This is a genomic window from Methylobacterium brachythecii (genome assembly GCF_014196345.1).
GTDB classification, from domain to species: domain Bacteria; phylum Pseudomonadota; class Alphaproteobacteria; order Rhizobiales; family Beijerinckiaceae; genus Methylobacterium; species Methylobacterium brachythecii.
This window is the reverse complement of sequence record NZ_JACIDN010000005.1, coordinates 1-56,555: the sequence shown is the minus strand read 5'-3', so window position 1 is coordinate 56,555 and position 56,555 is coordinate 1. Positions and strand designations below refer to the sequence as shown.

The window sequence follows — 56,555 nt, the reverse complement described above, 5'->3', positions numbered from 1 at the left end:
CCGTAGCTCGCCTCCATCCGCGCGAGCAGCGCCCGCGTCTCCTGGATGCCGACGAAGCGGCCCGTGTAGCGCATCAGCACGCCGCGGATCTTGGAGGTGACGATGCCGCCGGCATCGAGATGCCCGATGCCTGCCCGGGTCAGTGCCTCGGCATGAGCGGCCTCGATCCAGACCGGCGCCTCTCCGCCCTCCTCGCGCAGGTAGGGGATGCCGGCGAGTTCGAGATTGGCGAAGTCGTCGGCGAGAACCAGCCGATCGGGCCTGACATGGCCGCTCTCGACGGGAACGCCTTCGACGTCGATCCGGAACTCGCCCTCCGCGAGCGATGGATCTTCGACCGTTCCGACCTCCGGGATCAGCACGCCGAGATCGCTCGACACCGCGCTGCGCGTCCGGGCGATGCTCTGGGCGAGCGCCGCCGCGTCGAGTGACAGCAGCAGGCCAGGCGCCAGGCTCAGCATGACCGGCACGACCTCGGCCGGGAGAGCGGGCTTGTGGGGCCGCGTCGCTTCCACAGCCTCGCTCCGGGCGGCCTCCTCCGCCGCGGCCTCGGCCCCTCGGCTGGGGCGGAAGCTCGCCGCGCCGAAGACCAGCGCGAGGATCAGGAAGACCGGCGCGGGAAACCCGGGAATCGCGGCCATGCCGAGCAGCACGGCGGCGGCGAGACGCAGCGCCCGCGGGTTGGAGACGAGCTGGTCGGCGATGTCGCGGCCCAGTGCGATGTCGCTGCCGCCGGTGACGCGGGTCACGATGGTACCGGCCGTCAGCGAGAGCAGCAGCGCCGGGATCTGCGAGATCAGCGCATCGCCGATCGAGAGCAGCGTGTATTCGTGCAGCGCCTGGGCGAGCGGCATCCCGCGGGTCAACGTGCCGATCGCGAGGCCGCCGGTCATGTTCACGGCGATCACGACGAGGCTGGCGATGGCGTCGCCCTTCACGAACTTCATCGCGCCGTCCATGGCGCCGAAGAGTTGGCTCTCGCGCTCTAGCGTCTGGCGACGGGCGCGCGCCTCGGCCTGGTCGATGTCGCCGTTCCGGAGCTCGGCGTCGATCGCCATCTGCTTGCCCGGCAGCGCGTCGAGCGTGAAGCGCGCGCCGACCTCGGCGACGCGTTCCGCGCCCTTGGCGATGACGATGAACTGCACCAGCGTGATGATCAGGAAGACTACGATTCCGACGATCAGGTTGCCCGAGATCACGAACTCGCCGAAGGTCCGGATGATGTCGCCGGCATCGCCCTCGGCAAGGATCAGGCGCGCGGTGGTGATGGTCAGCGCCAGCCTGAACACCGTCGAGATCAGGATGACGCCGGGTAGCGTCGAGAATTCGAGCGGGCTCAGCACGTAGAGCGCCACCATCAGCATGAGCACCGAGAAGCCGAGGTTGAACGCGATCAGCCCATCCACCAGCAGGTGGGGCATCGGCAGGATCATCATCGCCACGGCGAGGATGATCACCAGCGCGACGGCGATGTCCGGGCTCGCCGGCAGCCGCCCGACGAAGGTGCGTGCGGCTGCGATCATGAGCGAGCCTCTTCGAAACGGTTGCGGGCCTCGACGAAGCGGCGGAACCAGGCCTGTCCCTCGGTGAGGTCTCCCGCGAGGCGCAGGGCGTGGCTGCGCAGCAGCAGGAGCGGCGGCGCCTCTCCCGGCTCGACGGTGGCGAGGCGATCGAGAGCGGCGAGCGCCAGCGCTCCGTCCCCTGCCTCGACATGAGCATAGGCGAGAAGCCGCAGCACGCCGGCATCGTCCGGGGTCTCGCGCGCGACGAGGGCGAGCAGCGTGACCGCCTGATCGGCATCGCCGATGCCGAGCGCGACATAGGCGAGGGCACAGAGCAGGTCGCGCTGCTCGCGCCCGATCAGCGGTTGCTCGATCCGACTCTCGGCCGGCAGCGCCGCCGGGACCAGGGCGACGAGATTGCGGTGGGTATCGTCGTCGAGCATGGCGTCAGCCCTCAACGAGCGCGTTGCGCCCGGCCCGCAGCAGCGCGAGGCGGCGCAGTTCCCGATGGATTACCAGGGCGCCGTCGCGAACGACGCCATCCTCGGCCGTCGCGGCAAGGCCGTCGGCGAGCTTTTCCAAGAGAAGGCGATGGCTGTCCGTGCGCAGCACCTCGGGGTGGTGCAGCCGGGGCATCACATATCGGAAGAGCGCGCCCGACAGGCTCGCCATGGCGGTGCCGCCTACGTCTTCGGTCGCCGACCCGCGCGCGGCGATCGCGCGTCGTGCCTCGCTGAGACGAACGCGCGTGACCGGGTCGACCCCGCCGGCCGACAGCATCGACTCGATCGCGGCGTCGAGTTCGACGCCTTCGTCACCCTCCGGCAGCGGCCGGCGCGGTCCCCGCTCGTCGACGCCATGACCGGCATCGAGGGGCGATACCGCCTGCTCGAGCGCCGAGCCTCGCCCGTCCAGTTCGGCGAGGCGCAGATCCGCTGCCGTGGACGACGCGGAGACGGGATTGCGGCGGGGAAGGCGAGCCATAACGCGTCCGTTCGATCAGAAGCGCATCGCGACGAGGCGGCCGTCGCGTTCGAGCATGACCCGGTCGCGATCGATCGCTCGGATGGCCCAGCCGCCGTCGACGATGGCGCCGACGAGGTAGCGCTGGCCGCGCACCACGATGTAGGGCTGCGGCCCGCGCCAGACGCCTTCGATGCCGAGGGAGGCCGGCAGCTTCTCCGCCTTCACCGCGACGCTGTTCACCAGCGTGATTTCCCCAGCGAAGCGCTCGTCGAAGCTCTGTTGTATCGCCTGCCAACGGCCAAGCATCGACGGTTCGATGGTCCCGTTCGCGGAGACGGCGCCGGCGCTGGGTTCGGCCGACACGTTGAGCAGCCCCGCCAGTTCGACATCGCGCTTCAGGGCGTTGGACGCCTTCTCGAGGGCGCCGGGACCCGAAGCGGTCGGCGTGAGCGCGCGGGCAGGCTTGAGGTCCTGGAGACGTTCATGGGCCGTAACCGGCTGCGACGGCATCGTCGGCACGGGGTCGGAGGCTTCCTGCGGCTGACGGGCGGCCAGCACGGCCTTCGCCGAGCCGTCCAGCAGCACGGCGGCTCCTGCGATAGGATTGGCGATCGTCAGCAGCACCGTGGCTGCCAGGAAGCCGGCTGCGATGAGGCCGGGGACGGCCGGGCGCCGCATCAACCTGCGCAGGTCGGCCACGCGACCGGCGGTATCGGATGTCTCCTCGGTGGCGACGGGCATCTCCGCGACGCGCCAGGAGAGACGCAGCGCGCCGATATCGACGACGGCCGGCAAAGCGACGGTGCGGGCGGCGTCGGCCGGCACCGGACCGGCTCCGTGAACGGTCACGTCGTCGCCGATGCCTTCGACGCGCAGGGTCGAGCCATGCAGCACGAACGTCGCGTGACGGGCAGCGAGGCCCGGTTCCAAGAGAACGAGATCCGCGTCCTCTCCGTTTCCAACGACGTACCGTCCCGCATCCAATTCGTGCGTGACGCCCTGGTAGATCCCAGTGCCGATCTCCAGCAGATAGGATTGCGATAAGGCCGCCATAGTGCTGCTCCGGTCGTGCAAGGCGCGAGGGGGTCGCGAAGAGCGTGGCAGCGACACGCCTCGGCGCGTCGCTGCCCACTGTCGAAGAGCCGCTTACTGCTGCGGACGCTCCTTGGCGGCGCTCTGGTCGGCGCCGAGTTGCATCGAGACCTTGCGGAGATCCATGCTCTTGGCCTGGGCGTCCTCGCTGGCCTGCTTCAGCGAAGCGAGGTTCTGAGCGAAGCTTCCGCCGCCATCGGCACCGCCGGCGCCGCCGGCCGCACCACCAGCGCCACCGGCTCCGCCAGTGACCGCACCCGCGACATTGTTCACAATGCCGCCGATGTTTCCGAGAATTCCACCAGCCATTGTTCTCTCCAGTCTTTGTCGATCGTTGGTCGAAGGATGTATTTTCAAGCAATCCGAAGATCGGACTGCCTGAGCCGACACCAAAATCAGCTACGCTGCGATGCCGGAAAGCGGGTTCGTCACCAAAAACTGCAGGGACTACTCGAACTCTTCGTCGGTATCCTGCATGGCCTGGTCCATCTCGCCCATGGCATCCTGGGCGATCTGCATGGCGAAGCCGCTGAGCGCGTCGTCGAAGGATTTGCCGTCTGCGCCGCCACCACCGCTGCCGCCGCCATCGATCGCGCCGCCGATGGCACCGCCGATGGCGCTCCCGATCGGCCCACCGAGGGCAGCTCCAGCGATGTTTCCGATCAGTCCGAACATCGTCTGCTCCTGTCTCGCCGCGCCGTCGCGAACCCGAGTCCCGGGTCGGTCCGCACGCGAACGCTTCGACGAAAGGCCCGCCGCCACGCTTCGATGCGAGCCGGTGAACCGATCGGCGATGCCGCTGGCGGGGAGACGAGATCGTTGCGATCTGCCACCCGATGCGCCGCCATGCATCATCGCGAGCGGCACGCTAGGCAGGCGAGCTTTCGAGAAGCTGACGGGCCGCGAACTAAGCTCGCAGCGCGTCAGACTTCCGGACAATCGCTAGGAAAAGGAGAGACTTAGACGATGAGTTCTGCGATCGCGCCGCGTCGCCGGGATCAGCGCGGGCCGGTGACGGACTGATCCGAAGCCGGCTCTGCGGCGCTCCGCTTGAGCGATGATACCGCTTCCGCGCGCGGCGGAGTCGCATCGGCTTCGGGGCCGATCAGGCGCTCGGGACGGCCGTCGCGAAAAACGGTCATCTGGTTTCCCCGAAACACCGTGAGGACCGTCACCTTCGGGACTTCGGGCTTCGCGGCGACCGGCACGGGCTTCGGCCGCGCGGCCTCTTCAGCCACGAGGCCGGCGAGGGTCTGCTCGATCAGTGCCACGTAGCGAGGTGGCCCAGAGGCCATGATCAGGCCCTTGCCGGGAGCGGGGCGCATCGGAAAACGGGGGTCGCTCACGTCGAGAGAATCGAGCGTGGACTTCAGGCGATCGTACGAGATCGGGCTCAGCACGAGCAGTTGCGTGCGGCTCTCCTTGGCGGAAGTGATGTAGAGCACGCTCCCGTCGTAATACCACTCAAGATTATAGAGTGCGCTAAGCCGATCGAGGAAGGCTTGTGGGGAGCCTTCCGGGATTCGGCCTTGGATCCGGCCCTTCACCTCGGGGCTGATGCTGACCTTGATCTTGAGGTTGCTGCCGAATTCCTGCAGCGCGGCGGTCAGGTCCTGATCGATGACCATGTAATTGTACGCGGTCTCGGGCAGCCGGAGCGACGCCGCCGTCGCGGCATCCTGACCGAACGCAGCCATCCCGGTCGCGGCGGCGAGCGCCGCGCACCGGAGCAGGCGACGCCCTTCCTTGTGCCCTGCTCCCAGGCTGAACCGCTCGGCCATGTCGTTCCCCACTCTACCGGACAAGCTTAGTCGGCGTTTGCGACGATGGGCTGACGCTCTCCGGATTCGCGCCGGCTCGGTCAGCTTCCCGTCAGGTCCATGTCCTAGCGAGACTTCGGCGCGGGTCAGCCCTTCGGCTGCACCCCCTCCCGGCATGGGAGACGCGTAACGAGGGAGCCGGTATTCATGGCCATCGAAGCAGTCGCTGCTGGCGCGGGCGGGATCGGCGGAGCGGGTGCTCCAGCCGCACCCGGCGGCGCAGGAGATGCCGGTCGCTTCGATCAGGCGCTCGCCGGGCACGGCGGTGCGCCTGCCGGCGCTGAGGCGCCGCCCGTCCGTCAGGCCAATCTCGAACCCCAGGCGGGGCATGTCGGGGGCGAGCCGCGCCGGGCGCCGGCCGCCGAGGTTGCGGCCGGCCCGCATCGGTCGGGCGACTCGATCGGTCACCGCATCCTCGATCGGATCGGCTCCCTGCAGAAGGGCGATGCCGCTCTGAGGACGCCGGGCGTCACGCAGGCGCCGACCACGAACGAGCCGGGTCTGAAGATCGCCTCGCGCCCCGGACCGGCCGAGACGATGCCTCGCCCCGACGGCGCACGCTCGGCCGACGTCGCAGGCCGTGTGACCACCCAGCCTGGCAAGAGCGAGAATCCGGGCTTCGACGCCATGCTGCATCAGATGCAGGCCGTCGGCGGCCAGGTGATCCAGGTCTCGGTCGTCTCCAAGACCACCGGCAGCTTCACCGGTTCGCTCAACAAGCTGATCTCGTCCGGTTGAACGGGCCCCCGGAGCCTCTCAACTCATCAGCCGGATCGGGACCGCGATGCCTACAAACCGAAATGCCCCTCGTTCGACCCCTCAGCCGCGGCGCCTTGCCGTGCGGATCGCGCTTCTGGCCGCGGCGACGCTGATGCTCGCGGGCTGCAAGACCGATCTCTACACCAAGCTCACCGAGCGCGAGGCCAACGAGATGGTGGCTTTGCTGCTCGACAAGGGCATCGATGCGAGCCGGGTGAGCGGCAAGGACGGGTCGAGCAGCATCGAGGTCGAGAAGGCCCGATTCGCGCAGGCCGTCGAGCTCCTCAAGGCGGGAGGCTATCCGCGCCAGAGCTTCACCAACATGGGCGAGGTCTTCAAGGGCGGCGGCCTGATCGCCTCGCCGACCGAGGAGCGCGCGCGCTTCGTCTACGCGCTCAGCGAGGAGCTCTCGAAGACGATCTCCGGCATCGACGGCGTTCTCTCGGCGCGCATCCACGTGGTGTTGCCCAAGAACGACCTTCTCAAACAGGACGCGACCCCTTCCTCCGCCTCGGTCTTCATCCGCCACGACAAGGACGCGCCTCTCAAGAGCCTGCTGCCGCAGATCAAGATGCTGGTCGCCAACAGCATCGAGGGGCTGACCTATGAGAAGGTCTCCGTCGTGTTCGTGCCCGTCGATCGCAGCCAGGCGACCTCCGCCGCCGCGGCGTCGTCTCTGGCCTCTGCGGCGCCTCAATCGGGCATCGATCCGACTCTGGCCGCCACAGCTGGCGGGACCGCTGGCCTCGTCCTGGCCGGCGGCGGCTTCTGGCTGTTGCGGCGGCGCGAGCGCGGCGCGAAGGCGTCGGCGCCTGCTCTCGGCGCGCTCGAACCCGTGAGCCGACCCGACCCGTCCCTGCCGCCGCCGGACGGCACCGCGGCGGTGTCGTTGAAGCGCGTTGCCTGAGCGGTCGGCGATGCAAGACGGTTCTTCGGCGGCACTCGCCGTCCACCCCGACCGTGTCCGTGCGGCGTACGATCCCCGCCTGAGCGACGCCACGGTCTCCCGCCTGCTCTCCTGCCGCCGTTCGCGGGACCGCATCGAGAGTGCCGTGTCCGTCGGAGCGTCGGCGGCCGAGGCGCCGCCGGACGGCTACGCATGGCTTCTCGACGATCCGGCCGGTGCTGCCCGGCGCGCCGGTGCGGGGCTCCACGCTCGAGCCCTGCGCAACGTGCTGTCCGGGCCGCAGGTGGCGGCGCTGATCCAGGCGATCGGGCGCGAGGCGCACGCTTTCGGGCTTCGCCATGCGGCCGAGGCGGCACCGCGAGCGCTCGACGGTGAGCTGGCGGAGGCGATCCTCCGCGACGGGTTCGCCTGCCTGGCGGTTTGGCTGGCCACGCAGCCTGCGGCTCTTCGCGCCGCCGTGCTGCTGCGCCTGCCGCCGGGAACGCCGGCAGAGGCGGAGACCGCGGACGCGGAAATCTCGAGACGGGCCGATGCGCTCATGGCACGGGTGCGAGACACGGCGAGCGCCAACGATGTCTGACGCCGTCTCCGAGACTCCACCGGCCCCCCGCCTCCGCCCGGCCGGGCCGATCGTCGCCGCTGCCGACCTCGCGATTTGGAGCGAGGCGAGCGCTGGGCTCGCCGCCGCCCATCGGCACGCCATCGAAACCCGCGACTGGGCTCAGGCCCATTTCGAGCGGGAGCACGCCCGCGGCTACCAGGAAGGCCGCGCCGAAGGCACCGAGGCCGCCGCACGATGTGTGGCCGAGACCAGCGCGCGCGCGTCCGACCATCTCGCCGCACTGGAGCGCGAGCTGCCGGCGCTCGTCCACGGCATCGTCGCAGACATGCTCGGGCGGCTCGATGCGGACGATCTCGTCGTCAGAAGCGTCCGCCACGCCCTCGACAAGCTCCGCCCCGACGCGGCGGCGACCCTGCGGGTGCCCCCGGATCAGGTCGAGACGATCCGGGCCGCACTCGGCGACCTCGGCGCGCATGCCGAACTCCGGATCGAAGCCGATCCCAGCTTGGCGCCCGGCGAGTGCTGCCTGCGCAGCGCGATCGGCAGCGTCGAACTCGGCATCGAGGCGCAACTGCGAGCTCTCAAGGCCGGCCTGTCAAGCGCAGCGGACGCGCCGCGGTGACCGATCTCATGGACCGTGACACCGATGAGACGACGGACACCCTGGCCGCGGCGCTGCCGCGCCTGCGCGGTGCCGTCAGCGGGATCGACACGCGGCCCGTGCGCGGGCGCGTCACCCGCGCCGTCGGCACGATCATCCACGCCCTGGTCCCCGGTGTCCGCGTCGGCGAGCTGTGCCGGCTGGAGGACGTCCGCGGCGGCTTCGCGCTCGATGCGGAGGTCGTGGGGTTGTCGGAGGACACTGCGCTTCTGACCCCGATCGGCGGCATCGAGAACCTCTCGTCGCGCGTTGAGGTCGTGCCGACGGGGCGGATGGTCGAGGTGCCGGTGGGCGAGACGCTGCTCGGCCGCGTCGTCGACAGCCGCGGCGTCCCGCTTGATGGGAAGGCCGCGCTCGACGATGCGCCGGGGCGGTCCCTGCGCGGGCATGCGCCGAACCCGCTCGAACGCCAGCTCATCGCCCGGCCGATGCCGGTCGGGCTCAGGGCGATCGATTCCCTGCTCACCGTCGGCGAGGGTCAGCGGCTCGGGATCTACGGCGAGCCGGGCGGCGGCAAATCCTCGCTGCTCGCGCAGATCGTGAAGGGCACCCAGGCCGAGATCTGCGTGATCGCGCTGATCGGCGAGCGCGGCCGCGAGGTGCGGGAATTCGTGGAGCATCATCTCGGCGCTGAGGGCATGGCGCGCAGCGTCCTCGTCGTGGCCACCTCCGACCGGTCTGCGATGGAGCGCGTCCAGGCCGCCTATGCAGCGACGGCCATTGCCGAGAGCTTTCGCGATGCCGGCCGGCGGGTCGTGCTGATGATGGATTCGGTCACTCGTTTCGCCCGGGCTCTGCGCGAGATCGGGCTCGCGGCGGGCGAGCCGCCGACGAGGCGCGGGTTCCCGCCCTCGGTCTTCGCCAGCCTGCCGGGGTTGATGGAACGTGCCGGGCCGGGCGTGCGGGGTTCGATCACCGCCTTCTACACGATCCTGGTCGAGGGTGACGGCACCGGCGATCCGATCGCAGAAGAGACGCGCGGCATCCTCGACGGCCACATCGTGCTGTCGCGCGCTCTCGCGGCGTCCGGCCACTACCCGGCCATCGACGTGCTCGCCAGCCGCTCGCGCGTCATGGATGCCGTCGCGGGCGCCGACCACCGCAAATCCGCCGCTCGCTGCCGCGAGCTGCTCGCGCGCTACGCCGAGGCCGAGTTCCTCGTCCAGGTCGGCGAGTACAAGTCCGGCTCGGACCCCCTGACCGATACGGCCATCGCGCGCATCGGCGAACTGCGGGCATTCCTGCGGCAGGGCACGGACGAGCGCACGTCCTTCGAGGAGAGCATCGCATGGATGACGCGGCTGTCCGCGTGAGCCCCGCCGACCTCGCCCGTCTCGCGCGTCTGCGCGAGCGGCGCGAGGAGGCTGCCCGCCGCCGGCTTCGCGCGCTCGCGGTCGCCCGCGAGGTGGCCGAGGCCGAGCGCGCCAGCGCTGCCCGTGCCTTCGCTGCGAGCGAGGCCACGCGGGTCGAGCGTGAGCGGGCGATCTATGACGGACTGAGTGCCGGCGGCCCCGTCGCCCTCGCCACGTTGATGGAAAGCCGTGTCGCGGTCGCCGATCTCGGAACCGCGGTCGAACGGGCGAAGGAGACGGAGGCCGAGCGGGCGGACGAAGCCGAGCAGGCCGGTTCGGCCCACGAGACCGGTCGCCGCGACCATGCGGACCGCTCCAGGGACGTGCGGCGCTGGGATCGTGCCGGAACTCGCATCCTGTCGGCCCGTGCGGCCCGCGGCGACATCGTCGACGAAATCGAGACCGAGGACGAGATCCTGATGCGCATGTCACGCGGGGGTGCCGTTTCGTGAGCGGGTCCGCACTGCAAGCCGACAGCTCGCTCGCGTTGCCGCATCGCCCTCGCTCGAGCATCGGCGCGGGGTCGACCGACCTGATCAATCGCCTCTCGCGTCCGCGCATGCCGTTTGCGACGACGATCGAAGGTCTTTCGCTTCGCCTTGCCTCGACACGGGTCGTCCTCGATCCGCTCGAGCCCATTGCGAGTTCCGCAAGGCTCGCCATCGCCATCGGCGAGGACCAGCGGATCTCGATTGCACTGCCATCGGCGGTCCTCGACCGGCTGGTTCGAGCGGTCCAGCCCGATCTCGAATCACTGCCGCCCGGTCGGGCCGGGTCGCTGCTGCTGGAGCTTGCCCTGGTGAAGCTGCTTGATGCCGCAGAGGGCATCGTCGGGCAGGCGCTGCGGATCGAGGCCGTCGAAACATCGTCGAACGCGACCGGCCTTGCCGTGCTGGTCCTCGACGCTGTGCTCGACGGCGAGAGCTTGGCGATCCAGGTCGATCTCGGCAGCCCCACCGCATTGTCGCTGGAGGACGAGGGCCTCGCGGCGCTTCTGCGCCTGATCGAGTCGGCCGCGCCGAAGCCCGCAGAGATTGCCGCGATTCCCCTGCCGCTCGTTCTCGTCGGGGGCACGACGCGCTTGAGCCTTGCACAGCTGAAGAGCCTGCACGTCGGGGACGCCGTCCTTCCGGATACTTGGCACCCGGACCGGGACGAGGTCATCGCCGTTCTCGGCGAAGGTTTTGTCGCTGCCGCAACGACGGACCGTCACAGAACCCGGCTAAAGGCCGCTTTTCGGCCGATCGCGCGGGAGGGCGCGCCGGCGATCGAGGATGCGGGAATGGTTCAGGACACGGCGCCCGACGGCGCGACCGCCGTCGGCTCGGAGGCCGGAATCGACGCGATCGACGTCACGATGCGGTTCGAGCTCGGCCGGCAATCCGTCGCGATCGGCGAGTTGAAGACGATCGGCGAGGGCCACGTGTTCGATCTCGGGCTCGATCCGGCGGACCCGATCGAGGTGAGCGTGAACGGGGCGGCCATCGGCCGGGGCGAGATCATCACGATCGGAGAACGTCTCGGTGTACGGCTCGTGCGTCTGTACGGCCGGGACTGATCGGGAATGACCGAGGTCCAACCGGGCATCCTCGCCCTCCTCGCCGTCACGCTCGGCCTGGGGCTGATGGCGTTCGTGGTGGTGACCACGACGGCCTTCATGAAGATCTCGATCGTGCTCTTCCTGGTGCGCAACGCTCTCGGCGCGCAGCAGGTGCCGCCGAACATCGTGCTCTACGGCGCGGCCCTGATCCTGACGGTCTACATCTCCTCGCCCGTAGCCGAGCAGGTCTTTCAGCGCGCGGCCGATCCCCAGCTCACCTACCGGACGCTCGACGATTACATGACGGCCGGCAAGAGCATCCAGGAGCCGATCCGCGATCATCTCAGCCGCTTCACCTCGCCCGAGCAGCGCCAGTTCTTCCTCGACGCGACCCAGCGGGTCTGGCCGGAGGGCGCGCGGTCGAGCGCCGGGCCGGACGATCTCCAGATCCTGGTCCCGTCCTTCATGATCTCCGAGTTGAAACGCGCCTTCGAAATTGGATTCCTGCTCTACTTGCCTTTCATCGTGATCGATCTCGTCGTCACGACGATCCTCATGGCGATGGGCATGTCCATGGTCTCGCCGACCGTGATCTCGATCCCGTTCAAGCTGTTCCTGTTCATCGCGATCGACGGCTGGTCGCGGCTCATGCACGGGCTCGTGCTGAGTTATGCGGTGCCGGGCTGAGGAGGGTCGACCCATGGATCAGGCCGATATCCTCCGGCACGTCAGCAACGCGCTCAGCCAGTTCATGACGCTGACGCTGCCGCCTCTCATCGCTGCCCTGGTGGCGGGGCTCGTCGTCGGCATCCTCCAGGCGGCAACGCAGATCCAGGACCAGACCCTGCCGCAGACCGTGAAATTGCTCGTCGTGGTGGCGGTGCTCGCCCTGCTCGTGCCGCTGCTGTCGAGCCCGCTCGTCGAGGGCGCGAAGCAGATCTTCACGGAGTTCCCTGCGCTCACGAGCCGGGGCTGACCGGACGGCCGTGCAGGGCAGCGTCGACCTCGCCGGTGTCGCCGGTCTCCAGGCTCTGGTCACCGAGGCGCTGAGCTGGGTGACGGCGACGTCGCTCGGCATGGCGCGACCGGTCGGCATCCTGTTGATCCTGCCGGTCTTCACGCGGGCCGAGATGGGCATGGTGATCCGCCTCGGGCTCGCCTTCGCGCTCGCCGTTCCGATCCTCGGGTACGGCCGCGAGACGCTGACGCCGGTCGGCGCCGATATCCAGGTGATCCGGCTGACGCTGATGGCGTTGAAGGAGCTGTTCCTCGGCGTCCTGATCGGGTTCCTCCTCGGCATCCCGTTCTGGGGCATCCAGGCGGTGGGCGAGCTGATCGACACGCAGCGCGGCATCAACAACGAGGTTGCCCCGGTCGATCCGGCGACGCGTTCGCAGGCCTCTGCGCTCGGCCTTTTCCTCGGCATCCTCGGCATCACGGTTTTCGTCGCCGCGGATGGTCTGAACACCGTCGTGGACACGCTCTATCGCAGCTACGCGCTCTGGCCGATCCGCGATCCCCTCCCCCGCGTCGACCTCGACGCGATGATGGCGCTGGCGCGCCTGCTGGATCGCGTGCTGCGCACGGCGATGCTGGTCGGTGGTCCGGTGATCGTGCTGATGCTGCTCCTCGATATCTGCGTGATGCTGATCGGGCGCTTTGCGCCGCAACTCAACGCCAACGACCTCGCGCCGACGGTGAAGAACGTCGCCGTCGTGCTCTTTCTCGCCGCCTATGCGAGCTATCTGTTCGACTATGTCGGGGCCGAGATCGGGACGACGCGCGGCGTGGCAGGCAGCCTCGGGCTGTTTCTGAAATGAGTGGGGATTCGAGCGAGGAAAAAACCCTCCCGCCGAGCCAGAAGAAGCTGCGGGACGGCCGCAAGAAGGGTCAGATCGCCAAGAGCCGCGACCTCGTCAGCGCATTGGGACTCGTCACCGCCATCGCCTTCCTGTGGACGCGGTGGGACATGCTGAACAACGAGTTACGCGAGGTGCTGCTCAACGCCGACCGGCTGCAGAACGAGCCCTTCGTCACCGCAGCGCCCCAGGTCGGCGCAGGCCTCGTCGATTTTGCCGGCCGCACGGTCCTGCCTCTGCTCGCCGTCGTCGCGTCGACCGGCTTGCTGGCGAGCGTGCTGGTCAACAAGGGCTTCGTCTTCTCGCTCGAGCCGATCAAGCCCAAGCTCGAGAACCTTAACCCGGTCTCCGGGCTGAAGCGAATGTTCGGCATCAAGGCCCTGGTCGAGCTCGGCAAGACGCTGGTGAAGGCGCTACTGCTCGGGGGTACGTTGCTGGTCGTCTTCCTCGGGACTTGGAACACCCTGGTTCTGATACCGACCTGCGGCGTCGGCTGCCTCGGCTTCGTGGCGGGGACGCAGACGAAGCTGCTGCTCTCGATCGCGGTGGCAGCCTTCCTGATTGCTGGGCTGATCGACGTGCTGATCCAGCGCTGGCTGTTCCTGCGCGACATGAAGATGAGCGCCAGCGAGCTGAAGCGCGAATACAAGGAGCAGGAGGGCGACCCCCATGTGCGCGGGGCCCATCGCCGCCACCGCCAGGAAAGCGCGGGACTTCCGCCGCTCGGTCTCAAGCGCGCCACCTTGCTCATCCGGGGCCGCGGCTACGCCGTTGGACTACGCTACGTGGCCTCGGAGGGCGGGGCGCCGCTCATCGTCTGCTGCGCCCGGGGCGAGCAGGCCGACGTGATGACTGCCGCTGCCGCCGAGCTGGGCATTGCCCGCATCCAGGATCACGGGCTCGCCTCTGCGCTGGCGAGGAAGGTGGCGCCTGGGAGCGCGTTGCCGAACCGCTTCTTCGATCGCGCTGCCCGAGCGATGCACAATGCCGGGCTGGCCTGATCGGCGTGGTGAATCTGTCACGTAGGCTTGCCGCCTTCGATGGGAGGCTGGCTCTGTAATCCCGGTGTCACACTCGCTCGACAGGACTGTCCTCCGAGCAAGGCAAAACGCCGCGAGGGGGTAGGATATGCGACCGGTGGACGTTCCGGCGGCAACGGCCGATTTGCCACGTCCTCGCTGCGTCGCGATCTAGGTCTCGGCGATGATCCCGCGAGCCTTCGCGTTCGGCCATGGCCGGCGCTGGGAGATCGTCCTGCGGCTGCGGTTCGTCATCGGCCTCGCCGCGAGCTTGGTCGCGGCTGCTGCTCAGGCTGGCCCCGAACCGATCCGCGACGCTGGTCTCGTCCCCGCATGGCCCGACAACGCGCGGGCGCTGGAGGCGACGTCGCAGTTCAAGCCGAGGGCGACCTGGACGGCGGGCGCAGCCACCGCGCAGCGCTTCTATCCGAACGCGCCTGAGGCGGGGAAAGTCTCGCCCTCACGCGGGCAGATCTCGCTGAACGTATCGCGCGGCCAGACCCTGCGCCTGGCGCGACCGGCAGCCTCCATCTTCGTCGCCGACCCGTCCATCGCCGACATCCAGACCCCCTCGAACCAGGTGGTGTTCGTCTTCGGCAAGAAGCCCGGACGCACGAGCCTGTTCGCCCTCGACGAAGCCGGCGAACCCGTCGCTGAGTACGGGCTTTCCGTGACCCAGCCGATCCAGGACCTGCGCGACCTCCTGAGAAGCGAGGTCGGCGACTACAAGATCGGCGTGACCTACACGCCCAACGGCGCCGTGCTGAGCGGCTCGTTGCCGAATGCTGGCCTCGTCGAGAGCGCAAAGGCGGTGACGGCGCAGTTCCTCGGACAGGGCGCGACGGTCACCAACCGCATCCGAATCTCCGGCGCGCTCCAGGTCAACCTGCAGGTGCGCGTCGCCGAGGTGGACCGCAGCGTGCTCAAGCAGTTCGGGATCAACATCAACGCCAATGCGCGAGCCGGCGCCGTCGGCTTCGGCGTGGTCTCGGGCGGTTCGGCCGGCGGGAGCACCGTGCCGCAGACCGGGAGCTTCGCCGGCCGCATCGGCGTGAGCTACAACGACGGCATCAACAGCATCACGGCGACCCTCGACGCGCTGGCGCAGGACGGTCTCGTCTCGATCCTGGCGGAGCCGAACCTCACCGCGATCTCCGGCGAAAAGGCGAGCTTCCTCGCCGGCGGCGAGATCCCGATCCCGGTCACCCAGGCGCTCGGCCAGACTTCGGTGCAGTTCCGGCGCTTCGGTGCGAGCCTGGAGTTCCAGCCCACCGTCCTGTCGAACAAACTCATCAACATCCGGGTGCGGCCGGAAGTCAGCGAGCTGACGCCTGCCAACGGCGTGACCATCAACGGCACCACCATCCCAGGGCTCAGCACCCGCTCGGCCGACACGGTCGTCGAACTCGCGAGCGGCCAGAGCTTCGCCATCGGCGGACTGATCCGGAAGAATTTCTCGACCAATATCGGAGAGCTTCCCGGCCTCGGCGACCTGCCGGTCCTCGGAGCCCTGTTCCGGTCAAGTGCCTTCCAGAAGAATGAGACCGAGCTCGTCATCATCGTCACCCCCTACATCGTCAGGGCCGCCACCTCGGCGCAGGCGATCCAGGCGCCGACCGATCGGACCGCGCCGCCGACCGATGCCGGCCGCATCCTCCTCAACACGGTGTCGAAGGCGCCCTCGAACCGCCTCGCGCCGCGCAAGGGCTCCGTCGGCCTCACGGGTGATGCGGGGCTCGGCGTCGAATGACCGACCGGATGAACACCATGCCGCCCAAGGCCTCCGGATGCCTGGCCGTGTTCAGGAATACGGCCGCCGCTGCCTCGCTGACCGGGTTGTTGTCTGCCTGTACGGGCGCGTCCGCGCCGGTTCCGGTCGCTGCGCCGCCTTCCGCGCCGGCGCCCCTCACCATCGTCGACCCCCCGGTCGAGCCGGGCCGCGCCGTCGTCATCCAGCGGGGTGGACCGCCCCGCCCGGTCGTCTACGTCCAGCAGCCTGACCGCGTCTCACCGCCCGGCACGCCGCTGGTGTTACCTCCGCCGATCCCGCGCGAGGAGCGCGAGGAGACCCTGGTGGAAGCGGTTCCGAGCAGCCTCGTCGTCGGAGCGGGCGGCGGCGACCAGCGCCGTCTGGTCGGGTTCCTGACCCAAGCGGGCCGAGGCCGCTTCGACGCGCTTCACCTCGAACTCAGGGGTGGCAGCCGTGGTGCCGTGAGCGCGGCGATGCGGACGGCCCGGCGAGTCGGGGTCGACCCTCTCAAGATCCATGTCGCCGGGGGAGGAGGTCGAGGGGCCGTGGAGGTGGTTGCGACGCGATACGCGGGGACCGCGCCCGTATGCCCGTCGCTGGCAATCGTCGGCCCCTCCGTGAACGACAACGACTTCGAGACGACGCTCGGCTGCTCCAACCGCGCCAACCTCGCGGCCATGGTCAATGACCCCGCCGACCTCGTCGCCAACGACGCCGTCGTGCCGTCCGATGGAGCGCGGGCCGCCGCGGGAATCGAGCGCTATCGATCGGCCGGCGGCGACGGCGCGGGCCGCGGCCGTCAGGATGGGTCCGGCCGCGAGACACCGAATGATGCCGGGACCGGTTCCGGCTACGGACCGCCCGGCGGAGCGAGTTTGGGAGCCGGCGGCCCGATCGGTCGGTGACCGTGTCGACCTGACGCGGAGCGAGCCAGTGCCGCGCTTATGCTTGGTTGAAGGGTAGGACTTCGAGAATCCGTTCGATCTTCAAACCGCTGGAGCCGAGCGCAACTTCGCGCCGCGATAGGCGTCCGGAACCGAGAGCGCCCATACGAAGAGTCCCGCGGCATGCCGCCCGATCATGCTGGCATCCGGCGCGGCGAAATGGGTGGTCAGCCAGGCGCCGACGACCGTGAACAGGGCGAAGCCCAGTCCTCGATTGGCCCGTCCGGTCAGGACATGTCCCATGCCGGGCAAGACGATTGCCGTGGCGAGAACGAGGAGCGGATCAGGGTTCGGCCGAAAGACGCGCATCGCATGATTCCTGGTGCTGGAGAGCGGCCGACAAGTCGACGGCGGCATCGAGCGTTTCGAGGAGGTTCCGAGGAGCGATCTGCTCGTAGGCGAAGCGGTTTCCCCGCATGAGCAGGTAGGCGCCGCGTTCGCCCTCACAGGCCTGGATCGAGACCCGCAAGCCCCGTGGCGTGACGAGGATCTCCTTGAGCCGAGGATCGGCGAGAAGCGTGCCGGCCGGCATGGCCAGCCGGTCCAACAGAGGCCACGACGTCTCGCTGCCGCGGATCAGCGTGTCTTGCGGCCATGCCGCCGGCACGTCGTGGTGGATGGGCATGTCCGAAGCTGGGGAGTAAAACTCCACGTTCGTCGACCGGCGCAGGATGCTGAGGGTCTGCGTCCCTCCGATGCGCACCCTGACCTCGATCCGGCACCAGAGCTGCGGCAGCCGGCGAAAGGCCAGCGAGTCGGCAACCAGCGACAGGTGGATCGGGCGGCCTCGATAGCGTCCCGTCAGAGTGGCGAAACCCGCCCGATCGACACCACGATCGGCGGGCTCGTCGAAGAGCGTGGCGAGCGGTTCGAGCAGGCTGCTGCGTTCGCTCGCGACGCGCGCGCAATGGCGACGGCAGAGCCAGGCTGCCGCCGCCAGAACCGCGCATGCTGCGAGGGTGAACACGTTGGCTCTAATACCCCTGAGGCTTCGGCCAGGGCATCGTGAACTGATCGCCGCGCCGGACATACTTGTAGCGGTGCAGCACGAACCAGACCGAGGCGAAGATGTAGAAGGCCATCATCGCCATGAGCTGTGTCCCATAGCCGAGGAACACCGCGACGTAGGTCGTCGTGCACAGCGTCAGCAGGATCAGCGCCGGCAGCGGATGCAGTGGGTGGACGTAGCCCCGCGGGATCGTTCCGAGCGGCCATTTGCGGCGGAACAAGATGATCGACAGCGCCATCAGCGTGTAGCCGAGCAGACCCGACAGGATCGACAGGGTGATGGTCTGGTCCAGCGGCGTGGAGATCGCGAAGACGATCGCGATCGGAGCGAAGAACACGATCGCCCGGTAAGGCGTCCGATAGGTCGGATGCACCGCGCCGAACCAGACCGGCATGTAGCGGTCGCGGCCCATTGCGAACCAGGCGCGGGATGCGTCGTTGATGCAGCCATTGGCCGAGGCGATGGTCGCGAAGAGCGTTCCGAGGAACAGAGCGGTTTCGAGCCAACGGTTTCCGGTCAGACGGGCCGCATCGTAGAGCGGCGTGACGGCCTGGCCGAGATACTCCCAGGGCATCAGGCCGGTGCAGACGTACCAGGTGATGGTCGCCGCGATGAGCAGCGTCATCATGCCGGCCATAGTGCCGAGCGGCAGGGCACGGGCCGGCGAGCGGACTTCTTCCGCCGCCTGGGTCGTGCCCTCGATGCCGAGATAGAACCAGAGGCCGAAATGCATGGCCGCCAGGATGCCGAGCGAGCCGTAGGGCAACGTACCGAGCAGGTCGCCGTGCTTCAGGACCACTCCGGGCGCCCAAGGCTGCGCGGCGACGAACAGCACCACGATGGTCGCGAAGGCCGCGGCGGTGATGACGAGGTTCAGCGTCAGGGTCGCGAGCACGCCGCGATAGTTCAGGAAAGCCAGCGCCACCACGGTGAGCACCATGAAGGCGCGCTTGTCGACCGCGCCCTCCAGGCCGGCATTCGTCGCGAAAGCCTCGATCAGATCGCCGGTGACAATGGCATTCGAGACCTCGAGCATCGTGTAGGCCATCACGAGGTAGAGGCCGACATTGAAGGCCGCGAGCGGCCCGATGATGTGCTTGGCCTGCGCGTATTGTCCGCCCGCGGCGGCGACCGTCGAGGTGATCTCGGAATCGATCATCGCGACGCAGGTATAGAGGATGCCGGCGAGCCAGCATGCGGTGAGGGCAGCGACCGGGCCGCCCTTCCCCACCGCGAAGTTCCACCCCATGAACTCGCCGACGAGGACGATGCCGACCCCGAGCGCCCAGACATGGCCTGGGCCGAGCACGCGCAGGAGCGCGATCTTCTTCGAGCCCGCGGTATCGCGAACGGAGGGGTGAAGGGTCGTCGGCTCGGACAATTCGACGATCGGAGCTTTCATCTCGTTCATTCCGCCCTCGCAGCCGATTCGCCAACTTCGCTGTCGACGATCTCGCCCTCGGCGGATGACAGCAGGTAGTCTTCGTCGAAGCTTCGATCCGTCTTCACCAGATCGAACAACATCCAGAAAGCGAGAGCACAGGCGATCGCCCAGGCCCCCCAATTCATGAATAGGACCACGTTGGAACTCCTCGTATGGAGCTGAGGAACATGCTTCCCGGTCAGGCGGGCCGCAGTGGCGTTATCGGGTCGAATCCGACCGAGAAAACTTCTCGGCAATGACCTCTTTGTATTCCTTGTTCGAATAGACGAACATGAACACGAAATATCCGACGATGATCGCGAAGGTTATGATTAGGGCCGGTACGTTGAGGTCGTAGTCGAATCGGGTGCCGATGATTGGTGCGGCCTTCTCGGGCGTGAATCCAAGCTTCGTCCACTGTTCGACCATCGTGGCGTTCTGGCCAAGATCTTGCCAGGTCGGGTTCGTGTAGTCCTTCGTCGAGGTACCGCTGCCGGCCAGCTTCAACCAGAGCGGCAGGTAGAGCGTGATGAAGACCAGAACCAACATCAGGATGGCATCGAAGATCTGGCCGCCGATGGGTTGCTTGGGAGGCTCGTATGGCTTCTTCATCAGGCAGCTCCCTTGGCGCGCCGTGCTTCCCGTGCACGATCGAGGTAGTAGATGTCGGTGCCGTAGATCGAATCCCGATCCTCGCCGTAGTGTTTGATCATGGCGATGACGGCAGCTGAGTTCAGGAACACGACGACGAGGCCGAGACCGGCCATGACCGGCAGGATGTGGCTTTCGGCGAAAGCGCCGCGCATCATCCAGAAAGTAAAACCGTAGACGAGCCAGACGACGAAGACCGCGAGACTGGCGGCTGTTCGATCGCGATTGAACATCGCGTCGATGCGGGAATCCCGATGCATGACGGCGTGCTTCCTTCCCTGGCGACTATTCCTTGAAGGAATGTCGTATTCTTTGGAAGAAATATTCTGCCTTCGGAGAGGGCGTGTCAACACGCAAATGACGATGCAGCGCGGCACCGTGCAGAATTTTGCAATGAGAGCGTAGGCCGCTGAAAATGCTGGCGGAACGCCGTTCGGCAAATACTCAGCCGAGCCGTATCTTGCGGGACTTCGACAGCGGCGAGCCGGATATCCATCACGGCAATGCGCCTATCGGATCCGAATTCGCGGTACGTCCCGAAAAAGGACCGACCGGCACCTGAACCGGGCCCCGTCGATTCGGCAGACCAATCCTCATCCGCTCTCGAACGATAATAATCCCCCACGGTGAGCCATGGGGGTTGGGTCGTGCCTTCGATGCTCGAAAAAGTCACGGCCCCGGATCGCCCCGGGGCCGCAATTACTTCGACGAGTCGTATTCGGTTCAGAAAGTGAAGCCGGTCTCGATCATGAAGCGGTCCTGGCTCCTCACGTTGCCGGTGCGGCCGAAGCCGGTGCCGAGCGTCCCGGCGGCCAGATTACCGATCTGGATGCCTTGGAGGTCGACGTGTGAGTACTCGCCGCGGACGAAGAAGCGGTCGAGGTTGAAGGTCGGGGTGATCGTATAGGAGACAGCCGAACTGCCTGCTCCGTAGAGCAGGTTGTTGACGCCGAGCGGGCTGAACCGGCTACCATTCTGGGCAATATACTCGACGCGGCCGGCGAGCGAGAACGTGTCCGTGAAGCTATAGGCCGCGAGAAGCGCGCCGCCATAGGTTTCGGCACCAGGGTTGCCGATGCTCAGGTCGCGCTCGACGCTGGTGTACTGGGCATAGGGCGTGATCGTCAAAGGACCATTCGCGTAGGTATAGTTCACGCTGACGATGCTGCTGTTCTGTAGCGTGTTCGGCGTCGCAAACTGAAACTTCGAGCCGCGTTCGAGGCTGTTGAACTTGCTGAAGTGGGTGCCGCCGTTGATGCCGATCGTGTTGTTGTCGTCGAGCTTGTAGGTCACGAGACCCGTGACCCAGTTTAGCTCACCAGAGAAGAAGCCATCGGTCACCGCGACCGAGGCGTTCCACGGGCCGCTCGAATAGTTGACCTGCACACCCTGGTTCAGGAAGATTTCCTGGTTGAACAGCAGGCCGCCGGTGATGTTCATGCGCTGATACGTAAACAGTCCCTCTGAGCCGATGTTGCCGAACATCCGGCCGCCCTGGACCGACCATTCGTCGTTGATCTGGTACTTGCCGTAGGCGATCGGCACCGGCCCGAAGAACAGCGAATTCTGATCGAACGACGAGTAGAGCGGGAAGCCGAGCAACGGGAACGAATACAGACCGGCCTGGACGTAGAACTGGAATGGACCATCGGCCTTCTGGATGGTGGCCATCAGGTTGGTGAAATCGACCCGATTCTGCTCGTCGCGGCCCGTATTGAAGGGCAGCGGGAAGGTCGCCGAATTCGGGCTGAAGGGCGGCGAGAAATTATAGGCCACGCCGGACACGGCGCCGCCGATATAGAGGTCGCCGATCGGCGACACGATGCAGGCCGGGGTTGGGTTTGCCTTGATGGTCGGACCATAGGCGGGAGTCGAGATCGTCGCCTTGCAGTGCTCCGGAGCGGCCGGAACTGGAGCCGGTGCGGCCGAGGGCACGTCGGCTGCGTAAGCAGATCCCGCGGCCAAAAGGGCGAGCACGGCCGTCGTTGCGCGCATCGTCGTCTTGTAAGCCATGTCGAACCGAGCCCCCTGGTCTATTCTTATGGCCGCTCGGCGCGGCCAGTCACTACATCATCTCGCGGCCGGATCGATGCGAACCGCCGCAAACTCAGCAATATCCTAGCGAGAAACATTCGAGCTCAAACAGAAAAACTTCTCAAGCGCGGGCTCAATCGGAATTTCCGGTAACGATGTATCAATCGTGCAACGATCGCATTTGCTTGCGACAAGTCAGCTTTAACGAAAACTTAAGACAGCAAATGGAAGCGCCGCAGCAAGAGCTTTGCTGCGGTGCCTCTCATCAAGGGGTGATGATTTGGGCGCTGCCTCTTGGCGGCTTGTTCAAAGCGTGAACAACGCGTTCGCCGCCAGCAGCACCACCGCACCCGCGACGAGCACTACGTAGGGCCACATGCCGGCCTTGCGCTGGGTCATCGCGCTCTCCGTTCCGACATGCAGATCCTCGAACATGTGGGCCGGGAACTTGCCGCCGTCCTGGATGTAGTGGCGGAAGCAGAAGACCGGGATGATCATTGCGGCCGTGATCAATCCTGCCCAGAGGGCAACCGGATTCCAGATCTTCGCGCCCGCTCCCATGAAGATCACGTTGATAAAGGAGAACACCACGCCGAGGGCGAGAAGGATGGTCGGCGCCCGGTAGGGGCGTTCGACCTTGGCCGAGTCGATCCGGTGGATCCAGGCCGAGTTGAGATTCAGGAAGTTGAAGATGATGTAGCCGCAATTCGATACGGCGAGGATGAAGAAGAAGCCTGTCGCATCGGCGCAGGCGATGGCCAGGATCACCAGGTTGAAGCCGAGATCGGTCCACATGGCGCGGGTCGGTGCGCCGTGCTCGTTGACGTGGCGCAAGTAGCGCGGAAGCCAGCCATCGACAGAGCCTTGGTAAAGCGTGCGCGACGAGCCGGCCATGGCAGTCATGATCGAGAGGATCAGGGCCAGGATCATCAGCATCACGAGGGCGCTTTCGACGATCTGGCCGCCGCCGACCATATGGGCGAGCGCAGCGGCGACGCCGGAGCCGTCACCGATGGCTGGATCGAGCATCCCCTCGACGCCGAGCATGCTCTGGAAAGTAAAGGGCACCAGCGTGAACAGCACGAGGCAGAGTAGGCCGGAATAGAAGATCGCCTTGAAGGTGTCCTTGGCCGGATCCCGGAACTCGCTAGTGTAGCAGATCGCGGTCTCGAAGGCGTAGGTCGACCAGGCAGCGATGAACATGCCGCCGAGCGCGAGTGTCCAGCCCGCGGTGTTCCACGCGCCGGGCGCCGGGGTATTCGGAGCGGCGGGTGGGACCAGCGGCGAAAAATTCGCCCAGTTCACGCCGTTCGTCAGCAGCGGCACCACGCCGACGATGAACATCGGGATGATCACCAGCAGGGCGATGTACTTCTGCACGTTCGCGGTGCCGAGAATGCCGCGATGCTGGATCGCGAACACCACGAGCATCAGCGCGGCGCCGATGAAAAAGGCGGCGTTGAGCGAGAGCGAGACGGGCCCCAGCGTCGTCGAGAACAAGGTCCAGGTGCGGATGCTCGGCGACAGCGCGGCGATCGCCGCCGCGGTCTTGTCGGCGTTCGACATCTGCAGGCTGGCGCCGTGCGTGGCGAGCCAGTCCACCACGGCTGCCGAGCCGGCCGCCGGCTGAGGCGCGAAGGCGTTCAGAATGTAGGCCGCGGCGATGGAGCAGCCCAACGACAGCACCGGCGTCCAGGCAATCCAGTTACACCAGACGGAGAGTGGCGCGATCAGCTTCGAATACCGGACCCAGGCAGCCGCGCCGTAGACCGAAGCGCCGCCCGACTTGTTCGGGAAGAGGCCTGCGATCTCGGCGTAGGTGAAGGATTGCAGGAAGCCCATGACCATGGAGATGATCCAGATCAGGAAGGCCAGCCTGCCTGTATTTCCGGCGATGCCGCCGACGGAGAACAGCACCAGAGCCGGGACGCCACTGGCGCACCAGAAGGCGCCGGTCCAGTTGATCGAGCGATGAAGCTTGCTGTCGCCCGCGGGAGCACCGCCCGCGTCGACGGCGCTCGGCAGCCCCTGACTGCTCGTCGATGTCATCCCTGAACTCATTGCCTTCATTCTCCCATTGGCCCGGCAAACATGGGTTGGCCTTGGGTGCCAAAAGATGATCTGGGAACAGGCAAAGCAGATCCGATCACGGGGGCGTGATACCGCGAATTCGACATGCTCTATGCTTGGCCTTTTATCTTGACCCGCCGGGCATTGGCTCGACAGATCAAGGCGAAAGCTTTTGCTTCAGGGGGGCGGACCGCATTTCGGCAGCCGCGAGATCCCTTGTTTTGACCGCCCTGCGGTCACCGCTCTGCCCGGTCGCAGCGCCTGATTGCTCGCTGCATGCGTTCCTGATGGGAATAATCATTTCTCTATGAGCTTGGGCGTGTCAAGCAAGATCCTTCTCATGCAGTGAGAATCGCTGACACTCAGCCTGAAAATCCGCAGAAAACTGCAGATTTGGGCAATCTGCTCAATCCTTGATCATCAGGGCCCGACGGACTTCAAGGCCGTCTAACCAAATGAGACCGACACCCCGATTCCGTGAGCCGCGATCTTCTGATGACAAGATACCCGCCGAAAATTCGGGCCCGTCATTCTTGCCGGGACTTTCGGCACCCAGTTATTGAAGTACTGAATACATTATAAGCGTGGACGGACCTCAAGCGCGTTTCGAATGCGCGGGACGGCCACAAGGTTTACCCGCCCCTCGCGGAGCGGGCTCTCATCCTAATGGATCATGACGCCCGCTCGTCGATCGGATGCGTTCGCAGCCTCATCGGATCGTAGAAGGGCGTGCGTACGACGTTGGCGATGAGGTCGTCGTTGTCGGTTTTGATCTGGACCTCGGTTCCGAGCGCGCTGAGCTCCGGCGGCAGGTGCGCGAGGCCGAGGGACTTCATCAGGTGCCAGCTGTAGGTCGTGCTGTTGACTGTGCCGACCTCGCGGCCGTCCTTGAAGAGCTTCGCCCCCGGCGTGACGGCATCGTCGTGCAGGATCTCGAGGCCGACCTGTTTGAACCGCTCCTTGCCCTTCCTCTCCTGCAAAGCGGCCTTGCCGCGGAAATCGGGCTTGTCGAGATCGACCGTCCAATCGACGCCGACCTCCCAGGGGGTCGTGTCTGATTTCGGCATGTCGAAGGGGAAGAACAGCAACGCGCCCTCCACCCGGACGATGTCGAGGCAGTCCCACGAGGCCGCGACGATGCCGGAGGGCTTGCCGGCCTCCATGATCGCATCCCAGATCGCCACCGCGTCCTTGGCCGCACAGAACACCTCGTAGCCGCGCTCCGCGGAGTAGCCGCCGCGCGCGAGAGAGACGTCCTTGCCGAACAGCGTCGAGCGGGCGTGCTCGAAATACTTGAGCTTGGACAGATCGAGCGGCGTGTGCGGCTTCAGGATGTCCAGCGCCAGCGGACCCTGCAGCGACAGGATGTGGATGTCGTCGTCCCGCGCCGCCTGCACGTTGCGGCCTTCGGTGAATTCGGGAAGCGCGTCCTCCAGAGCGCCGCCGCCATGGGAGATCCGGAAGTCCTGGGGTCCGTCGCGGTAGACGAGCACGTCGTCGATCAGCGAGCCGTTGGCATCGACGATGTTGCTGATCGCCGACTTGCCGGGCGCGATCTTGCCGACGTCGCTGGTGAGCATCGCGTTCAGCATGGCTTCGGCATCGGGGCCGGTGACGTTGACGATGCGCAGGCCCGTCACGTCGAAGAGGCCTGCGCGAGACCGGACGATGGTGGTCTCATCGTAGCGGTCGGTGGCGTATTGCTGCGGAATGGGCATGCCGTTCCACTCGGCGTCGAGCCGCGAGCCGAGGGCGATGTGCCGCTCGTTCAGCGCCGACTGCCGCGGGAGATCCTTGTAGCTCACGTCATCTCTCCATTGTGGGCTTCACGAGGTTTCAGCCGCTCCGGTCGAGCGCCTGGTCTTCGTCGTCCGGGAATGCCTGAACAGGGATCAGGGACATCGACCAATCGACGCCTTGCCCGATGGTCGCGACCGCTTTCGTCCGATGCTGTATGAGCTTGTTGGCCGTCTTGAATGGTGATGCTCGATATGCGGCTTTCGTCTCGATGATGTCGTAGGACGTCGTCAGTAGCTCGCTGAGCTTGTGCTCTCCGATCTGATCGTAGAGACTCGGCTCCTGATCTCGTATTATCTGTCAGGCAAACGCTCAGATCTTACCGTCGAGGCCCATCTGGTAGTATTTGTGGATGATCTTGTCCTGGTTCTCGAGGAGCCAGTCGATCGATGGCTCGTTGGTCATGGCCTTGCGGATCGCCTCGGTCATGCCCTTGCGCTGGATCTCGAACAGGGCCCTGTGGTCGACCGTCTCGGCCTCGATCACGCCGGGGCTGAGCCAGACCGAGCAGATGATGCCGAGATCGTTGGCCTTCTCCTTGGGGATGTAGCCGGCGCGGACCGCGTCGAGCACGCCGTTGGCGATGGCGAATTGCACCGTGCCCATCAGGATCGAGGTGTACTTGCTCTCGGTGACGCTGACCTTGGAGACGCAGAGCGTCACCGGGCGGACCATGATGTCGGTGTTCAGGAGCGCGAAGACGCGGCTATGGCCGACGACCTGATCGCCGGTGAGCGTGGCCAGCGCGGTGCCGACCGGCCCGTCGAGTTCGCCGATGATCACCTCGGGCTCGGCAGCGGTGTTCGGCGGCCCGCCCGCGACGAGGGCTTCGCCAGCGCGCAGGACGATGCGGTTGCTCATGTCGATCCTCTCGTTGCTCCGTCGCGCCACCGGGCGGCGACGCCGCCCGGTGAGGATGGCTGCCTCAGCAATCGAGGGTGTTGTCGCGTTCCCACTGGGTGAGATGGCCGCAGTAGCCGTTCCACTCGTCCTGCTTGAGCTTCAGGTAGCTCGGCACGAAAGAGCCGAAGGCCTCGTTGAGAACGCTGCTGTTCTCCAGGGCGCGCATGGCGTCGAGCATGTTCAGCGGCAGTCGCTTCACGCCCTCGAGACCGTGGCCGTCGGTGTACATGTTGATGTCCAGGCGCTTGCCCGGATCTCGCTCCTGCCGCATGCCGTCGAGACCTGCCGCCAGAATGCCTGCCTGTAGGAGGTAGGGGTTCACCGCGCCGTCCGGGAGCCGGAACTCGAAACGGCCGCCGCCCGGCACGCGGACCATGTGCGTGCGGTTGTTGCCCGTATAGGTCACCGTATTCGGTGCCCAGGTCGCGCCCGAGGTCGTGCGCGGCGCGTTGATGCGCTTGTAGGAGTTCACCGTCGGGTTGGTGATCGCTGCGAGCGCGTCGGCCGAATGGATCAGGCCGCCGATGAAGTGATAGCCGATCCGCGACAGGCCGATCTCGTCGGACGAATCCTTGAAGACGTTGGTGCCGTCGCGCCAGAGCGAGACGTGGGCGTGGCAGCCCGAGCCGGTTAGATCCAGGAACGGCTTCGGCATGAAAGTCGCGCGGAAGCCGTGCTTCTCGGCGATGGAGCGAGTCATGTACTTGAAGAACGCATGCCGGTCGGCGGTCACCAGCGCATCGTCGTAGTCCCAGTTCATCTCGAACTGGCCGTTCGCGTCCTCATGGTCGTTCTGGTACGGGTTCCAGCCGAGCGCGAGCATGGCGTCGCAGATCTCGGCGATCACGTCGTAGCGGCGCATCAGGGCGGACTGGTCGTAGCAGGGCTTCATCTGCTTGTCGGCGATGTCGGCCGGCTCAGAGCCGCAGGGCGTGATCAGGAAGAATTCCGGCTCGACGCCGGTCTTCATCTGGAGGCCGTCCTGAGCGGCTTGCTTCATCAGGCGCTTCAGGATGTTGCGCGGACCCTGATCGACCGGCTTGCCGTCCATGTAGAGGTCGGCGGGCAGCCAGCCCACCTCTGGCTTCCAGGGCAGCTGGATCAGGCCATCGGGGTCGGGCACCGCGAGCAGGTCGGAATCCGCAGGGCTCATATCGAGCCAGGTGGCGAAGCCGGCAAAGCCCGCTCCATCCTCGCAACAGGTCTTGATTTTGGAAGCCGGCACGAGCTTGGCGCGCTGCGTGCCGAACAGATCGGTATAAGAGACGAGGAAGTATTTGATCCCACGCTCTTTGGCGATGCTTTCGAGATCGATTTCCATTGCTAAACCCTCCCAAGGGCGGCTGAATATTCGAGGTCTGCCAACAAAAAGGGGTCGCCCTCGGCAGGGCGACCCTCGATGTGTCTAGAGACCGGTCTTCCCCGGAACCCAGTTGGTGCCGGCCAGCGGAACCTGGGCCATCGCCGCGGCTTCGATCGTCAGGGCCACCAGATCCTCTGGCTCGAGGTTGTGCAGGTGGCTCTTTCCGGCGGCGCGGGCGATGGTCTGGGCTTCCAGCGTCATCACCGCGAGGAAGTTGGCCAGACGCCGCCCGGCGAGCTCCGGATCGAGGCGCTTCGACAGCTCCGGATCCTGGGTGGTGATGCCGGCCGGATCCTTGCCCTCGTGCCAGTCGTCATAGGCACCGGCCGTGGTACCGAGAGCCTGGTACTCGGCCTCCCAGCGGGGGTCGTTGTCGCCCAGGGCGATCAGGGCGGCCGTCCCGATCGCTACGGCATCGGCGCCGAGCGCCAGAGCCTTGGCAACGTCCGCACCTGAGCGGATGCCGCCCGAGACGATCAGCTGTACCTTGCGGTGCATGCCGAGATCCTGCAGCGCCTGAACGGCCGGGCGGATTGCGGCGAGCGTCGGGATGCCGACATGCTCGATGAATACGTCCTGGGTGGCGGCGGTACCGCCCTGCATGCCGTCGAGAACCACGACGTCCGCCCCGGACTTCACGGCGAGCGCCGTGTCGTAATAGGGGCGTGAGGCACCGACCTTCACGTAGATCGGCTTCTCCCAATCCGTGACCTCACGCAGCTCGCCGATCTTGATCTCGAGATCGTCGGGGCCGGTCCAGTCGGGGTGACGACAGGCCGAACGCTGGTCGACGCCCGGGGGCAGGCAGCGCATGCCGGCGACACGCTCGGTGATCTTCTGGCCGAGCAGCATGCCGCCGCCGCCGGGCTTGGCGCCCTGGCCGATTACCACCTCGATCGCATCGGCCTTGCGCAGGTCGTCCGGGTTCATGCCGTAGCGTGACGGCAGGTATTGATAGACCAGCGTCTTCGAATGGCCGCGCTCCTCCGGCGTCATGCCGCCGTCGCCCGTGGTGGTCGAGGTGCCGGCGATGGTCGCGCCGCGGCCGAGGGCCTCCTTGGCGTTGGCCGAGAGCGAGCCGAAGCTCATGCCCGCGATCGTCACGGGGGTCTTCAGCTTGATCGGCTTCTTGGCGAAGCGCGAGCCGAGGATCACCTCGGTGCCGCACTTCTCGCGGTAGCCTTCGAGCGGGTAACGGCTGATCGAGGCGCCGAGGAAGAGCAGGTCGTCGAAATGCGGCAGGGCACGCTTCGCTCCGGCGCCGCGGATGTCGTAGATGCCCGTCGCCGCTGCGCGGCGGATCTCGGACATCACGTCGGGCGTGTAGGTCGCGGAGAAGCGGGGCTTGGTGCGCGGAGTGCCGCGCGGATCCTTTTGATCGGCCATCAGTAGGCTCCGGCGTTGTCGACGTTGAAGTGGTAGAGGGTGCGGGCCGAGCCGTAGCGCTTGAAGTCCGAGGGATCGACTTCACCGGCGAGGCCGGCATTCTTCAGCTTGGCGTAGAGCAGCTCGCGGTGCTCGTCCTTCATCGGCTTCTCGACGCAATCGGCACCGAGGCTGGCCACCGATCCGCGCACGAACAGCTTGGCCTCGTAGAGGGAGTCGCCCAGTGCCTCGCCGGCATCGCCGAGGACCACGAGCGAGCCCGCCTGCGCCATGAAGGCCGACATATGGCCGATCGACTTCTTCACGACGATATCGATGCCCTTCATCGAGATGCCGCAACGGGCGCCGGCATTGCCGTCGATGAGGAGAAGGCCGCCATGAGCGGTGGCGCCGGCCGACTGGCTGGCATCGCCGCGGACATGCACGAAGCCGGAGATCATGTTCTCGGCGACGCCGACGCCGGCATTCCCGTTCACGAGAACGCTGGCCTGCTTGTTCATGCCGGCGCAGTAGTAGCCGACGATCCCTTCGATCTCGACGGTGATCGGCGCATCGAGGCCGGCCGCGATGGCGTGACGGCCCTCGGGGTGATTGACCGTCCAGTGGGTCTCGTTGGTGTCGGACCGCAGCGCGTGCAGGGCCTGGTTCAGTTCACGCAGGGGGCTGCTGTTAAGGTCGAAAGTCGGCATCAGTGGCGCTCCCACGCATAGACCTTGGCAGGCTCTGGCTCGAAGACGCGCGCGTTCTCGATGCCGGGAAGACCGACGAGGGCGCGGTACTCGGAGCCGAAGGCGACGTAGTCGTCCGTCTCGGCCATGACGGCCGGCTTGCAGGCGATCGGGTCGCGCACCACGGCAAAGCCGTTCTCGGTGCCGACGACGAAGGTGAAGAAGCCGTCGAGATCCGTGAGGCTCGACTCGAGCGCTTCCTTCAGCGAGGCGCCCTCGCGCATACGCCAGGACAGGTAGCCGGCGGCGACCTCGGTGTCGTTCTGCGTCTTGAAGGTCAGACCCTCGCGCTGCAGCTTCCGGCGCATGCCGTTGTGGTTCGATAGCGAGCCGTTATGGACGAGGCACTCGTCGAGGCCGGTCGAGAACGGGTGCGCGCCGTTGGTGACGACGGCACTCTCGGTGGCCATGCGGGTATGGCCGATGCCGTGGCTGCCGGACATGCCGGCAACATCGAAGCGCTCGGCGACGGATGCCGGCAAGCCGACCTCTTTGTAGATCTCCATGCGCTTGCCGGCGCTGACGACGTCGATGCCGGGGGCGTTCTCCTTGAGCCAGGCGCGGATCTTCGCCTCGCGCTCGGCCGGCACGGAGAGCACGGTGTGCGTGTCGCGTGCGGTCTTGGCGAAGGAGCGGTCGAACACCGCTTCGAGCTGCGAGATGGTCTCAACTAGGGCTGCCTGATCCGGCCCGCGCAGCGTGAGCTTCACGCCCTCGGCGTTCGAGCCATAGACCGCGATACCCGCGCTGTCGGGGCCACGATCGGTCATCGTCTCGAGCATGTCCGACAAAAGCTTGCCGAGCTGCGGCTCAAGCTTTGGATTCTTTAGAAACAACCCGACAATACCGCACATCGCAAGTTCCTTATAAATCGGGAGCGCCGGATATTGCTCGCACACCCCGCGTAGCTCGTCAACTGAGGATCAATAAAATTTCCTGATACGAAATTCGATCTCAACGGGGATCGGAAGTCCGCGTGGGTCGTGGCCATTGCGACGTGCCCTGCGCGGGCGAAGCCGATCCTGTTCTCAGCGCCGGGGCGGCAGCGAGGTCTGATCGGGCTGGATGCCAAGGGACAGAGGCGCGCCGTCATCCACCGCGGCGAGGCGCGAGACGACCATGTCCCGGTAGCGGGCGATGCCCTTGTACTCGACCAGCTCCGGGGGAAGCGTCGCCAGGACTCTGCCGAGGCGCTTGCTCCACTTCGTGACCCGCTCCAGATCCTGCAGGCTGATCAGGTAGCAGCGGATCCCGAAGAGGATCCCGTTGGAGCGAGGCAGGCGAAACAGGGTCTGCAACTCGACGCGCAGGTGAACCTTGCGGTCCACGTTCTCCGGGGTGACCGTGAGCTTGTCCGGTCCCCAATCCGGATAGTTTTCCGGCGAGGTGTCCATTCGCGGGTTCACCGTCATCGTCCAGTTGAGACGGCGGACCGGCTGACCGTATTGGAGTCGCAGCAGATACTGCAGAGCGCGGTCGAACACGCCGATATCGTGGGCCAGCGGCACCGGCCCATGCCACTCATGGAACGACATGCCGATGTCGAATTCGAGCGACCAGTCGGCCTGGCAGGTGACCATGCCGCCGTCGACGTAGAGATTGTGGTCGCGCTGGTCCTGGATGGTGAAGTCACCTTGCGCCTGCCGGGTGATGTACTCGAAGGGCTCGCGCGGAAGCGTGCTCGGATCGCCGAAGACGAATCTCTGGTCGGTGTTCAGCGGGCGATTGATCCAGTGCCAGTTGTCGCCGTCGCGGGTTAGGGAGAAGTGCTCTGGATAATCCGTCGCGAGGCTCTCCATGATGAGTTCGAGCGTGTCCCACTGGGCCGCCATCATGTGCGGTAGGACCTGGCAGCGCTTGGGGTCGGATTCCAGCACCAGGGCCCGCTCGTGGCATTCGGCGATGTAATGCTCGTCGACGTCGAAGGCGTGCTCGAAGACCGGGCACGGACCTTTCCTGACATGCGGCTCCATGTTCACGGAGTACATGTACTTGTCTTCGGCGAAGGGGAACGGAAACCGAAGGACGGCCTCGTCGCTGTTCGAATAGGAGAAGTCGCCGCGGAAGGTTTCGGTCGGCTTGAATTGGATACCCATTACGATCTCCTCAAAGATCAAGCACGAGCGATGCGGATTTGGCGCGCGACACGCAGGTCGCGATGATGCGTCCCTCGGCCCTCTCGGCATCGGAGAGAACGTGATCCCGGTGCTCGGGCTCGCCGTCGACGACCGGCACCAGGCAGACGCCACAGGCGCCGCCGCGGCATAGGCACGGCGCCTCGACGCCAGCCGCCTCGAGGGCTTCGAGAAGCGTCTGCGTCTCGCCGACCTCGATGGTCTTCCGGGATCGGGTGAGCCGCACGACGAAGGGCTGGCCGCCGGTCGCGGCGCCGAAACTCTCCTGGTGGATGGCGTTCTCGGGGAAGCCTAGCCGCCGTGCGGTCTGCGCGACGCCCTCCATCAGGCGGTCCGGCCCGCAAGTATAGACATGCGTGCCCAGCGGCTGGTCCGCGAGGATCTGGTCGAGCGCCGGGCGCGACGTCGATCCGTGCACGTGGATGCGGCCGTCCTCGTTGCCGAGGAGATCGCGAAAGACGCCGGCCTCGCCTTCGGAGCAGAACTGATGCAGCTCGAACGTCGCCTTCCGCGATCGCAGGACGGGAACGTAGGAGAGGAACGGGGTCAGCCCGATGCCGCCGCTGATCAGTATGTGCTTGCGCGCGAGCGACGCGATCGGAAACAGGCTGGCGGGCGCGCTCAGCTCGACCGCCTCGCCGCCCGTGATGACGTCGTGCAGGAAGTGCGAACCGCCGCGGGACGCGTCCGCGCGCCGCACGATGATAGCGTATTGGTCGCGCTGCTCGGGCGTGGTGACCAGCGAGTAGGAGTTCTTCCAGACGCGATCAGGGCCGCGCAGAGTGACGAGGATATGGGCGCCGGGTGCGGCCGTCGGGAATTGTCCCCCTCCCTGCGGAGCGAACCGGAAGCGCTTGAGCGTCGGACTGATGGTGTCGACACCGACGACGCGCGCCGACAGTTTGCCTTCGACGATCATTGATAGGCCTGCTCTGCGGGAGGAACGTCCCCAGGAAGCTCGGCATCGACCTTCACGCCCATGTAGGCGGAGAGCCGGCGCGAGAAGTGATCGCGAACGAAGAGCTGCGCGCCGCAGCCCTCGCACTGCGCGATCGTCGTCGTCACGCCCTCGTTGAAGGTCCGGCAATGCACGCACATCACGCGGCGCCTCGTCGAGCCGTGATGAGTCAGGAAGACCTCCTGCCTGCCCAATCCGGCTTGCTGCGCAGTGCCGTAGACGTCCCAGAGGAAGCCCTCCCTGCCGGCCGCGTAGAGCCGGAACCCCATCCGCTCGTCCTTCAAGCGATGCGTGAGACGTTGGATGAGGCCTTGCACCGAGCGAAAGCTGCGATGACGCTCATCCGTGAGCGCGGGAGACACGCCTTCGCTGTCGAGCGGCGCAACGGCCCAGACTTCGAGGGCCTGCGCCTCGGCGGCGAGCGGCTCGACGGAGAAGGAGGGTGTATCGGCCACGAACAGGTGGCGCAGCCCGGAATGGTCGATCCGAAGCCGCTCGTAGACCGGACGACTCTTGATGCCCTGATCGATCATGCCGCAGGTCTCCGAAGACGAAGGCGCGGCTACCGGACGCGCGTCCCAAGAATGCGTGCACCAGTCCGCTTCATGACAAAGCCGAAGAGCGCGAGCGACAGCGCAAGGCATCCCCGCGGGCTCGATTGCCCCCAAGACATTGCCAAGCACGCGAAATGCAGCAACATCCTGCGTTGTGCGGCTTGGCGACCTTCTCTTTGCGAATGATATTTTCTCTAAGGGAAAACGGATGTCAACCGCCGAAATCATGCTGCTGCGCAGCAAAACCTTTCGTTTGCAAGATCAATAGGCGAATGGCGAATATTGGATCAGGCGCTGCCGAGCTTGCGGGCACTCGTCGCGTTCGAGCGGTTCCTTGCCGATTTTTGCACTTATCGTGCAACCGATTGCCCGTATCTCGGACGGTGTGGTTTCCGGATGTCGGTGTCGCGTGAGGGCGGCGCGACCCGCCTGCGGACTGCGCCGCCGGGAATTTAGAAGGCGTGTAAGCCGTCTTTTGCAATGCACACATTGACAGACGGAGCGGCAACGAACGTCTGTGCAAGGAAGAGGCGAGTGGTTTCCCGCGAATGAAGAGTCGAGTGTCGAACCAGACCCCACCGGAGCGCGTCTTGAACACGGCGTCGAACGCGCCGGTCGAGGACAAGCGGAATCTGGAAAAGGCGCTGGGTCATCAGATCCGCGCGCTCCGCCGTGAGCGCGAATTGTCCGTTGCCGATCTCGGGGCTGCCGCCGGCATCTCGCCGGGAATGATCTCGAAGATGGAGAACGGGCAGATCTCCCCTTCCCTCGCCTCGATCAATTCGGTGGCCAATGCCCTCAACGTGCCGATCACGGCGCTGTTCTCGGCCTTCGAGGAGCGGCGCGACTGCTCCTATGTGAAGCAGGGCCAGGGCGTCGTGATCGAGCGCCGCGGCACCAAGGTTGGCCACATCTACGAATTGCTCGGCGCGGGGCTTCGCGGGGAACTGATCGTCGAACCCTACCTGATCACCCTGGAGGATGCCGCGGAACCCTATACGGGCTTCCGCCATGGCGGCATCGAGTTCATCTATATGCTGGCCGGAGAGGTCATCTATCGCCACGCCGACCAGGAGTACCACCTCGCCCCCGGCGACTCTCTGATGTTCGACGCCGAGGCTCTGCATGGACCGGCGAAGCTGCTCAAGAAGCCGATGACCTACCTGGCGATCATCTCCTACCCGCGTGCTTGATACGGCATCCGGTCGATCACGTCGTAGGCTTCCCCATCGTTGCGGGCGTAGCGAAGCAACTAGGGCCAACGCCCTGACGGTGCGGGTTTGGCTCTGGATTGCCTCGACGTCGCCTCGCCATGTTGGCTGAGGAGCCGGCGCACGCGACCGATCTCACCGTCGGAGAGCGATGCACTTTCGTGCTTGTGTTTCTCATAGGGAATGTTAGTTTCTTATTGTGATCGGAGGGCCGGTGCGGGCCGCTTTCGATCATGATTTCTCCCAGGGACTCAAGACTTCACCGACACTGGTCGGTGAAGTCTTTTTCCTGATTGAGGATCAGTGCGCTTCGCTCTCGGAGATCAGAGCGCGCCGCTTCGATCGCCTGCGATGGGATCAGGGTCGATGGCGAGCGCGGCTCGGCGCGCTCAGGTCGATTGCCGCGGATAGATGATCACGGCGATGTACTTGATCGGGGACTGGATGATCTGCACCGGCCCATGAAGTCCCGCCGAATCGAACATCAGCGAGTCGCCTGGCAGCAGGTGATAGTCGTGGTTGGCGTGGCGGTAGATGATCTCACCGTTCAGCATGTGGATGAACTCGATGCCGGCATGGCGAAAGCTCGCATACGGCACCGCGTCCTCGGTCAGATCGATCAGGTATGGCTCGACGACGATGTCGCTGCCGAGCGCCGCACCGAGCAATTCGTAGATGTGGCCGACCTTGGTGCCCCGGCGCTCGATGATGAGACCCTGCCCGCTCTTCACGTGCGAGCAGTCGCGCTTTTCCTCGAAAGACGAGAACAGCGCGGTGAACGGGACGTTGAGCGCGCTCGCGATCGCGTTGATGGTGGAGAGCGAAGGCGAGATCTGACCGTTCTCGATCTTCGAGATCATGCCGAGCGAGACCCCGGATGCGCTCCCGAGCTCGGCGGCCGAAAGGTCCTGCGCGCGGCGCAGCATTCGGACCTGAGATCCGATCGCCTTCTCCAGCGATTTGGCGCTTTCCTGTGGCGCGCTCGATCCCGTCGCGAGGTCGACGGCCTGGTTCGCCGCCGTCACCTCCGGCTCTGCGGCATCGGCCTTCCGTGCCGGTTTTTTCCGCGCGGCTTGGGCGACGGGAAACTTGCTGATCTGCGCCATCGAAAACTGCCTCAGCGCGCGGATTCGGCCGGTCGGATCGAAATCGCTCCGGCGGTCAGTGAGCCGACCCTTGCTCGACCTCGTAGCCGAACTCGGCGGCGGCCTCGGTCAGCCAGGACCAGAAGCTCCCGGTGAAGCTGCGGGCGACGGCCAGGTCGTAGGTCGGCGCGTCGTCCAGCTGCCAGAGCTGAGCACCGATATGGGAGATGCTGGTCACCGCCGTCCGCCCTGCCTGAAACGAGCGCGGGTGCAGATCGACCGCGACCCCCTTCTCGAGCAGTGTTCGGGCATTGGGTCCCGACACCCGCACGACCGCGCGGCCATCGCTCTGATCGGTCACAGCCGCAATGCCACGGAAGACGTCGGGCAGCTCCCGTAGGGCATCGCGCGTCTCTGCGACGGCCAGCCATTGGCCCGGGGCGGACCAGACCAGCCCTCGCTCACGCGACACCTGAGACTTGCCCGGCTCGGGCAATGTCCAGCCGTACCGCTCGGAGACGAGCGCCCGCAGGGCATCCGTTTGCCCATCGGCGGCAATGACCGTCGCGAGGGCGATGCCGTCGCGCAAGGTCAGCCGGACGCCGGCGTCGCCTTGGGTGCGGCCGTGACGGCCGGGCTTCGCGTAACCGGCCCAGGCGCTGCGGGGAGCCCACACGTTCGCGGTTGCCTCAGACATGCATCCTGCTCCCCTCGGGATCGACGAAGACCGCCGAACAGATCTCGACCTCGAAATCCTCGTTGCGGACGGGATCGTAGGCGCGCACGCGCTCGCCGATCCGCTGCGGACCGCGGCTGATGAAGCCGATGCCGATCCAGTGGCCGTTGCTCGGCGAGTAGGCGACGGAACTCAGGAAGCCCTGGTCGGCCTCGAGGCTCGGCGTGGCGTCGAGCGTGATGATGTGCGTGCCGGCCCTCAGGCGCTTGGAGGTGTCGACTGGACGGACCCCGACGAGCGTCGGCCGGTCCGGCTCCGTCAGGCCGGGGCGATCCTTCATCAGGCGGCCGATATAGTCCTTCTTCTTGGCGAGCATGCCGCCGAGACCGATATCGGCGGCCGTCGTCATGCCGTTGATCTCGGCGCCGGCCGCATGGCCCTTCTCGATGCGCATGACGGACAGCGCCTCCGACCCGTAGGGCGTGATGCCGTGTGGCGTGCCGCTCTGCATGATCGCCCGCCAGAGGGCGTCGCCATAAGCGACCGGTACGGCGATCTCGTAGGCGAGTTCACCCGAGAAGGAGATCCGGAACAGCCGCGCCGGGATCCCGCCGCCGACGGTGATGTTCGCGCTGGCGAGGAAGGGGAAAGCCTCGTTGGAGATGTCGAATTCAGGGTCCACGACGCCGCGAAGCGTGTCGCGGGCCTTCGGGCCGGCAACCGCGTATTGCGCCCATTGCTCGCTGATCGAGGCGATCTGCACGTCGAACTCGGGCCAGAGCCACTGACGGCAGAACTCCATGTGCTGCATCACCTTCGCCGCGTTCGCGGTGGAGGCGGTCATCACGTAGTGGTTCTCGCCCATGCGGGCGATGGTGCCGTCATCGAGGATGATCCCGTCCTCGCGCAGCAGGATCGCGTAGCGCGCCTTGCCGACCGGCAGGCTGCCGAACGGATTGGCCGTGAACTTTTCGAGATAGGCGAGCGCGTCGCGTCCCTGGATGTCGATCTTGCCGAGGGTCGTGACATCGCAGATTCCGACCCGCGAGCGGACGGTGTTGACCTCGCGGTTCACGCTCTCGAGCCAGTCCTTCTCCCCGGCACGAGGGAAGTAGGCCGGGCGTAGCCACAGGCCGGTCTCGACGAAGACCGCGCCGTTCTCCTCGCACCAGGCATGCGAGGGCACGTGCCGGGTCGCGCGGAACTCCTTGCCGCGGTGATGGCCTGCGAGCGCGCCCATCGCCACCGGTGTGAAGGGGGGCCGGAACACCGTCGTGCCGACGCTCGGGATCGCCTGGCCGGTCAGCTCGGCCATGATGCTGAGTCCGGCCAGGTTCGAGGTCTTGCCCTGGTCTGTCGCCATGCCGAGCGTCGTGTAGCGCTTCAGATGCTCCACGGCCCGGAAGCCCTCGCGATGGGCGAGTTCGACGTCGGTGGCGGCCACGTCGTTCTGGAAGTCGACGAAGGCCTTGCCCTTGATGCGAGGCGACCGCCAGAGGGGCGTATGGGCCGCGCTCTCCGGCTCGGTGCTCGGGACGGGATAGAGCTTGCGCTCGAAGCCGCATTCCTTTGCGGCGTCTGCGGCGACATCCGCGCCCGTCGCGAGGCAATCCGCCAGGGTGAAGTGACCGGTCGCCGCGCCCGCAGCGACCATGCCCAGAGGCATCGCCGCGGGGACGAAAGCGTGGATATGCTCGTTCCAGACTGGCTTGCGCGACAGGTGCGAGTCGAGGTGGACGATCGGGTTCCAGCCATTGGCCATCGCGAGGCAATCGCAGGCGATGCTCTGCGCGCCGCCATAGGAGTCAACGACCTCGATCGCCTTCAGGCGCAGGTGCCCCCGGGTCCCCGCGACATAGCCGTCGGTGATGATGGTGGCGCCCGCGCTCTCGGCCGCGCGACGCAGCTCCTGTGGCACGGACCGGCGCGTGTCGATCACGGCCGCGATCTGGCCGCCAGCGGCGAGCACATCGGTGACCGTCCGCCAGCCGTCATCGCTCGACGTGACGACGGCGATCCTGCGGCCCGGCAGAACCCCGTAGCGATTGACGTAGGCGCGCACCGCCCCCGCCAGCATGACACCGGGCCGGTCGTTGCCGCCGAAGACATGCGGCCGCTCGATCGCGCCGGCGGCGAGAACCGCACGCTTGGCGGTGATCCGCCAAAGGCGCTGGCGCGGCGCATGGACACCGGGGACCGCGAGATGGTCGCTGACGCGCTCGACAGCGCCATAGGAGCCGTGATCGTAGACCCCGAACAGCGTCGTTCGCGTCAGGATGCGGACCTCCGGCAGGCTGATCAGCTCGTCCAGAGCCGCTGCGGCCCATTCGACGCCGGCCTGCGAGCCGATCCACTGGTTCTCGGAGAGCAGACGTCCACCGAGCTTGAAGTCCTCGTCGACGAGGATGACCCGCGCGCCGGCACGGCCCGCGGTCAGCGCCGCCGAGAGGCCGGCAGGTCCGCCACCGATGACGAGTACGTCGCAATGCGCGTGCATCCGGTCGTAGGTGTCCGGATCGGGCGCGTTCGCGGCGTGTCCGAGGCCGGCGGCGCGGCGGATCATGGGCTCGTAGAGCTTCTCCCAGAAGGAGGCCGGCCACATGAAGGTCTTGTAGTAGAAGCCCGCCGCGAATATCGGCGCCGCCAGCGCGTTGATGCCGAGCGCATCGAAGGCAAGCGAGGGCCAGCGGTTCTGGCTGTTCGCCTCGAGGCCGGCATAGAGCTCGGCGACAGTGGCGCGGGTATTCGGCTCGCGGCGCGCACCCGAGCGCAGCTCGACGATCGCGTTCGGTTCTTCCGAACCTGCCGACAGGATGCCGCGCGGGCGGTGGTACTTGAATGAGCGCCCGACGAGATGGACGCCGTTGGCGAGCAGCGCCGAGGCCAGCGTGTCGCCCTGGAAGCCCTTGTACGAGGTGCCGTCGAAGCTGAAGTCGAGGAGCTTGCGGCGGTCTACGAGGCCGCCCTTCACGACCCGGTAGGCCTGGCTGCGGTCCGGGATCTCCGCGGCAACATCCGCGTCCGACCGCTTGAGCGTCATCGTGGTCATGCTGCGTCTCCCGTATGGCGGGCCAGCGCAACGTCGCGGGCCGAAGACACGTCACGGATCTCGTGGGTGCGGGTGTCGCGGGTCACGACCAGCCAGCTTCGGCAGCCGGCGCCGTGGTACCAGAGCTCGCGGTGCAGGCCGGCCGGGTTGTCACGCAGGTAGACGTAGTCGTGCATCGCCTCGGACGAGGCGCTCATCCCGTCGGGGCGAACGACCGTTGCGTCGCCGAGATAGCTGAACTCGCCGTTGTCGCGTTCACCGCAATGGGGGCATCGAATGCGCATGGGACTCGCTCCTCAGTGCAGGTTCGGCTGCGCGCCCATGCCCTTCTCGTCGATGAGATGGCCGGTCGCGAAACGGTCGAGGCGGTAGGCAGCGCTGATGGGATGGGGCTCGTCGCGGGCGATGGTGTGCGCGAAGCAGAATCCCGCCGCAGGGGTGGCCTTGAAGCCGCCGTAGCACCAGCCGGCATTGAGATAGAGGCCGCCGATATCGGTGCGATCGATGATCGGCGAGCCGTCCATCGACATGTCCATGATGCCGCCCCAGTGGCGCAGCAGCCGGACGCGGCCGAGGCCAGGCCAGAGAGCCATGCCGCCCTCCATCACGTCCTCGATCGTGGCGAGGTTTCCGCGCTGGGCGTAGGAATTGTAGCCGTCGATGTCGCCGCCGAAGACAAGACCGCCCTTGTCCGACTGACTGACGTAGAAGTGGCCGGCACCGAAGGTCATGACGCAGTCGATGAGTGGCTTCAGACCCTCGCTGACGAAGGCCTGGAGCACGTGGCTCTCGATCGGCAGCCGCATGTCGACCATGGAGGCGAGCAGCGAGGACGAGCCGGCAACCGAGATGCCGACCTTCTTGGCGCGGATGAAGCCGCGGCTGGTCTCGACGCCGACGACGCGACCGTTCTCGCGACTGATCCCGGTGACGGCGCAGTTCTGGACGATGTCGACGCCGCGCTCGTCGGCGGCGCGGGCATAGCCCCAGGCCACCGCGTCGTGGCGCACGGTGCCGCCGCGGCGCTGGACGAGGCCGCCCTTCACCGGGAAGCGGGCATTGTCGAAGTCGATGAAGGGCACCATCGCCCTCACCTGCTCACGGTCGAGCAGCTCCGCATCGATGCCGGCGAGCCGCATGGCGTTGCCGCGCCGGGCATAGGCATCGCGCTGTCCGTCCGAATGGAACAGGTTCAGCACGCCACGCTGGCTGACCATCGCGTTGTAGTTGATGTCCTGCTCCAGACCCTCCCAGAGCTTCATCGAATGCTCGTAGAAGGGGATGTTGCCCGGCAGGCCGTAGTTCGAGCGGATGATGGTTGTGTTGCGGCCGACATTGCCGGAGCCGATGACGTTCTTCTCCAGCACGGCGATGTTGGTGATGCCGTGCTCCTTGGCCAGGTAGTAGGCCGTTGCGAGCCCGTGGCCGCCGCCGCCGATGATGACGACATCGTATTCGGTGCGCGGCGCCGCATCGCGCCATTGCGGCTTCCAGTCTCTCTGGCCGCGGAGCGCCTGGCCGAGGACGCTGAAGAGCGAGTAGCGCATGGAGATCCCCGTCGCCGGTCGTGATCGCTTGTCCGGATCTTGATACTGCTCCCTGATCGGAGCATCCTTGCAATTCACGACGGATTTCCGGCAAATCGCGCAAAGATGGGCACTCCTACCGACGCCAGCCGTGCGCGGCCCGGCCGCAAGTCTCCCCGGATCGACCCTCCTGCTCCGATCAGCGTCGGTTTCGTCCTCGTGCCGGACTTCCCGTTGATGGCGTACAGCGCCGCCGTCGAGCCGATGCGGGCCGCCAACACCCTGTCGGGCTGCACGCTCTACGAGTGGTGGCACGCTGCGCCCGATGGCGGCACGGTGCGCGCCTCGAACGGCATCGAGATCCTCACCGACGTCGACGTCGGCTCCGCAAAGCGCGGCACGGACCGCATCTTCGTTTGCGCCGGAGGAAACCCGGCCTCCTTCGTCGACCCCGCCCTCTTCGCGTGGCTGCGAGCGCTCGCGCATGGCGGCGCAACGATCGGCGGGATCTCGGGCGGCCCCTACCTTCTCGCGCGGGCCGGCCTGCTGGATGGGCGGCGTTGTACCTTGCACTGGGAGCACGTGCCGGCCTTCGAAGAGAACTTCCCTGGGATCGATGTCGTCCGCTCCCTCTTCGAGGTCGAGAAGAAGCGGGTCACCTGTTCGGGCGGCATCGCGGCGCTCGACATGATGCTGCACCTGATCGAACGCGATCACGGTCCCGGACTGGCTGCGGGCGTCAGCGACTGGTTTCTCCATAACCAGATGCGCGAGGGCCTGAGCCCACAGAGAATGGATCTGCGGATGCGGTTCGGTGTGCGCGATCCCCGCGTGCTGAGGGTGCTCGCGGCCATGGAGAACAACCTGGAGACGCCACTGTCGAAGGACGTTTTGGCTGGATTGGCAAATGTCTCGACCCGGCAGCTCGAACGCCTGTTTCGAGACCTGATGGATCGCAGCCTCCACCGACACTATCTCGACCTGAGGCTCGACCGTGCCCACCAATTGCGCCGCGAGAGCGCCCTGCCTGCGGCCGAGATCGCTGCCGCCACGGGCTTCCTGAACTCGGACGAACTGACCCGGGCGGAGCGGCGCCGGCGCGACTTCGGCGCGGAGGCCTGACCCCCGTCATGTTCCTGTGGCGAATGCTTCGCTGTTGCGAGTGCGCGGATCTTTGCTCCACAACACCAGATAGCCGGCAGACGGGTTCGAAGGCGCCATGCGAATTCTCGTGTTCCAACACCTGGACGTCGAACATCCGGGCATCTTTCGCGACTTCTGGCATGCGAAGGGCCATAGCTGGGACGTCGTCGAGCTGGATTTGGGCGAGCCGATCCCCGACTTCACGGGTTACGACATGCTCGCGGTCATGGGCGGCCCCATGGATGTCTGGCAGGAGGACCTGCACCCCTGGCTCACGGCAGAGAAGGCGGCCATCCGCCGGTGGGTCTGCGAACTGGGCCGGCCTTATCTCGGCATCTGTCTCGGACATCAATTGCTGGCTGCTGCGCTGGGCGGCCGGGTCGGAATGATGGCGAAGCCCGAAGTGGGCATCGCCAACGTTCACCTCACCGAAGCCGGAGCCGTCGATCCCGTCGTCGGAGGCCTCCCCCGTTCATTCGAAACGCTGCAGTGGCATGGGGCAGAGGTTCAGGCTCTTCCCGAGGGCGCGGTCGTGCTCGCCAGCAACGAGGCCTGCGCGGTGCAGGCGTTTCGCTGGGGTGCCTACGCCTACGGCTTCCAGTTCCATACCGAGGTGACCTCGGAGACCATCCCCCTTTGGCGGATGATCCCCGAATACCGGGCCAGCCTCGAGCAGGCGCTCGGAACGCATCGCGCGGCCGAGCTAGACAGCCGCGTCGCGCTGAAGCTCACGGAGTTCGAGCGAGCGGCCCGCCACCTCGATGACCGGTTCGCTGAGATTGCGGCCATGATGGCGACTTAGGTCGCCGACGGTTCGGAAGCGTTAATCTGCCAAGCCTGAAGCAATCGACCCGAACAGCTCAGTCTCGACCCACTGTGAGAGATTTTTGAGCAATATAGGCAAGTTTCCGAACCTAAAAATCTAGATTCGGATCGTCGGCGATCGGGCAAAAATTAACGCAATCCGCATCATTGATCGCAAGGTCAGCTGCACTCGACGTTAAGTGCGCGGGCTAAATGGCCCCGCTGATTATTCGCAGACCAGTAAGGAAGATTGGCGCACCCGACACGATTCGAACGTGTGACCTTTGCCTTCGGAGGGCAACGCTCTATCCAGCTGAGCTACGGGTGCTGACCGTGGGCCGTGAGTAGCCCAAGCCGCAGCGGCGTGCAACGGCGCCGTTGCTGCTAGAGTGATCCGATCCGCTCTCGCGGATACGAGGTTTGGCTTGCAGTCCGCTCGGCCTGTTTGTGCGACCGGATACCTGTCGGCGAAGCATCGGGCGCGTCTTGCTCGAGGCAGCGGCTCGAGCCGCTGCCAGTCCGGGGGCGAGCCGATCCGTGTTTGCGGTGATCCAATACGGGGACGGCCCCGGCAGTGGCCACCGTGCGTGAGAGCAGAGCTCGTTTCACAACTTCACGAACCTGATATCGGCAGCTGCCGCCCTCAGGCGATCGGTCTCGGCGCCGGCATGAATTCCCGCGCGCCGACCACGCGACCATCCTCGCCCATGACCTTGAGCGGCGCGAGCGGCTTGCCGGTGAGCGCGTCGAACATTGTGCGGCTGAGCGGGACCTCGTCCGAGCAGGTCGCTTCGCCCCATTGCCAGAGGGCGATCAGCACCACGTGCAGGCGCTCGCCCTTCTCCGTCAGGACGTAGCGGCTGCGCGCTGAGGACGGCTCGTCCTCCTCGATCCGCATGATGCCCTCGTCGACGAGCTTCTTCAGCCGCGCCGAGAGAATGTTCTTCGCGATGCCGAGGCTCTTGTGGAACTCGTTGAAGCGCTGAACCCCGCGAAACGCTTCGCGCACGATCAGCAGGGACCACCAGTCGCCGATGACGCCCAGCGAGCGGGCGATGCCGCAATCGGCGTCGGTGAAATCGGTCTTCTTCCCCTTCATCGAGACGGTGCCGCGGCCTTCAAAAAAATCGGTTGCAAATCTAAACCTTGCGGGTTTAGGTGTCAAAGGTTGCAAAATTAAACCGATTGGGCGTGACCCTTCGGTGGTGCGACCGCAGGCGGCCACGCAGTCCCCGACAGGCCGGGCCGCACGGATCTTCGTCGAGGAGAGTTCGATGACCTATCAGACTGTGAACCCGGCCACCGGACAGGTGGTCGAGACCTTCGCCGCGATCAGCGACCGCGACCTGGACCAGGCGCTCGCCACCGCGCATCGCGCCTTCGAAACCGATTGGCGCAGGCGCAGCGTCGCCGACCGGGCCAAGGTGATGGCCAAGGCGGCTGCGATCCTGCGCGAGCGGATCGAGGAATACACGGGCATCCTGGTCTTGGAGGTCGGCAAGCGGGCCATGGAGGCCCAGGCGGAGGTCGATCTCGCCGCGGGCATCCTCGAATACTATGCCGAGCGCGCCGAGGGCTTCCTCAAGCCGAAGCCCGTGGCCGACGTGCCGAATGCCGAAGTGCATATCGACCCGATCGGCGTGCTGCTGGCGATCGAACCCTGGAATTTTCCGTATTACCAGGTCGCTCGCGTGGTCGGTCCGCAGCTTATGGCCGGCAACACCGTGCTGTTGAAGCACGCCGAGAGCGTGCCACAATCGGCCCTGGCCTTTGCCCGGCTCTTCGAGGAAGCCGGCGCGCCCGATGGCGTCTACACCAACATCTTCGCGACCATCGATCAGGTCGGCCGGTTGATCGACGATCCGCGCGTCCGCGGCGTCACCCTGACCGGCAGCGAGCGCGCCGGCTCGTCGGTGGCCGAGCGAGCGGGGCGCAATCTCAAGAAGGCGGTGCTCGAACTCGGCGGTAGCGATCCGCTGATCGTGCTGGAGGATGCGCCCCTCGAATGGGCCATCGGCAGCGCCATGGTCGGGCGGCTGTTCAATTGCGGGCAGTGCTGCGTTGCCTCGAAGCGCATCATCGTGGTCGGCAAGGAGCGCGGGCAGGCCTTCCTCGACGGCTTCAGCCAGGCGATGGCCTCCCTGAAGGCCGGCGATCCGGCCGACGGTGAGACCGGCATCGGTCCGCTCTCCTCCGAGAGGCAGCTCAACCTCCTCGTCGATCAGATCCATCGCGCGAAAGACGGTGGAGCGAGGGTCGTGGTGGGCGGCCACCGCATCGACCGGGCCGGCTTCTTTCTGGAGCCGACGGTGCTCACCGGCCTGACGCCGGAGAACCCGGTCTACCGTGAAGAGCTCTTCGGGCCCGTGGCGCAGTTCTTCGTGGTCGAGGACGAGGCTGAGGCGATCCGGCTTGCCAACGACACGGCCTACGGCCTCGGCGCCTCGGTCTTCACGGCGGACACGGCGCGCGGCGCCCGCATCGCCGCTCAGATCGACAGCGGCATGGTCTTCGTGAACCGGCCCTTCGGCACCACGCCGCAGCTGCCCTTCGGCGGCGCCAAGAATTCTGGCTTCGGCCGTGAATTGTCGGAGGCCGGAATCGAGGAGTTCGTGAACAAGAAGCTCGTCCACGTCGACCCGGTCGGCACCGCGCCGTTCTAAGCGATCCCAAAGCTGCTTGGACCGGCCGCGATGGCTTCTTCGCGCGGCCGGTCGATGCTTCATCGTTCCAGACCCGTTGTCCTGCCTGTGCAGACCGATCGCTTCCATCCATGTGCGCAAAGTCACTTGCACAATGAAAGTGACTCGGTTTTAACTATCATCATGCAACGCACTTCTTTCGATCAGATGCCGTGCCCTGTCGCCCGCTCCCTGGAGGAGGTCGGCGAATGGTGGAGCATCCTCATCCTGCGCGATGCCTTCTACGGGCTGACGCGTTTCGACCAGTTTGCGCAGAGCCTCGGCATCGCGCCGAACATGCTCACGCGCCGCCTCAAGGGGCTGTGCGATGCCGGGCTGCTGGAGCGCCGCCTCTATCAGGAGCGCCCGCCGCGCCACGAATACGTCCTCACTGACAAGGGCCGCGACTTCCGCCCTGTGCTGTGGACGCTGTTCGCCTGGGGCAACCGGCATCTCGCGCCCGAGGGCGAGAGCGTCGTGCTCACCGACCCCGAAACCGGCGAGGCCGTCGAGCCCGTCGTGGTCGATGGCCGCACCGGCCGGCCTTTGGCGAAGGGCGTGCGCGTCGTGCCCGGGCCGGCGGCGACGCCCGGCATTCGCAGCCGCTTCGCGCCGCGCACCGCGATCTGACCGGCAGGAGCATCGGGCGATGAGCGGCAGCGCAACGATCGACACCCTGGTGGAGACACCGGCTCCCACCCAGGAGACACCGGCTCCCACCCAGGAGACGGCGGCGCGCAAGCGCCCCTCGATCAAGCGCCTCGCGCTGATCGGCATCGCGCTCCTCGCCGTGACCGGCGGCGCGTTTTACGGTCGCTACTGGTGGGAGACCGGGCGCTTTCTGGAGAGCACCGACGACGCCTATGTCAGCGGCGACGTCACCGTCATCGCGCCGCGCGTTTCGGGCTTCGTCGCGCAGGTGCTCGTCGCCGACAACCAGCGCGTCCGGGCCGGCGACCTGCTGATCCGCATCGACGACCGCGACTATCGTGCTGCTCTCGCCAAGGCCGAAGCCGCGGTCGCCGCCCAGGAGGCGACGCTGCTCAACCTCGACGCCAACCGCCATCTGCAGGAGGCGGTGATCGCGCAAGGCAAGGCGGATCTCGCGGCGGCCGGCGCAGAGGCCGCGCGCACGCGCTTCGACTACACCCGCTACCGTCAGCTCTCGGCCAACCAATACGCCTCCGAGCAGCGCTTCCAGCAGGCGGATGCCGACGACAAGAAGGCCTCTGCCGCCGTCGACAAGGCCAAGGCCAGTCTCGAAGCGGCCGAGCGGCGCATCGCCGTCATCGACACCCAGAAGCGGCAGGCCGAGGCCGCCCGCGATCAGGCCTGGGCCGAGCGCGACACCGCGCGGATCAACCTCGGCTACACCGAGATCCGCGCGCCCATCGATGGCCTTGTCGGCAACCGCAGCGCGCGCACCGGCTCCTACGCTATGCCGGGGGTCAGCCTGATCGCCCTGGTGCCGGCCGACGGCCTCTGGGTCGATGCCAATTTCAAGGAGAGCCAGCTCGCGCAGATGCGCCCGGGACAGAGCGCGAGCATCGTGGCCGACGTGCTGCCAGATGAGGTCTTCACCGGTCATGTCGAGAGCCTGGCGCCGGCTACCGGCGCTCAGTTCAGCGTGCTGCCGCCCGAGAACGCCACCGGTAACTTCACCAAGATCGTGCAGCGCGTGCCGGTGCGCATTCGCCTCGACGCAGAGGGTGGTCGCCTCGGGAAGCTGCGCCCGGGTCTCTCTGTCACCGCCTCGATCGATCGCCGCGGCGGCAGCCCGGAGCCCGCCATCCCGATGAAGCGTGACGGCGAGTTGGTCGGTCAGCTCGATCGATGAGCACGACCGCGCCGGCCAAGCGGGAGCTCTCCGACTCCCAGAAGGTCTTCGCCTTCGCGGTGATGTGCGTCGGCTTTTTCATCGCGCTGCTGGACATCCAGATCGTCTCGGCCTCCTTGCGCGATATCGGCGGCGGACTCTCGGCGAGCCCGGACGAGGTGGCCTGGGTGCAGACGAGCTACCTGATCGCCGAGATCATCGTGATCCCGCTCTCGGGCTTTCTCGCCCGGGTGATGTCGACCCGCTGGCTGTTCTGCGTCTCGGCGGCAGGTTTCACCGCGACCTCGCTGCTCTGCGGCTGGGCCTGGGACATCCAGAGCATGATCGCCTTCCGGGCGCTGCAGGGTTTCCTCGGCGGCTCGATGATCCCGACCGTGTTCACCACGGCCTTCGCCTTTTTTCCCGGCAAGAAGATCCAGCTCGCCGCCGCCACGATAGGCGCGCTGTCCTCGCTGGCGCCGACGCTGGGCCCCACCGTCGGCGGCTGGATCACCGACAACTATTCCTGGCACTGGCTCTTCTTCGTGAACCTCGTGCCGGGCGTGTTCATCGCCATCGTCGTGCCGATCTTGGTGCGGGTCGACGAGCCGGATCTCTCACTCCTCAAGACCACGGACTGGCTCGGCATCGCGCTGATGGCGGCCTGTCTCGGCTGCCTCGAGTATACCCTGGAGGAAGGCCCGCGCTGGAACTGGACCGAGGATCCGTCCATCCGCACCACGGCCTGGATCTCGGTGCTCGCCGGGATCGGCTTCATCTGGAGGAGCCTCACCTACGCTCACCCGATCGTCGACCTGTCGGCCCTCAAGAGCCGAAACTTCGCGCTGGGCTGCCTGTTCTCCTTCATCACCGGCATCGGCATCTTCGCGACGATCTACCTGACGCCGCTCTTCCTCGGCCGCGTGCGCGGCTTCTCGGCCCTGCAGATCGGCCTCGCCGTGTTCTCGACCGGCGTCTTTCAGGTGATGGCGATCCCGGTCTATGCGATCCTCGCCAAGCGGATCGACCTGCGCTGGCTGATGATGTTCGGCCTCGGCCTGTTCGGCCTGAGCATGTGGAACTTCACGCCGATCACCCATGACTGGGGCTCGGCGGAGTTGCTCTGGCCGCAGGCGATGCGCGGCTTCGCGCAGCAATTCGCCGTGGCGCCCACCGTGACGCTGACCCTCGGCGGCCTCGCACCGAACAAGCTCAAGCTCGCCTCGGGCCTGTTCAACCTGATGCGCAACTTAGGGGGCGCCATCGGCATCGCCGCCTGCGCGACGATCCTCAACGATCGCACCAACTTGCATTTCTTGCGGCTCGCCGAGCATCTCAACACGACCAACGCGACGATGCTGGCGACGATGCGCGGCATCGAGAGCCGGACGACGGGTGCCTTCTCCGGTGACACCGACCACGGTCACGCCGCCGCGGTGAAGCAGCTCTGGTCGCTCGCCTATCGCGAGGCGCAGACCATGACCTACGCCGACGCCTTCGTGGCCATCACGGCCTGCTTCCTGTTCGCCACGGCGCTCGTGCCACTGATGCGTAAAGTTGGGCCGCCGAAGGGTCCCGCTGCCAACGCACATTAGGCACTTGGTCGCCTGGAGAGGCTTGGCTGCCAACTTCGGAAGGCAACGCTCTATCCAGCGGAGCTACGGATGCTGACCGTGTGCCGTAAGCGATGTCACGTGCCACGGCGTCGCTGCGGGCAGGAGCGGGCTTACTCGTCGAAACGTCTTCGCCGTGTCGCTGGCGGTTGATCGGGTTGCGGTAAGGGCCGAAGGTCGTGCGCGAGTCGGCGAGGACCTGCGACATGACCCTGGACGCGGCAGCGACACCCACCTCTCCCGAAGATCAGGCGGCCCGCGAGGGGCTGATCGAGAGCGCCGCCGCTCTCGTCGGATCGGGCCAGGGGCCGAGCGGCTTCGTGCGCGATCTCTTCGGCCGTGTGCCGTCGGAGGATCTCGCGCGCTACTCCGTCGAGGCGCTCGGAACGCTGGCGGTGGCGGCGCATGCGCATCTCGCTGCGGGCCGTCGGCCGGGGTTGCCGGCCGATGCCAGGCTTATCGACGTGACCGTGGAGCGAGACGGCCGGGCGCGCGATCTCACGGTGATCGAGGTCGTCAACGACAACCGAGCCTTCCTGCTGGATTCGACGCTGGCCGAGCTGAGCGGCCAAGGTCTGATGCCTCTGCTGGTCGCGCACCCGATCCTGGGTGTCGAACGCGACGCGAACGGTGCCCTGCTCCGGGTCGTCGGCGAGACCACGGCTGAAGCCCGCGGTGGCGGTGCGCGCGAGAGCTTCATCCATATCCATCTCGACAGGCTCGACGATGCCGAGGGCCGGACCCGGCTGACCGAGGGGCTCGCCCGCGTCTATGCCGACGTCGCGCTGGTGACCGACGACCAGGGCACCATGCTCGGCCTGCTCGACACTCTCCTCGACGCCGAGGGCTACCGAGAGGCGATCCCTCACTTGCCCGAAGGCGAGACCCGCGAGGCGGCCGCGTTCCTCGAATGGCTGCGCGATGGGCACTTCACGCCGATGGGCATGCGCTCCCACGTGCTCGATGGGCAGCGGGCTCCGGACTTCGAAGGCGTCGCGCTGGGATTGCTGCGTGACCCGGCGGTGGAGGTGCTCCGCTTCGGCCGCAGCTTCGTCGACGTGACGCCGGAGATCGCCGCCTTCCTCGACGATCCCAAAGCCCTCATCGTCACCAAGGCGAGTCGGCGGTCGCGAGTGCATCGCGCGGTGCATCTCGACTACATCGCGGTGAAGCTGTTTGCGGAGGGGGGCGCGCCGGCCGGCGAGTTGCGGATCGTCGGCCTGTTCGCGGCGAGCGCCTATAACAGCCCCGCCCGCGCCATTCCCTATCTTCGCCGGAAGGTCGCCGAGGTCGCCGCACGCGCCGGCCTCGATCCGACGAGCCATGCCGGCCGCACGCTGATCGACGTGCTGGAGACCTATCCGCGCGACGACCTGTTCCAGATCGACGTCGAGCGGCTGCAGCGCTTCGCCCTGGCGATCCTGAACCTGTCCGACAGGCCGCGCGTCCGCGTGTTGCTGCGGCCGGATCGTTTCGGGCGGTTCGCCTCCCTGCTCGTCTATGTGCCGAAGGATCGCTACGACGCCGGCGTCCGCGCCCGCGTCGGTGCCTACCTGGCTGGCGAACTGGGGGGGCGGCTGTCGGCCTCGTATCCGGATTTCCCCGAAGGGCCGCTGGCGCGCATCCACTACATCGTCGGCTTCGACGAGAAGAGCACCGCCGAGCCCGCCGCGGCGTCCCTGGAGGCCGGCGTCGGTGCGATCGTGCAGACCTGGGGCGACGGCCTGCGCGAGGCGTTGGCCGAGGCCCTGCCGGACCCGACGGCCCGCGCGCTCGCGGCCCGCTACGCCGAGGCCTTTTCGGTCAGCTACCGGGAAAACTTCGACCCACGGGTCGCGGTCTCCGACGTCGCGATCCTCGAGCGCCTGTCGGAAGCCGATCCGCGCGCCGCCGATCTCGGCCGACGCGAGACCGATCGGGCGTCCCAGGTTCGGCTCAAGGTGTTTTCGCGCGGCGCGGCCCTTCCCCTGTCCGAGCGCGTCCCGGCCCTGGAGAATCTCGGCTTCCGGGTCATCGACGAACGCACTTACCGACTTCTACTGCCGGATGCGGTGACGCGGGTCTGGCTGCACGACATGCTGCTGGAGCGCGCCGGCGGCGAGGCGATCGACCTCGACCGGCTCGAGAAACCCCTCGAAGCGGCCCTGCTCGCCCTGTCGGAGCGCCGTGCGGAATCCGACGGCTACAACCGCCTCGTGCTCGAGGCCGGGCTCGACTGGCGCGACGCTGCCCTGATGCGCGCGCTCGGCCGCTACTTGCGCCAGCTCCGGATTCGCTATGGGCAGGACTACCTCGCAGCGACGTTGAGCCGGCATCCGACATTGTCGGCCCAGATCGCCGCCCTGTTCCGCGCGCGGTTCGATCCGTCGGCCGACGGCGACCGCGAGGCGCTCCAGGCCGGCCTTCGCGAAGACATCGAGACGGCGCTCGCCGACGTCACCAGCCTCGACGACGACCGCATCCTGCGCCGCTTCGTCAATCTGGTGGAGGCGTCGGTTCGAACGAACTTCTTCCAGAAGACCGCGGAAGGCGGATGGCGCCAGACGATCGCGTTCAAGTTTGCCTGCGCCAAGGTCGCCGGCATGCCGCTGCCGCGACCGCTCTTCGAGATCTTCGTCTATTCTCCCCGCGTCGAGGGCGTGCATCTGCGTTTCGGCTACGTGGCGCGCGGCGGCCTGCGCTGGTCCGATCGGCCGGAGGATTTCCGCACCGAGATCCTCGGCCTGGTGAAGGCGCAGCAGGTCAAGAATGCGGTGATCGTGCCGGTGGGCGCCAAGGGCGGGTTCTTCCCCAAGAACCTGCCGCCGGCCTCCGACCGCGGCGCGTGGCTCACCGAGGGCACCGAGAGCTACAAGATCTTCATTCGGACGCTCTTGGAACTCACCGACAACATCGTCGACGACGCCATCGTGCCGCCGGCCGAGACGGTGCGGCACGACGGGGACGACGCCTATCTCGTCGTCGCTGCCGACAAGGGCACCGCGACCTTCTCCGACATCGCCAACGGCCTCTCCCTGGATCGTGGCCACTGGCTCGGCGACGCCTTCGCCTCCGGCGGCAGCCAGGGCTATGACCACAAGGCCATGGGTATCACGGCCCGGGGCGCCTGGGAGGCGGTGAAGCGCCACTTCCAGGAGATCGACGTCGACGTCCAGAAGGACCCGGTCACGGTGGTCGGCGTCGGCGACATGTCCGGCGACGTGTTCGGCAATGGCATGCTGCTCTCGGAGAGCATCAGGCTCGTCGCCGCCTTCGACCACCGCGACATCTTCCTCGATCCGAGCCCCGATGCGGCGAAGAGCCATGCCGAGCGCAAGCGAATCTTCGCCCTGCCCCGCTCTTCCTGGGCGGATTACGACAAGGCGCTGATCTCGCCCGGCGGCGGCGTATTCTCACGTTCTCTGAAGAGCATCCCGCTCTCGCCCGAGATCCGCATCGTGCTCGGCTTCGATCAGGCCGAGGCGGCGCCGACGGAGGTGATGCAGGCGATCCTGAAGGCACCCGTCGACCTGCTCTGGTTCGGGGGCATCGGCACCTATATCCGCGCCGAGGCCGAGACCGACGACGATGCGGGCGACCGCGCCAACGATGCGGTGCGCATCAGCGGCTCGATGCTGCGCGTGAAGGCGATCGGCGAAGGCGCCAATCTCGGCCTGACCCAGCGCGGCCGTATCGAGGCGGCGCGGGGCGGCGTCCGGCTCAACACGGACGCGATCGACAACTCTGCCGGCGTGAACACCTCCGACGTCGAGGTGAACATCAAGATCGCGCTGATGACCCCGGAGCGCGACGGGCGGCTGACGCAGGAGGCCCGCAACGCCCTGCTCGTGACCATGACCGACGAGGTCGCGGGTCTCGTGCTGCGCAACAACCAGCTCCAGACACTCGCCCTCTCGCTGGCCCTGCGGCGCGGCGCGGCCGAAACCGGCTTCTCCATGCGGGTGATGCAGGCGCTGGAGGCGGAAGGCCGCCTCGACCGCAGCGTCGAGTTCCTGCCTGACGACGGAACGCTCAACGAGCGCATGCGCCGCGGCGAGGGCCTGACGCGGCCGGAATACGCGGTGGTGCTCGCCTATGCGAAGCTCGCCCTGCACGACGCCATCCTGGACAGCGCCGTGCCGGACGATCCCTATTTCGATCGTGAACTGCAGCGCTACTTCCCACAGGCGCTGAAGGCGCAGTTCCCCGATGCGGTGAAGAGCCATCGGCTGCGGCGCGAAATCATCTCCACAGCGCTCGCGAACATCATCGTCAACCGCGGCGGACCAGCCCTCGTCACCCGGCTGATCGACGAGACCGGTGCCGACGCGGCGACGATCGCGAAGGCCTATGCGATCACCCGCGACGCCTTCGGATTGATGGAGCTCAATCTCGCCATCGACGGTCTCGCAGGCTCGATTTCCGGACAAGACCAGCTCGGCCTCTACGCCGAGGTCCAGGATCTCCTCGCCAACCGGATCACCTGGTTCATTCGGAACCTCGATCTCTCGGGTGGTCTCTCGCCGATCGTCGCGCGCTATCGCGAGGGCGTGAGCGCCGTGCAGGAGGCCTTGCCGCGCGTGGCCGATGCGCATGCGGCCGCAGAGATCGAGGCACGTCGGGCCGATCTCGTCGGCCGCGGGATGGCCGAGGAACCGGCGCGCCGGCTCGCCTCCCTTAAGGCGTTGATCTCGGCTCCCGACATCGTGCGGGTCGCGGAGACAGACGGGCACTCGGTGCCCGAGATCGCCGCAACGCATTTCGCGATCGAGCATGCCTTCCGCCTCGACGAACTCGTCGCGGAGACACGCCAAGTTCCCGTCGCCGATACCTTCGATCGCGTTGCTCTGGAACGTGCCGTCGCCGGCATCTCCACGGCGCATCGCAGCCTCACGGCGGAAGTGGTCGGCGATATCGGCTCAGGCCCCGAGGCCCTCGAAGCCTGGGTTGCCGCTCGCGGTCCGGCGCTGACGCGCATCCGGTCCGCGATCGAGTCCATCGTCTCCTCGGGACTCACGGTCTCGAAGGCCGTGGTAGCCTCGAGCCTCCTAGCGGATCTCGCCCGCCGGCCGTGAGGGCCGATCATCGGACCCCGTGGAACGTGATGGACTCGTTCATCGCAGCGGCGTCCTTCGCCCTGCCGAGATGACATGGCGGCCCGTTTCGTATTCGATGTCTCGAATCAGCCCATTCGTGCGGCAGCGTGTTCATCATCCGCAGGTCAAGGGAGGCTCGCGCCGCCCCATGAACGGAGATGCGATTGGATCGGCTGTGGCGCAAACCCGTCACGGGCGCCGGTCATGCAGGGGCGAAGGTGGAAGCCTGCAAACGCCTTCTGGTGGTGTGGACAGTCTGTTTCGAACCAGTCTCTGGTCGATTTTCCCTGTTTTCGCGGAAAGAGCAGGCAAAATTCCCGGAAACGAGGCCTCTGGGTGAGCGCCGAGCCGGATTTCGAGAGAGGCCGTAGGTTCTTAAGCAAAAATTCCCTGCACCGCGAAGCTGGGAATAGAATCGAATTTGCAGGGAAGCTCGTCCCGGAGCAGGCGTACTCTGGGTTCGAGCAGCGTCTTCTGTGCGCCCAATCCAGTCGTTCTATGCAAGCAGCCACTTGCTCGGAAGCGGACATTAATAGCGACCGCTGGGGGTGAATTTGCGGCGGTACGCTATCGAGCACCAGATTCGACAATCGTATTTTTGAGATTCGGCGGCAGCTGGCCAATAATAGTGCGGCCACGTTTTGCAATTCCGTGTTTAACTCGATGTTAATCAGCCTAAAACGATCCAGAATTACAGATCGATTATAAAAACAAGCTCAAAATTCAGTCAGATTCCGATTTGACCTGGCTTGCCATCTTGATCGGCCCCCACACGGTGGTCCAAGTGCAAGGTTAGTGCAAAGTCGGCCTGACGGTCCCCCAGAATTTGGTCCGGGCGAAGGGTGAGCTTCCGGACTTCATTCGGCAGCTTTTCGTGCCGCCGCCAGGGCGAACTCCTGGGGCGTTAGCCACCCCAGGGCAGTGTGAGGACGGCTCTCGTTGTACTGCCGTCGCCACATCTCGATCTTGCCCCTGGCATCTGCCAGAGACAAGAACCAGTTCGCGTTGAGACATTCGTCGCGCAGGCGGCCGTTGAACGACTCCACAAGGGCGTTGTCGGTCGGCTTGCCAGGGCGCGAAAAGTCGAGCGCCACACCATTTTCATAGGCCCACCGATCGAGCGCCTTCGAAACGAACTCGGGACCGTTATCGACCCGGATCGTACTCGGTGCGCCGCGGATAAGGGCTAATTGGCCGACGACAGCCACGACCTGCTCGCCCCTGATGCCTTGGTCGACCTCGATCGCCAGGGCCTCCCGCGTGAACGCATCTACGACCGTCAGGGCACGCAATCTCCGGCCATCGAATAGGGCATCCGAGACAAAGTCCATCGACCAGCGCTCGTTCGGCCTGATCGCAGCGGGCTGACGTTCTCGCTGGACGGCGCTGACATGTCGCCGTGGCCGCTTGAGCCTCAGGCTCAGCCCCTCGTCGCGGTAAAGCCGGTGAATCCGCTTATGATTGACCCGCCAGCCTTCCCGCCGCAGCAGGATGTAGATCCGGAAATACCCGTAGCGCATGCGCGTCTGAGCGAGATCGCGGATACGCATCCGCAGCGGAGCCTGATCGGGTGCGGTCGAGCGGTAGCGAATACTCGACCGGCCGACGCCGAGCGCGACGCAGCCGCGCCGTTCGCTCACCCCGTGCACCTCTTGAACGTGGCGCACGAGATCGCGTCGCCGACCAGGCGTCAGAGCTTTTTTGCAAGCACGTCCTGGAGGATGTGCTTGTCCAGGCTCAGGTCGGCCACGAGCTGCTTGAGCTTCCGGTTCTCGTCCTCCAACTGCCTCAGGCGCCGCAGTTCGCCCGTGCCAAGGCCGCCGTAGAGCTTCTTCCAGCGATAGAATGTCTGCTCCGAGATCCCCATCCGGCGCAGGACGTCCGCCACCGGCGTGCCTGTCTCCGCCTGCTTCAAAGCGAAAGCGATCTGCTCTTCAGTGAACCTGCTCTTCTTCACGGCCATGCTCCTCCCGTCAGGGTCTCACAAAAACCGGAAAACTCGCACTCAGAACGGACCAAATTGGTGGGGGGACGTCAGGCCTTTGCTCCACGGGTAGCTTGGTCGGCGGAGCTTGTCGGGTGAGCGCAGCCGGCCAAGCGGATGAGGCTGGCACGAAAACTTCCGGTGCCGG

52 protein-coding genes and 1 tRNA gene (1 of these 53 running past the window's edge) are annotated in these 56,555 nt (G+C 66.4%); 21 read left to right on the top strand and 32 right to left on the bottom strand.

All coding sequences use genetic code 11. The features are described from left to right. The 7 genes from sctV to GGR33_RS13840 form a co-directional block, all read right to left on the bottom strand. Positions 1-1,523: the 5' portion of a type III secretion system export apparatus subunit SctV gene (gene sctV / locus GGR33_RS13870; RefSeq protein ID WP_183506189.1), read on the bottom strand. 616 nt of this gene lie to the left of the window's left edge; only the first 1,523 of its 2,139 coding nucleotides appear in the window; it begins with the start codon at positions 1,521-1,523; its stop codon lies beyond the left edge, outside the window. Beyond that, a complete protein-coding gene (gene sctY / locus GGR33_RS13865; RefSeq protein ID WP_183506187.1) occupies positions 1,520-1,945 on the bottom strand; it encodes a type III secretion apparatus assembly chaperone SctY in 426 nt (141 codons plus the stop codon). The genes sctV and sctY overlap by 4 nt, the downstream gene beginning before the upstream one ends. Positions 1,946-1,949: 4 nt before the next feature. Next, positions 1,950-2,486, bottom strand: a complete 537-nt coding sequence (locus GGR33_RS13860) for a hypothetical protein (RefSeq protein WP_183506185.1) — start codon at positions 2,484-2,486, stop codon at positions 1,950-1,952. A gap of 15 nt (positions 2,487-2,501) precedes the next feature. Beyond that, positions 2,502-3,521, bottom strand: a complete 1,020-nt coding sequence (locus GGR33_RS13855) for a SctD/MshK family protein (protein ID WP_183506183.1) — start codon at positions 3,519-3,521, stop codon at positions 2,502-2,504. Between the two features lie 93 nt (positions 3,522-3,614). Further along, positions 3,615-3,869, bottom strand: a complete 255-nt coding sequence (locus GGR33_RS13850; RefSeq protein WP_183506181.1) for a hypothetical protein — start codon at positions 3,867-3,869, stop codon at positions 3,615-3,617. A 138-nt stretch (positions 3,870-4,007) separates the two neighbouring features. Continuing rightward, positions 4,008-4,235 (bottom strand): hypothetical protein, encoded by a 228-nt coding sequence (locus tag GGR33_RS13845; protein ID WP_183506179.1) that lies wholly within the window; start codon positions 4,233-4,235, stop codon positions 4,008-4,010. Positions 4,236-4,558: 323 nt separating this feature from the next. After that, the gene (locus GGR33_RS13840; RefSeq protein WP_183506177.1) at positions 4,559-5,341 is read right to left on the bottom strand and encodes a nodulation protein NolW; all 783 of its coding nucleotides are present in this window, start codon (positions 5,339-5,341) and stop codon (positions 4,559-4,561) included. Positions 5,342-5,527: 186 nt separating this feature from the next. On the opposite strand from GGR33_RS13840, the gene GGR33_RS13835 reads away from it, so the two are divergent. The 13 genes from GGR33_RS13835 to GGR33_RS13775 all read left to right on the top strand — a co-directional run bounded on the left by GGR33_RS13835 (position 5,528) and on the right by GGR33_RS13775 (position 16,694). Next, entirely contained in the window at positions 5,528-6,118 is a 591-nt protein-coding gene (locus tag GGR33_RS13835) for a nodulation protein NolB (RefSeq protein WP_183506175.1), read from the top strand. Between the two features lie 100 nt (positions 6,119-6,218). Next, positions 6,219-7,046, top strand: coding sequence for a type III secretion system inner membrane ring lipoprotein SctJ (sctJ, locus tag GGR33_RS13830; protein ID WP_284212122.1), 828 nt, complete (start codon positions 6,219-6,221; stop codon positions 7,044-7,046). A 10-nt stretch (positions 7,047-7,056) separates the two neighbouring features. Then, entirely contained in the window at positions 7,057-7,626 is a 570-nt protein-coding gene (locus GGR33_RS13825) for a nodulation protein NolU (RefSeq protein WP_183506171.1), read from the top strand. Next, on the top strand, positions 7,619-8,230 hold the full coding sequence (sctL, locus tag GGR33_RS13820; protein WP_183506169.1) for a type III secretion system stator protein SctL: 612 nt from the start codon (positions 7,619-7,621) through the stop codon (positions 8,228-8,230). The genes GGR33_RS13825 and sctL overlap by 8 nt, the downstream gene beginning before the upstream one ends. Before the next feature lie 8 nt (positions 8,231-8,238). Then, the gene (gene sctN / locus GGR33_RS13815; RefSeq protein ID WP_183506900.1) at positions 8,239-9,582 is read left to right on the top strand and encodes a type III secretion system ATPase SctN; all 1,344 of its coding nucleotides are present in this window, start codon (positions 8,239-8,241) and stop codon (positions 9,580-9,582) included. Then, complete coding sequence (locus tag GGR33_RS13810; RefSeq protein WP_183506167.1) at positions 9,558-10,073, top strand: hypothetical protein; 516 nt, start codon at positions 9,558-9,560, stop codon at positions 10,071-10,073. The genes sctN and GGR33_RS13810 overlap by 25 nt, the downstream gene beginning before the upstream one ends. Continuing rightward, the gene (gene sctQ, locus GGR33_RS13805; protein ID WP_183506165.1) at positions 10,070-11,179 is read left to right on the top strand and encodes a type III secretion system cytoplasmic ring protein SctQ; all 1,110 of its coding nucleotides are present in this window, start codon (positions 10,070-10,072) and stop codon (positions 11,177-11,179) included. Before GGR33_RS13810 ends, sctQ begins: the two co-directional genes overlap by 4 nt. 6 nt (positions 11,180-11,185) lie before the next feature. After that, positions 11,186-11,848 (top strand): type III secretion system export apparatus subunit SctR, encoded by a 663-nt coding sequence (sctR, locus tag GGR33_RS13800; RefSeq protein WP_183506163.1) that lies wholly within the window; start codon positions 11,186-11,188, stop codon positions 11,846-11,848. A 13-nt stretch (positions 11,849-11,861) separates the two neighbouring features. Beyond that, positions 11,862-12,137, top strand: a complete 276-nt coding sequence (locus GGR33_RS13795) for an EscS/YscS/HrcS family type III secretion system export apparatus protein (RefSeq protein ID WP_183506161.1) — start codon at positions 11,862-11,864, stop codon at positions 12,135-12,137. 10 nt (positions 12,138-12,147) lie between these two features. After that, positions 12,148-12,981 carry a type III secretion system export apparatus subunit SctT gene (gene sctT, locus GGR33_RS13790; RefSeq protein WP_183506159.1) on the top strand — a complete coding sequence of 278 codons (834 nt, stop codon included), beginning with the start codon at positions 12,148-12,150 and terminating at the stop codon, positions 12,979-12,981. Further along, complete coding sequence (locus tag GGR33_RS13785; protein WP_183506157.1) at positions 12,978-14,021, top strand: EscU/YscU/HrcU family type III secretion system export apparatus switch protein; 1,044 nt, start codon at positions 12,978-12,980, stop codon at positions 14,019-14,021. Before sctT ends, GGR33_RS13785 begins: the two co-directional genes overlap by 4 nt. 202 nt (positions 14,022-14,223) lie before the next feature. Continuing rightward, a complete protein-coding gene (locus tag GGR33_RS13780; RefSeq protein WP_183506155.1) occupies positions 14,224-15,789 on the top strand; it encodes a type II and III secretion system protein family protein in 1,566 nt (521 codons plus the stop codon). Further along, a complete protein-coding gene (locus tag GGR33_RS13775; RefSeq protein WP_183506153.1) occupies positions 15,786-16,694 on the top strand; it encodes a CpaD family pilus assembly lipoprotein in 909 nt (302 codons plus the stop codon). The genes GGR33_RS13780 and GGR33_RS13775 overlap by 4 nt, the downstream gene beginning before the upstream one ends. Before the next feature lie 81 nt (positions 16,695-16,775). Here the strand turns inward: GGR33_RS13775 and GGR33_RS13770 are convergent, their stop codons facing one another. From GGR33_RS13770 to GGR33_RS13690, 17 genes are all read right to left on the bottom strand, one after another. After that, a complete protein-coding gene (locus GGR33_RS13770) occupies positions 16,776-17,042 on the bottom strand; it encodes a hypothetical protein (protein WP_183506151.1) in 267 nt (88 codons plus the stop codon). Next, positions 17,017-17,700, bottom strand: coding sequence for a hypothetical protein (locus tag GGR33_RS13765; RefSeq protein WP_183506149.1), 684 nt, complete (start codon positions 17,698-17,700; stop codon positions 17,017-17,019). The genes GGR33_RS13770 and GGR33_RS13765 overlap by 26 nt, the downstream gene beginning before the upstream one ends. Before the next feature lie 7 nt (positions 17,701-17,707). After that, on the bottom strand, positions 17,708-19,144 hold the full coding sequence (locus GGR33_RS13760; protein ID WP_425488788.1) for an APC family permease: 1,437 nt from the start codon (positions 19,142-19,144) through the stop codon (positions 17,708-17,710). Between the two features lie 5 nt (positions 19,145-19,149). Then, a complete protein-coding gene (locus GGR33_RS13755) occupies positions 19,150-19,323 on the bottom strand; it encodes a hypothetical protein (protein ID WP_183506147.1) in 174 nt (57 codons plus the stop codon). A gap of 61 nt (positions 19,324-19,384) precedes the next feature. Next, on the bottom strand, positions 19,385-19,777 hold the full coding sequence (locus tag GGR33_RS13750; RefSeq protein ID WP_183506146.1) for a hypothetical protein: 393 nt from the start codon (positions 19,775-19,777) through the stop codon (positions 19,385-19,387). Continuing rightward, positions 19,777-20,076, bottom strand: coding sequence for a hypothetical protein (locus GGR33_RS13745; RefSeq protein ID WP_183506144.1), 300 nt, complete (start codon positions 20,074-20,076; stop codon positions 19,777-19,779). The genes GGR33_RS13750 and GGR33_RS13745 overlap by 1 nt, the downstream gene beginning before the upstream one ends. A 463-nt stretch (positions 20,077-20,539) precedes the next feature. After that, entirely contained in the window at positions 20,540-21,829 is a 1,290-nt protein-coding gene (locus tag GGR33_RS13740) for an outer membrane beta-barrel protein (RefSeq protein WP_183506142.1), read from the bottom strand. A 327-nt stretch (positions 21,830-22,156) separates the two neighbouring features. Beyond that, positions 22,157-23,899, bottom strand: coding sequence for a trimethylamine N-oxide permease (locus GGR33_RS13735; protein ID WP_246413136.1), 1,743 nt, complete (start codon positions 23,897-23,899; stop codon positions 22,157-22,159). A gap of 692 nt (positions 23,900-24,591) precedes the next feature. Further along, on the bottom strand, positions 24,592-25,725 hold the full coding sequence (locus GGR33_RS13730) for an aminomethyl transferase family protein (protein WP_183506138.1): 1,134 nt from the start codon (positions 25,723-25,725) through the stop codon (positions 24,592-24,594). A 304-nt stretch (positions 25,726-26,029) separates the two neighbouring features. Continuing rightward, complete coding sequence (locus GGR33_RS13725; RefSeq protein ID WP_183506136.1) at positions 26,030-26,578, bottom strand: formaldehyde-activating enzyme; 549 nt, start codon at positions 26,576-26,578, stop codon at positions 26,030-26,032. A 64-nt stretch (positions 26,579-26,642) separates the two neighbouring features. Then, the gene (glnT, locus tag GGR33_RS13720) at positions 26,643-27,941 is read right to left on the bottom strand and encodes a type III glutamate--ammonia ligase (RefSeq protein ID WP_183506134.1); all 1,299 of its coding nucleotides are present in this window, start codon (positions 27,939-27,941) and stop codon (positions 26,643-26,645) included. Between the two features lie 84 nt (positions 27,942-28,025). Continuing rightward, positions 28,026-29,369 carry an FMN-binding glutamate synthase family protein gene (locus GGR33_RS13715; RefSeq protein WP_183506132.1) on the bottom strand — a complete coding sequence of 448 codons (1,344 nt, stop codon included), beginning with the start codon at positions 29,367-29,369 and terminating at the stop codon, positions 28,026-28,028. Beyond that, positions 29,369-30,058, bottom strand: coding sequence for a GltB/FmdC/FwdC-like GXGXG domain-containing protein (locus GGR33_RS13710; protein ID WP_183506130.1), 690 nt, complete (start codon positions 30,056-30,058; stop codon positions 29,369-29,371). The genes GGR33_RS13715 and GGR33_RS13710 overlap by 1 nt, the downstream gene beginning before the upstream one ends. Beyond that, entirely contained in the window at positions 30,058-30,951 is an 894-nt protein-coding gene (locus GGR33_RS13705) for a class II glutamine amidotransferase (RefSeq protein WP_183506128.1), read from the bottom strand. The genes GGR33_RS13710 and GGR33_RS13705 overlap by 1 nt, the downstream gene beginning before the upstream one ends. A 174-nt stretch (positions 30,952-31,125) precedes the next feature. After that, the gene (locus GGR33_RS13700) at positions 31,126-32,193 is read right to left on the bottom strand and encodes a heme-dependent oxidative N-demethylase family protein (protein ID WP_183506125.1); all 1,068 of its coding nucleotides are present in this window, start codon (positions 32,191-32,193) and stop codon (positions 31,126-31,128) included. 10 nt (positions 32,194-32,203) lie between these two features. Next, a complete protein-coding gene (locus GGR33_RS13695) occupies positions 32,204-33,151 on the bottom strand; it encodes a PDR/VanB family oxidoreductase (RefSeq protein WP_183506123.1) in 948 nt (315 codons plus the stop codon). Continuing rightward, positions 33,148-33,723 carry a dimethylamine monooxygenase subunit DmmA family protein gene (locus GGR33_RS13690; RefSeq protein ID WP_183506121.1) on the bottom strand — a complete coding sequence of 192 codons (576 nt, stop codon included), beginning with the start codon at positions 33,721-33,723 and terminating at the stop codon, positions 33,148-33,150. Before GGR33_RS13690 ends, GGR33_RS13695 begins: the two co-directional genes overlap by 4 nt. Before the next feature lie 569 nt (positions 33,724-34,292). Here GGR33_RS13690 and GGR33_RS13685 point away from each other — a divergent pair. After that, the gene (locus GGR33_RS13685) at positions 34,293-34,937 is read left to right on the top strand and encodes a helix-turn-helix domain-containing protein (protein WP_183506119.1); all 645 of its coding nucleotides are present in this window, start codon (positions 34,293-34,295) and stop codon (positions 34,935-34,937) included. 407 nt (positions 34,938-35,344) lie between these two features. On the opposite strand, the gene GGR33_RS13680 is transcribed toward GGR33_RS13685, so the two are convergent. Genes GGR33_RS13680 through GGR33_RS13660 form a run of 5 tightly spaced genes read right to left on the bottom strand, consistent with a single transcriptional unit; the run spans position 35,345 to position 41,312 of the window. After that, positions 35,345-36,061 carry a helix-turn-helix domain-containing protein gene (locus GGR33_RS13680; protein WP_183506117.1) on the bottom strand — a complete coding sequence of 239 codons (717 nt, stop codon included), beginning with the start codon at positions 36,059-36,061 and terminating at the stop codon, positions 35,345-35,347. A 55-nt stretch (positions 36,062-36,116) separates the two neighbouring features. Further along, a complete protein-coding gene (locus GGR33_RS13675; protein ID WP_183506115.1) occupies positions 36,117-36,737 on the bottom strand; it encodes a sarcosine oxidase subunit gamma in 621 nt (206 codons plus the stop codon). After that, positions 36,730-39,765 (bottom strand): sarcosine oxidase subunit alpha family protein, encoded by a 3,036-nt coding sequence (locus GGR33_RS13670; RefSeq protein ID WP_183506113.1) that lies wholly within the window; start codon positions 39,763-39,765, stop codon positions 36,730-36,732. Before GGR33_RS13670 ends, GGR33_RS13675 begins: the two co-directional genes overlap by 8 nt. Continuing rightward, positions 39,762-40,049, bottom strand: coding sequence for a sarcosine oxidase subunit delta (locus GGR33_RS13665; protein WP_183506111.1), 288 nt, complete (start codon positions 40,047-40,049; stop codon positions 39,762-39,764). Before GGR33_RS13665 ends, GGR33_RS13670 begins: the two co-directional genes overlap by 4 nt. A gap of 12 nt (positions 40,050-40,061) precedes the next feature. Continuing rightward, positions 40,062-41,312: a sarcosine oxidase subunit beta family protein gene (locus GGR33_RS13660; RefSeq protein WP_183506109.1), complete on the bottom strand. Its 1,251-nt coding sequence runs from the start codon at positions 41,310-41,312 to the stop codon at positions 40,062-40,064. Between the two features lie 105 nt (positions 41,313-41,417). On the opposite strand from GGR33_RS13660, the gene GGR33_RS13655 reads away from it, so the two are divergent. Next, positions 41,418-42,413 (top strand): GlxA family transcriptional regulator, encoded by a 996-nt coding sequence (locus GGR33_RS13655; RefSeq protein ID WP_183506107.1) that lies wholly within the window; start codon positions 41,418-41,420, stop codon positions 42,411-42,413. Between the two features lie 97 nt (positions 42,414-42,510). Beyond that, on the top strand, positions 42,511-43,236 hold the full coding sequence (locus GGR33_RS13650; RefSeq protein WP_183506105.1) for a type 1 glutamine amidotransferase: 726 nt from the start codon (positions 42,511-42,513) through the stop codon (positions 43,234-43,236). A 253-nt stretch (positions 43,237-43,489) separates the two neighbouring features. Here the strand turns inward: GGR33_RS13650 and GGR33_RS13645 are convergent. Continuing rightward, positions 43,490-43,566, bottom strand: a tRNA-Arg gene (locus GGR33_RS13645). A 315-nt stretch (positions 43,567-43,881) separates the two neighbouring features. Further along, the gene (locus GGR33_RS13640) at positions 43,882-44,337 is read right to left on the bottom strand and encodes a winged helix-turn-helix transcriptional regulator (RefSeq protein ID WP_183506103.1); all 456 of its coding nucleotides are present in this window, start codon (positions 44,335-44,337) and stop codon (positions 43,882-43,884) included. Between the two features lie 103 nt (positions 44,338-44,440). Here GGR33_RS13640 and GGR33_RS13635 point away from each other — a divergent pair, with 103 nt between their 5' ends. From GGR33_RS13635 to GGR33_RS13615, 5 genes are all read left to right on the top strand, one after another. After that, entirely contained in the window at positions 44,441-45,901 is a 1,461-nt protein-coding gene (locus GGR33_RS13635; RefSeq protein ID WP_343068519.1) for an NAD-dependent succinate-semialdehyde dehydrogenase, read from the top strand. 162 nt (positions 45,902-46,063) lie between these two features. Further along, complete coding sequence (locus tag GGR33_RS13630) at positions 46,064-46,549, top strand: winged helix-turn-helix transcriptional regulator (protein WP_183506099.1); 486 nt, start codon at positions 46,064-46,066, stop codon at positions 46,547-46,549. 19 nt (positions 46,550-46,568) lie between these two features. Continuing rightward, entirely contained in the window at positions 46,569-47,756 is a 1,188-nt protein-coding gene (locus GGR33_RS13625; RefSeq protein ID WP_183506098.1) for an HlyD family secretion protein, read from the top strand. Then, positions 47,753-49,330 (top strand): DHA2 family efflux MFS transporter permease subunit, encoded by a 1,578-nt coding sequence (locus GGR33_RS13620; RefSeq protein ID WP_183506096.1) that lies wholly within the window; start codon positions 47,753-47,755, stop codon positions 49,328-49,330. The genes GGR33_RS13625 and GGR33_RS13620 overlap by 4 nt, the downstream gene beginning before the upstream one ends. A gap of 224 nt (positions 49,331-49,554) precedes the next feature. Next, positions 49,555-54,402, top strand: coding sequence for an NAD-glutamate dehydrogenase (locus tag GGR33_RS13615; protein WP_183506094.1), 4,848 nt, complete (start codon positions 49,555-49,557; stop codon positions 54,400-54,402). Positions 54,403-55,280: 878 nt separating this feature from the next. Here GGR33_RS13615 and GGR33_RS13610 read toward each other — a convergent pair. After that, a protein-coding gene (locus GGR33_RS13610; protein WP_183506898.1) for an IS3 family transposase occupies positions 55,281-56,380 on the bottom strand; the annotation gives its coding sequence in 2 pieces (ribosomal slippage) (positions 55,281-56,128 and positions 56,128-56,380; 1,101 coding nt in all). Between the last annotated feature and the right edge of the window lie 175 nt (positions 56,381-56,555).

Bases quoted from the DNA above. Each gene is read 5' to 3' on its own strand.
- GGR33_RS13750 (WP_183506146.1), bottom strand. From the start codon at position 19,777: ATGAAGAAGCCATACGAGCCTCCCAAGCAACCCATCGGCGGCCAGATC.
- GGR33_RS13690 (WP_183506121.1), bottom strand. From the start codon at position 33,723: ATGATCGATCAGGGCATCAAGAGTCGTCCGGTCTACGAGCGGCTTCGG.
- GGR33_RS13735 (WP_246413136.1), bottom strand. From the start codon at position 23,899: ATGACATCGACGAGCAGTCAGGGGCTGCCGAGCGCCGTCGACGCGGGC.
- GGR33_RS13760 (WP_425488788.1), bottom strand. From the start codon at position 19,144: ATGAAAGCTCCGATCGTCGAATTGTCCGAGCCGACGACCCTTCACCCC.
- GGR33_RS13670 (WP_183506113.1), bottom strand. From the start codon at position 39,765: ATGACCACGATGACGCTCAAGCGGTCGGACGCGGATGTTGCCGCGGAG.
- GGR33_RS13680 (WP_183506117.1), bottom strand. From the start codon at position 36,061: ATGGCGCAGATCAGCAAGTTTCCCGTCGCCCAAGCCGCGCGGAAAAAA.
- GGR33_RS13655 (WP_183506107.1), top strand. From the start codon at position 41,418: ATGGGCACTCCTACCGACGCCAGCCGTGCGCGGCCCGGCCGCAAGTCT.
- GGR33_RS13845 (WP_183506179.1), bottom strand. From the start codon at position 4,235: ATGTTCGGACTGATCGGAAACATCGCTGGAGCTGCCCTCGGTGGGCCG.
- GGR33_RS13675 (WP_183506115.1), bottom strand. From the start codon at position 36,737: ATGTCTGAGGCAACCGCGAACGTGTGGGCTCCCCGCAGCGCCTGGGCC.
- GGR33_RS13770 (WP_183506151.1), bottom strand. From the start codon at position 17,042: ATGCGCGTCTTTCGGCCGAACCCTGATCCGCTCCTCGTTCTCGCCACG.
- GGR33_RS13640 (WP_183506103.1), bottom strand. From the start codon at position 44,337: ATGAAGGGGAAGAAGACCGATTTCACCGACGCCGATTGCGGCATCGCC.
- GGR33_RS13630 (WP_183506099.1), top strand. From the start codon at position 46,064: ATGCAACGCACTTCTTTCGATCAGATGCCGTGCCCTGTCGCCCGCTCC.
- GGR33_RS13685 (WP_183506119.1), top strand. From the start codon at position 34,293: ATGAAGAGTCGAGTGTCGAACCAGACCCCACCGGAGCGCGTCTTGAAC.
- GGR33_RS13665 (WP_183506111.1), bottom strand. From the start codon at position 40,049: ATGCGCATTCGATGCCCCCATTGCGGTGAACGCGACAACGGCGAGTTC.
- GGR33_RS13650 (WP_183506105.1), top strand. From the start codon at position 42,511: ATGCGAATTCTCGTGTTCCAACACCTGGACGTCGAACATCCGGGCATC.
- sctL (WP_183506169.1), top strand. From the start codon at position 7,619: ATGTCTGACGCCGTCTCCGAGACTCCACCGGCCCCCCGCCTCCGCCCG.
- GGR33_RS13860 (WP_183506185.1), bottom strand. From the start codon at position 2,486: ATGGCTCGCCTTCCCCGCCGCAATCCCGTCTCCGCGTCGTCCACGGCA.
- GGR33_RS13625 (WP_183506098.1), top strand. From the start codon at position 46,569: ATGAGCGGCAGCGCAACGATCGACACCCTGGTGGAGACACCGGCTCCC.
- glnT (WP_183506134.1), bottom strand. From the start codon at position 27,941: ATGGAAATCGATCTCGAAAGCATCGCCAAAGAGCGTGGGATCAAATAC.
- sctR (WP_183506163.1), top strand. From the start codon at position 11,186: ATGACCGAGGTCCAACCGGGCATCCTCGCCCTCCTCGCCGTCACGCTC.
- GGR33_RS13785 (WP_183506157.1), top strand. From the start codon at position 12,978: ATGAGTGGGGATTCGAGCGAGGAAAAAACCCTCCCGCCGAGCCAGAAG.
- GGR33_RS13660 (WP_183506109.1), bottom strand. From the start codon at position 41,312: ATGCGCTACTCGCTCTTCAGCGTCCTCGGCCAGGCGCTCCGCGGCCAG.
- GGR33_RS13825 (WP_183506171.1), top strand. From the start codon at position 7,057: ATGCAAGACGGTTCTTCGGCGGCACTCGCCGTCCACCCCGACCGTGTC.
- GGR33_RS13725 (WP_183506136.1), bottom strand. From the start codon at position 26,578: ATGAGCAACCGCATCGTCCTGCGCGCTGGCGAAGCCCTCGTCGCGGGC.
- GGR33_RS13620 (WP_183506096.1), top strand. From the start codon at position 47,753: ATGAGCACGACCGCGCCGGCCAAGCGGGAGCTCTCCGACTCCCAGAAG.
- GGR33_RS13715 (WP_183506132.1), bottom strand. From the start codon at position 29,369: ATGGCCGATCAAAAGGATCCGCGCGGCACTCCGCGCACCAAGCCCCGC.
- GGR33_RS13745 (WP_183506144.1), bottom strand. From the start codon at position 20,076: ATGCATCGGGATTCCCGCATCGACGCGATGTTCAATCGCGATCGAACA.
- GGR33_RS13705 (WP_183506128.1), bottom strand. From the start codon at position 30,951: ATGTGCGGTATTGTCGGGTTGTTTCTAAAGAATCCAAAGCTTGAGCCG.
- sctY (WP_183506187.1), bottom strand. From the start codon at position 1,945: ATGCTCGACGACGATACCCACCGCAATCTCGTCGCCCTGGTCCCGGCG.
- GGR33_RS13810 (WP_183506167.1), top strand. From the start codon at position 9,558: ATGGATGACGCGGCTGTCCGCGTGAGCCCCGCCGACCTCGCCCGTCTC.
- GGR33_RS13795 (WP_183506161.1), top strand. From the start codon at position 11,862: ATGGATCAGGCCGATATCCTCCGGCACGTCAGCAACGCGCTCAGCCAG.
- GGR33_RS13840 (WP_183506177.1), bottom strand. From the start codon at position 5,341: ATGGCCGAGCGGTTCAGCCTGGGAGCAGGGCACAAGGAAGGGCGTCGC.
- GGR33_RS13850 (WP_183506181.1), bottom strand. From the start codon at position 3,869: ATGGCTGGTGGAATTCTCGGAAACATCGGCGGCATTGTGAACAATGTC.
- GGR33_RS13740 (WP_183506142.1), bottom strand. From the start codon at position 21,829: ATGGCTTACAAGACGACGATGCGCGCAACGACGGCCGTGCTCGCCCTT.
- GGR33_RS13695 (WP_183506123.1), bottom strand. From the start codon at position 33,151: ATGATCGTCGAAGGCAAACTGTCGGCGCGCGTCGTCGGTGTCGACACC.
- GGR33_RS13710 (WP_183506130.1), bottom strand. From the start codon at position 30,058: ATGCCGACTTTCGACCTTAACAGCAGCCCCCTGCGTGAACTGAACCAG.
- GGR33_RS13700 (WP_183506125.1), bottom strand. From the start codon at position 32,193: ATGGGTATCCAATTCAAGCCGACCGAAACCTTCCGCGGCGACTTCTCC.
- GGR33_RS13615 (WP_183506094.1), top strand. From the start codon at position 49,555: ATGACCCTGGACGCGGCAGCGACACCCACCTCTCCCGAAGATCAGGCG.
- GGR33_RS13780 (WP_183506155.1), top strand. From the start codon at position 14,224: ATGATCCCGCGAGCCTTCGCGTTCGGCCATGGCCGGCGCTGGGAGATC.
- sctN (WP_183506900.1), top strand. From the start codon at position 8,239: ATGGACCGTGACACCGATGAGACGACGGACACCCTGGCCGCGGCGCTG.
- GGR33_RS13835 (WP_183506175.1), top strand. From the start codon at position 5,528: ATGGCCATCGAAGCAGTCGCTGCTGGCGCGGGCGGGATCGGCGGAGCG.
- GGR33_RS13855 (WP_183506183.1), bottom strand. From the start codon at position 3,521: ATGGCGGCCTTATCGCAATCCTATCTGCTGGAGATCGGCACTGGGATC.
- GGR33_RS13775 (WP_183506153.1), top strand. From the start codon at position 15,786: ATGACCGACCGGATGAACACCATGCCGCCCAAGGCCTCCGGATGCCTG.